41 protein-coding genes are annotated in these 49,652 nt (G+C 61.3%); 24 read left to right on the top strand and 17 right to left on the bottom strand.

What is annotated here, in order from left to right; genetic code table 11:
* The 3 genes from AC0Z5Z_RS25880 to AC0Z5Z_RS25870 form a co-directional block, all read left to right on the top strand.
* A partial coding sequence (locus AC0Z5Z_RS25880; protein WP_485611824.1) for a hypothetical protein occupies positions 1-208 on the top strand: 208 nt, incomplete at its 5' end.
* On the top strand, positions 201-1,088 hold the full coding sequence (gene rhtA / locus AC0Z5Z_RS25875) for a threonine/homoserine exporter RhtA (protein ID WP_252876664.1): 888 nt from the start codon (positions 201-203) through the stop codon (positions 1,086-1,088). The genes AC0Z5Z_RS25880 and rhtA, both read left to right, overlap by 8 nt.
* 167 nt (positions 1,089-1,255) lie before the next feature.
* A complete protein-coding gene (locus AC0Z5Z_RS25870) occupies positions 1,256-1,537 on the top strand; it encodes a hypothetical protein (protein ID WP_095182157.1) in 282 nt (93 codons plus the stop codon).
* Here AC0Z5Z_RS25870 and AC0Z5Z_RS25865 read toward each other — a convergent pair whose 3' ends face one another.
* Positions 1,538-2,107, bottom strand: coding sequence for a TetR/AcrR family transcriptional regulator (locus tag AC0Z5Z_RS25865; protein ID WP_095182158.1), 570 nt, complete (start codon positions 2,105-2,107; stop codon positions 1,538-1,540).
* Between the two features lie 91 nt (positions 2,108-2,198).
* Here AC0Z5Z_RS25865 and AC0Z5Z_RS25860 point away from each other — a divergent pair, with 91 nt between their 5' ends.
* Together AC0Z5Z_RS25860 and AC0Z5Z_RS25855 are read left to right on the top strand one after the other, a co-directional pair.
* The gene (locus AC0Z5Z_RS25860; protein ID WP_485611823.1) at positions 2,199-2,927 is read left to right on the top strand and encodes an SDR family oxidoreductase; all 729 of its coding nucleotides are present in this window, start codon (positions 2,199-2,201) and stop codon (positions 2,925-2,927) included.
* A 41-nt stretch (positions 2,928-2,968) separates the two neighbouring features.
* Positions 2,969-3,565: a DsbA family protein gene (locus AC0Z5Z_RS25855; RefSeq protein ID WP_485611822.1), complete on the top strand. Its 597-nt coding sequence runs from the start codon at positions 2,969-2,971 to the stop codon at positions 3,563-3,565.
* 44 nt (positions 3,566-3,609) lie between these two features.
* Here AC0Z5Z_RS25855 and AC0Z5Z_RS25850 read toward each other — a convergent pair whose 3' ends face one another.
* From AC0Z5Z_RS25850 to AC0Z5Z_RS25830, 5 genes are all read right to left on the bottom strand, one after another.
* Positions 3,610-5,418, bottom strand: coding sequence for an aminopeptidase P family protein (locus AC0Z5Z_RS25850; RefSeq protein WP_252884605.1), 1,809 nt, complete (start codon positions 5,416-5,418; stop codon positions 3,610-3,612).
* A 68-nt stretch (positions 5,419-5,486) separates the two neighbouring features.
* Positions 5,487-6,653, bottom strand: a complete 1,167-nt coding sequence (locus tag AC0Z5Z_RS25845) for an aminotransferase class V-fold PLP-dependent enzyme (RefSeq protein ID WP_485611821.1) — start codon at positions 6,651-6,653, stop codon at positions 5,487-5,489.
* Positions 6,654-6,858: 205 nt separating this feature from the next.
* Positions 6,859-7,473 carry a LysE family translocator gene (locus AC0Z5Z_RS25840; protein WP_485611820.1) on the bottom strand — a complete coding sequence of 205 codons (615 nt, stop codon included), beginning with the start codon at positions 7,471-7,473 and terminating at the stop codon, positions 6,859-6,861.
* A 101-nt stretch (positions 7,474-7,574) separates the two neighbouring features.
* Positions 7,575-7,844: a hypothetical protein gene (locus AC0Z5Z_RS25835; RefSeq protein ID WP_016770723.1), complete on the bottom strand. Its 270-nt coding sequence runs from the start codon at positions 7,842-7,844 to the stop codon at positions 7,575-7,577.
* Positions 7,845-7,945: 101 nt separating this feature from the next.
* Positions 7,946-8,308: an antibiotic biosynthesis monooxygenase gene (locus AC0Z5Z_RS25830; protein ID WP_485611819.1), complete on the bottom strand. Its 363-nt coding sequence runs from the start codon at positions 8,306-8,308 to the stop codon at positions 7,946-7,948.
* A gap of 93 nt (positions 8,309-8,401) precedes the next feature.
* Here AC0Z5Z_RS25830 and soxR point away from each other — a divergent pair, with 93 nt between their 5' ends.
* The 10 genes from soxR to AC0Z5Z_RS25780 all read left to right on the top strand — a co-directional run bounded on the left by soxR (position 8,402) and on the right by AC0Z5Z_RS25780 (position 15,904).
* The gene (soxR, locus tag AC0Z5Z_RS25825) at positions 8,402-8,854 is read left to right on the top strand and encodes a redox-sensitive transcriptional activator SoxR (protein WP_150638863.1); all 453 of its coding nucleotides are present in this window, start codon (positions 8,402-8,404) and stop codon (positions 8,852-8,854) included.
* A gap of 112 nt (positions 8,855-8,966) precedes the next feature.
* Positions 8,967-9,425 (top strand): VOC family protein, encoded by a 459-nt coding sequence (locus AC0Z5Z_RS25820; RefSeq protein WP_056788589.1) that lies wholly within the window; start codon positions 8,967-8,969, stop codon positions 9,423-9,425.
* Positions 9,426-9,640: 215 nt separating this feature from the next.
* Positions 9,641-10,840, top strand: coding sequence for a PepSY-associated TM helix domain-containing protein (locus AC0Z5Z_RS25815; protein ID WP_016770800.1), 1,200 nt, complete (start codon positions 9,641-9,643; stop codon positions 10,838-10,840).
* On the top strand, positions 10,837-11,379 hold the full coding sequence (locus tag AC0Z5Z_RS25810; protein WP_041478472.1) for a hypothetical protein: 543 nt from the start codon (positions 10,837-10,839) through the stop codon (positions 11,377-11,379). Before AC0Z5Z_RS25815 ends, AC0Z5Z_RS25810 begins: the two co-directional genes overlap by 4 nt.
* Positions 11,376-11,714: a hypothetical protein gene (locus AC0Z5Z_RS25805; RefSeq protein WP_125917368.1), complete on the top strand. Its 339-nt coding sequence runs from the start codon at positions 11,376-11,378 to the stop codon at positions 11,712-11,714. The genes AC0Z5Z_RS25810 and AC0Z5Z_RS25805 overlap by 4 nt, the downstream gene beginning before the upstream one ends.
* Positions 11,711-12,286: a DUF6162 family protein gene (locus tag AC0Z5Z_RS25800; RefSeq protein ID WP_485611818.1), complete on the top strand. Its 576-nt coding sequence runs from the start codon at positions 11,711-11,713 to the stop codon at positions 12,284-12,286. The genes AC0Z5Z_RS25805 and AC0Z5Z_RS25800 overlap by 4 nt, the downstream gene beginning before the upstream one ends.
* Positions 12,287-12,321: 35 nt before the next feature.
* Entirely contained in the window at positions 12,322-13,251 is a 930-nt protein-coding gene (locus tag AC0Z5Z_RS25795) for a metal ABC transporter substrate-binding protein (protein ID WP_485611817.1), read from the top strand.
* A complete protein-coding gene (locus tag AC0Z5Z_RS25790) occupies positions 13,248-14,099 on the top strand; it encodes a metal ABC transporter ATP-binding protein (RefSeq protein WP_460062220.1) in 852 nt (283 codons plus the stop codon). Before AC0Z5Z_RS25795 ends, AC0Z5Z_RS25790 begins: the two co-directional genes overlap by 4 nt.
* Positions 14,099-14,998 (top strand): metal ABC transporter permease, encoded by a 900-nt coding sequence (locus AC0Z5Z_RS25785; protein WP_007917717.1) that lies wholly within the window; start codon positions 14,099-14,101, stop codon positions 14,996-14,998. The genes AC0Z5Z_RS25790 and AC0Z5Z_RS25785 overlap by 1 nt, the downstream gene beginning before the upstream one ends.
* Entirely contained in the window at positions 14,999-15,904 is a 906-nt protein-coding gene (locus AC0Z5Z_RS25780; protein ID WP_056788574.1) for a metal ABC transporter substrate-binding protein, read from the top strand.
* Positions 15,905-16,102: 198 nt separating this feature from the next.
* Here the strand turns inward: AC0Z5Z_RS25780 and AC0Z5Z_RS25775 are convergent, their stop codons facing one another.
* The 5 genes from AC0Z5Z_RS25775 to AC0Z5Z_RS25755 form a co-directional block, all read right to left on the bottom strand.
* Positions 16,103-16,327 carry an MbtH family protein gene (locus tag AC0Z5Z_RS25775; RefSeq protein WP_016770808.1) on the bottom strand — a complete coding sequence of 75 codons (225 nt, stop codon included), beginning with the start codon at positions 16,325-16,327 and terminating at the stop codon, positions 16,103-16,105.
* 83 nt (positions 16,328-16,410) lie between these two features.
* Entirely contained in the window at positions 16,411-17,823 is a 1,413-nt protein-coding gene (locus AC0Z5Z_RS25770; RefSeq protein ID WP_252876671.1) for an aspartate aminotransferase family protein, read from the bottom strand.
* A 141-nt stretch (positions 17,824-17,964) separates the two neighbouring features.
* Positions 17,965-18,450, bottom strand: coding sequence for a GNAT family N-acetyltransferase (locus tag AC0Z5Z_RS25765; RefSeq protein WP_375122466.1), 486 nt, complete (start codon positions 18,448-18,450; stop codon positions 17,965-17,967).
* A gap of 216 nt (positions 18,451-18,666) precedes the next feature.
* Positions 18,667-19,992 (bottom strand): ATP-binding protein, encoded by a 1,326-nt coding sequence (locus AC0Z5Z_RS25760; protein ID WP_041478464.1) that lies wholly within the window; start codon positions 19,990-19,992, stop codon positions 18,667-18,669.
* Complete coding sequence (locus AC0Z5Z_RS25755; protein WP_039759813.1) at positions 19,989-20,669, bottom strand: response regulator; 681 nt, start codon at positions 20,667-20,669, stop codon at positions 19,989-19,991. Before AC0Z5Z_RS25755 ends, AC0Z5Z_RS25760 begins: the two co-directional genes overlap by 4 nt.
* Positions 20,670-20,824: 155 nt before the next feature.
* On the opposite strand from AC0Z5Z_RS25755, the gene dsbD reads away from it, so the two are divergent.
* Genes dsbD through dsbG form a run of 3 tightly spaced genes read left to right on the top strand, consistent with a single transcriptional unit; the run spans position 20,825 to position 24,185 of the window.
* Positions 20,825-22,558: a protein-disulfide reductase DsbD gene (gene dsbD, locus AC0Z5Z_RS25750; RefSeq protein ID WP_406226889.1), complete on the top strand. Its 1,734-nt coding sequence runs from the start codon at positions 20,825-20,827 to the stop codon at positions 22,556-22,558.
* Positions 22,558-23,439, top strand: a complete 882-nt coding sequence (locus tag AC0Z5Z_RS25745; RefSeq protein WP_485611816.1) for a TlpA family protein disulfide reductase — start codon at positions 22,558-22,560, stop codon at positions 23,437-23,439. Before dsbD ends, AC0Z5Z_RS25745 begins: the two co-directional genes overlap by 1 nt.
* Entirely contained in the window at positions 23,415-24,185 is a 771-nt protein-coding gene (gene dsbG / locus AC0Z5Z_RS25740; protein ID WP_095182173.1) for a thiol:disulfide interchange protein DsbG, read from the top strand. Before AC0Z5Z_RS25745 ends, dsbG begins: the two co-directional genes overlap by 25 nt.
* A 30-nt stretch (positions 24,186-24,215) precedes the next feature.
* Here dsbG and AC0Z5Z_RS25735 read toward each other — a convergent pair whose 3' ends face one another.
* The 3 genes from AC0Z5Z_RS25735 to AC0Z5Z_RS25725 all read right to left on the bottom strand — a co-directional run bounded on the left by AC0Z5Z_RS25735 (position 24,216) and on the right by AC0Z5Z_RS25725 (position 39,401).
* Entirely contained in the window at positions 24,216-25,244 is a 1,029-nt protein-coding gene (locus AC0Z5Z_RS25735; RefSeq protein WP_457262498.1) for a ParB/Srx family N-terminal domain-containing protein, read from the bottom strand.
* Positions 25,245-25,397: 153 nt separating this feature from the next.
* Positions 25,398-26,210 carry an alpha/beta fold hydrolase gene (locus tag AC0Z5Z_RS25730; protein WP_485611815.1) on the bottom strand — a complete coding sequence of 271 codons (813 nt, stop codon included), beginning with the start codon at positions 26,208-26,210 and terminating at the stop codon, positions 25,398-25,400.
* Between the two features lie 192 nt (positions 26,211-26,402).
* Complete coding sequence (locus AC0Z5Z_RS25725) at positions 26,403-39,401, bottom strand: non-ribosomal peptide synthetase (RefSeq protein ID WP_485611814.1); 12,999 nt, start codon at positions 39,399-39,401, stop codon at positions 26,403-26,405.
* Positions 39,402-39,771: 370 nt separating this feature from the next.
* On the opposite strand from AC0Z5Z_RS25725, the gene AC0Z5Z_RS25720 reads away from it, so the two are divergent.
* Entirely contained in the window at positions 39,772-40,326 is a 555-nt protein-coding gene (locus tag AC0Z5Z_RS25720; RefSeq protein ID WP_008088195.1) for an RNA polymerase factor sigma-70, read from the top strand.
* A gap of 108 nt (positions 40,327-40,434) precedes the next feature.
* Here the strand turns inward: AC0Z5Z_RS25720 and AC0Z5Z_RS25715 are convergent, their stop codons facing one another.
* From AC0Z5Z_RS25715 to AC0Z5Z_RS25705, 3 genes are all read right to left on the bottom strand, one after another.
* On the bottom strand, positions 40,435-41,448 hold the full coding sequence (locus AC0Z5Z_RS25715) for a GNAT family N-acetyltransferase (protein ID WP_485611813.1): 1,014 nt from the start codon (positions 41,446-41,448) through the stop codon (positions 40,435-40,437).
* A gap of 85 nt (positions 41,449-41,533) precedes the next feature.
* Positions 41,534-42,331, bottom strand: coding sequence for a substrate-binding periplasmic protein (locus AC0Z5Z_RS25710; RefSeq protein WP_217851629.1), 798 nt, complete (start codon positions 42,329-42,331; stop codon positions 41,534-41,536).
* A 94-nt stretch (positions 42,332-42,425) separates the two neighbouring features.
* The gene (locus AC0Z5Z_RS25705) at positions 42,426-43,049 is read right to left on the bottom strand and encodes a TetR/AcrR family transcriptional regulator (RefSeq protein ID WP_041478455.1); all 624 of its coding nucleotides are present in this window, start codon (positions 43,047-43,049) and stop codon (positions 42,426-42,428) included.
* A gap of 184 nt (positions 43,050-43,233) precedes the next feature.
* On the opposite strand from AC0Z5Z_RS25705, the gene AC0Z5Z_RS25700 reads away from it, so the two are divergent.
* From AC0Z5Z_RS25700 to AC0Z5Z_RS25680, 5 genes are read left to right on the top strand one after another with little or no spacing between them, the layout of a single operon-like run.
* The gene (locus AC0Z5Z_RS25700; RefSeq protein WP_485611812.1) at positions 43,234-45,018 is read left to right on the top strand and encodes an acyclic terpene utilization AtuA family protein; all 1,785 of its coding nucleotides are present in this window, start codon (positions 43,234-43,236) and stop codon (positions 45,016-45,018) included.
* Positions 45,019-45,030: 12 nt separating this feature from the next.
* Positions 45,031-45,915 carry an SDR family oxidoreductase gene (locus AC0Z5Z_RS25695; protein ID WP_485611811.1) on the top strand — a complete coding sequence of 295 codons (885 nt, stop codon included), beginning with the start codon at positions 45,031-45,033 and terminating at the stop codon, positions 45,913-45,915.
* A 3-nt stretch (positions 45,916-45,918) separates the two neighbouring features.
* Positions 45,919-47,535 (top strand): geranyl-CoA carboxylase subunit beta, encoded by a 1,617-nt coding sequence (gene atuC, locus AC0Z5Z_RS25690; RefSeq protein WP_256809687.1) that lies wholly within the window; start codon positions 45,919-45,921, stop codon positions 47,533-47,535.
* Positions 47,536-47,565: 30 nt separating this feature from the next.
* Complete coding sequence (gene atuD, locus AC0Z5Z_RS25685; protein WP_056788533.1) at positions 47,566-48,723, top strand: citronellyl-CoA dehydrogenase; 1,158 nt, start codon at positions 47,566-47,568, stop codon at positions 48,721-48,723.
* Positions 48,720-49,517, top strand: a complete 798-nt coding sequence (locus AC0Z5Z_RS25680; RefSeq protein WP_485611810.1) for an enoyl-CoA hydratase/isomerase family protein — start codon at positions 48,720-48,722, stop codon at positions 49,515-49,517. Before atuD ends, AC0Z5Z_RS25680 begins: the two co-directional genes overlap by 4 nt.
* The last annotated feature ends 135 nt before the right edge of the window (positions 49,518-49,652 follow it).

Here is a 49,652-nt window from a genome sequence, read left to right as displayed (position 1 = left end):
TCTCAAGGAGTTTTCCGTTTCGACTGCGCCGGAAGTGGGGCGAATTATAGACCTCTGGAATCTGCCGTCAACCGTTAATTTCGCTTTTCTTTCAAATCAGCAAAAACGCTTTCTATATATAGACGCGACCCCATCCAATGCGCAGTATATTGCCCACTACCACAACAACACTGTGTTTTTGCCTTGGATGCTGCCGCGCAATGAATGATCAACCCCGCTCCCTTGCTTCCACATTGTTTCCGGTTTGCCTGCTCATGATAGCCATGGCGTCCATCCAGTCGGGCGCTTCTCTGGCCAAAAGCATGTTCCCCATTATCGGCGCACAAGGAACAACCACTCTTCGCCTGATCTTTGCCAGCGTGATCATGCTGCTGATACTGCGCCCATGGCGTGCAAAGCTGACCGCCAAGTCTCTTCGTACCGTGATCGTCTACGGAATGGCATTGGGTGGAATGAACTTCCTCTTTTATATGTCGCTGCGCACAGTGCCGCTGGGCATCGCCGTTGCGCTGGAATTCACCGGCCCTCTGGCTGTAGCTATATATGCGTCTCGCCGAGCCATCGATTTTGTATGGATTGCGCTTGCTGCGGCCGGCTTGCTTCTATTGATACCTACCGGGGCAACCACTGTCGGCATTGATCTGGTCGGAGCGGGCTATGCGCTGGGCGCCGGGGTCTGCTGGGCGCTGTACATTTTATTCGGGCAAAAGGCCGGCGCCGATAACGGGGTGACGACGGCAGCCCTCGGCGTAATGATCGCCGCGCTGTTCGTGGCACCGATCGGAATCGTTCATGCCGGTGCTGCGCTGCTTACACCATCGTTGATTCCAGTCGCTATCGGCGTTGCCATTCTGTCGACCGCCCTGCCCTATACCCTGGAGATGGTCGCGCTGACGCGTATGCCCGCGCGCACCTTCGGCACGCTCATGAGTATCGAGCCGGCCTTCGGCGCGCTGTCAGGCCTGCTTTTTCTCCAGGAATACCTTTCATTGTCACAATGGCTGGCCATCCTGTGCATTATTCTGGCTTCAGTGGGCGCAACCATGACCATGGGTAGCGGAGCAAAGCCTGCTGTCGCGGCTGACTGAAGCGTAGCGAAAGTGGCTCTGGTAATTGGCGCTCATTTAGGCCATGTTTAGCTGCGTAACCCATCGCCAGGCATGGATTTTTTCGCAAAGGACGGCACCACGCTGCAAACGCGAGCGAATACAGGCAGACCCGAGCACCAGACTCGCGGCCGCTATTAAGGATGGTAATGAAACGAATTTTGCTAATGATCGCCCTGCTGGCGATCGCGAGTTGCGCGGCGACTTCGGAAACCCAGGTCAAACGCGGCAAGAAGGGACTGCACATCAACTGTTCCGGTCTTTCATCCTCATGGGACAAGTGCTACACCAGCGCAGCCAACTCCTGCGCCCCCAAGGGTTACAAGGTGATCGCCAAATCCGGGGATGTCGTCGAGGAACCTGGCGATTATCCGTTCGGCCTGAACCCCGCCGGTTATACCAGCCGCAGCATGATCGTCATCTGCAAATAACTACTCGGCTCGCGGCAAAGCGAGCTGACGTGTAATTTCCTCGTGACTCGAGCGCAACACCGTACGCTGCACGTCCGGTGCTGCCAGCATCCGCGCAACCACCAATGCGCCCACGCATTGCGACAGCACCGACCAGGCCAGACTCTCGCTTTCCAGTATCTCGGCCCAGCCCTGCTGAAGGCGGCAGATCCATTCTTCAGCCTGCTCACGCACCTGTACATCGGCACGGGCAATCTCCGCGCCCAATGTCGGCAGCGCGCAACCGGACTCTGGTTGCTCGACGTGGGCCATGCTCAGGTACTGCTTCAGACAACGCTCCAGCCGCTGCCGATCTGCACCGCCCTGGCCACCAAGGCGCTCAAGACTTTCACTCAACTCTCGCTCGACGATGGCAGCGAACAACGCATCCTTGGATGCAAAGTGGCTGTAGAACGCGGCGCCACTCAAACCGATGGCTTTCATCAGGCCATCCACGCCCACCGTGGAAAACCCCGATTTCTTTGCCGACAGCGCGCTGCTTTGCAGCAATCGTTCGCGGGTTTCCGATTTGTGTCCGGCCGAATAACGCATGTCATCTCCTGAAGTAGATCGCCTTGACGCTGCCCAAATCCTAGCATAACGTTCGTTAACTAAACGATCGTTAACCCAAAGGGATTCACCCATGAATAACAAGAAGGTCGTGTTGGTTGTCGGTGCCGGTGATGCCACCGGCGGGTCGATTGCCAAGCGCTTTGCCAGTGAGGGGTTTATAGCCTGCGTGACCCGGCGCAGCGCCGACAAATTGCAGCCTCTGGTTGACGCAATCATCGCTGAGGGCGGTGAGGCCCATGGTTTTGCCTGCGATGCGCGCAAGGAAGAAGACGTCATCGCCTTGATCGAAGACATCGAAACCCGCGTCGGCCCGATCGAAGCCTTTGTTTTCAACATCGGCGCCAACGTGCCCTGCAGCATTCTCGAAGAAACCGCGCGCAAATATTTCAAGATCTGGGAGATGGCCTGCTTCTCCGGTTTTCTCAATGCCCGTGAAGTGGCCAAGCGCATGGTCACTCGGCAGCGCGGTACGATTCTGTTCACTGGTGCCACGGCCGGGCTGCGCGGTGCTTCTGGATTTGCCGCTTTCGCTGGAGCCAAACATGGCATCCGCGCACTCGCGCAAAGCATGGCGAGAGAGTTGGGGCCGATAAACATTCATGTCGCCCACGTCGTGGTTGATGGTGCGATCGATACCGACTTCATCCGCAACAGCTTTCCCGAGAAATACGCGACCAAGGATCAGGACGGCATTCTCAATCCCGAGCACATCGCTGAAAACTATTGGTATCTGCACAGTCAGCCACGGGATGCCTGGACTTTTGAGCTGGACCTTCGGCCCTGGAACGAACGCTGGTAAGCCCTCCTCCCTCATTACAACAATAAGAGCGCAATTTGATCATGACGAAAACCGTGGAATTCTATTTCGACCTCGGCAGCCCCGCCACCTATCTGGCGCACACCCAGCTAGCGAAAATCTGCGCCGATACCCATAGCGAACTGATCTACATCCCGATGCTGTTGGGTGGCGTGTTCAAAGCCACCGGCAACGCTTCGCCGGCAATGATTCCGGCCAAGGGCCGCTACATGTTTCAGGACCTCGATCGCTTCGCCAAACGCTACGGCGTCCAGCTCAGATTCAATCCGCACTTTCCAATCAACACACTGATATTGATGCGTGCCGTCACTGGCATGCAGATGCACCAGCCGCAGCGTTTCGCGGAGTTCGTCGACTGCCTGTTCAGGGCGCTTTGGGTAGAAGGTCGTAACCTCAACGATCCGCAAACCATTGGCGCCGTGCTGACTGAAAACGGCTTCGATCCCCAAGAGATAATCGCGCTGACCAACGATGAATCAGTCAAAGCAGCACTCAAGGAAAACACCGAAGCCGCCATCAGGCGCGGCGTTTTCGGTGCCCCCAGCATGTTTATCGGCGATCAGTTGTTCTTCGGTCAGGATCGACTCGACTTCGTGGAAGAGGCATTGCGCCAGGACTGAAGCCAAGCCCCAAGGCATCGCGAGCGGTGCCTTGGGTAAATCGATCAAATGGCCACAGTGCGCTCGTTCAACCAGCTCAACGCCGCGCCATCCAGCAATGGACTCAGTCGCTCACGCACTTCGCGGTGGTAGTCGTTCAGCCACTGCTTTTCTTCGTGGGTCAGCAGGTCAGCAATCAGGCAGCGGGTATCGATCGGGCACAGCGTCAGGGTTTCGAACTTGAGGAAGTCGCCGAATTCGCTGCTGCCGGCCTCACGGTTCATCGCCAGGTTTTCGATGCGCACACCCCAGCGGCCCGGGCGATAAGTGCCGGGTTCGATCGAGGTGATCATCCCCGGCTGCATCGCCGTCTGCGGTGCCGGTGCCGCTTGATAAGCGATCACTTGCGGACCTTCGTGAACGTTGAGGAAATAGCCCACGCCGTGACCGGTGCCGTGGCCGTAGTCGACGTTGTCAGCCCAGATCGGCGCACGAGCGATGGCGTCTAGCAGCGGCGACAGAATGCCTTTCGGGAATCGTGCCCGCGACAGCGCAATCACGCCTTTCAATACGCGGGTGCAATCCTGCTTCTGTTCTTGCGTCGGCGTGCCCACGGGGACCATCCGCGTGATGTCAGTGGTACCGCCGAGGTATTGGCCACCGGAATCGATGAGCAACAGACCATCGCCCTCGATCACCGCATGCTCTTCTTCGGTAGCGTGATAGTGCGGCATCGCGCCATTGGCGTTGAACGCGGCAATCGTGTTGAAGCTCAGCGAAACGTAATCGGGACGACGTTCACGGGCAGCGGTAAGTTTCTCGTCGATGGTCAGTTCGGTGATGCGCTCGCGTCCCCACGCCGATTCCAGCCAGGCAAAGAATTCGCACAACGCCGCGCCATCCTGCTCCATCGCTTTGCGGATGTGCTGAGCGTCGGCTTCGCTTTTCTGCGATTTGGCCAACGTAGTCGGGTTGAGGCCCTCGACCAGTTTCACGCCACTTTCGAGGTTATCCAGCAACCCCGTGGTCACTCGCGCCGGATCGACCAGCAGGCTCGCGCCACTCGGCACAGACCGCAATGCATCGGCCACTTCGCTGTAATCACGTAGCGTTACGCCATCCTGTTCGAGCACGGCACGCAGATCGGCATCGACCTTGCTCAGCGCCACGAACAGCGTGGCCTGTTGCTGATTGATCAAAGCGAACGAAACAAACACAGGATTGAAGGAGACATCTCCGCCGCGCAGGTTGAACAGCCAAGCGATGTCATCCAGGGTGGCGATGAAGTGCCAGTCGGCACCACGTTCTTGCAAGGTTTCGCGCAATTTCGCCAGCTTCTCGCCGCGGCTGATAGTCGCTTGCGGCGGCAGATGCTGATAGATCGGCGCGTTCGGCAGGCTCGGGCGATCACGCCAGACTTCCTGCAACAGGTCGATATCGGTACGCAGGCGAGCGCCGCGTGCTTCGAGTTTGCTGCTCAGCGTACGCGCCGACGCCACTGCCATTACCGCGCCGTCGACCGCAACCACGCCGCCCTCAGGGGTTTGTTCGGCCAGCCAGTCCAGCGGGCTCGGTTGCCCCGGTTGCAGCTTGACCAGTTCGATGCCGCTGCCGTTGAGCTCTTTCGTCGCCTGTTCCCAGTAACGACTGTCGGCCCACACACCGGCGAAATCAGCGGTGACGATCAGCGTACCGACCGAGCCATGGAAACCCGACAACCATTGCCGGCCCTGCCAGTAACCCGGCAGGTATTCCGAAAGATGCGGGTCGGCGGACGGCACCAGCAGCGCATGGATGCCTTCGCGGCGCATCAGTTCACGGGTATGCGCCAGGCGCTGAGGCACCGATCCTTCGGTCAAGGTGTGGGAACTCATCATGTCTCCTGCTAATCGCGTCATCGTTATTGTTCGTAGCCTTCTCGGCCATGGAAAGCGTCGGCTGTTTAAAGCCCTGTCGCCCAGAATGCCGGGGCACTGGCGCAGGCGGTAGTGATCAGTTCGACGGCCTTGTCGACATCCTCGACGGTGGTAAACCGCCCGAGGCTCAAGCGAATGGTGCGCCCCGCCAGCCGCGCATCGTGTCCGAGCGCGAGCAGCACGTGGGACGGTGTGTTGCTCGCGGAATTACACGCCGACGTCGCGGAAAACGCGATCGAATGGCTCAATGCGGCGCTGTTGAACTCGCCCTCGCTGAAGGTCAGGCTCAGGGTGTGCGGAATACGTTGCGAGGCACTGCCATTGAGGCGCACGCCAGGTAGAGTCATCAAACGTTCGAGCAAGCGTTCGCGCAAAGCGATGATGGACTTTTTCTCTTCATCGAATGCGTCGGCGGCCAAAGCGAATGCAGCGCCCATCCCGGCAATCTGATGAGTCGCCAGGGTTCCGGAGCGTAGGCCACCCTCATGACCACCACCGTGAATCTGCGCCTGCAAGCGTTGCTGCGCCTGCGGGCCGACATACAAAGCGCCGATGCCTTTGGGGCCGTAGAGTTTGTGTGCGGAAAACGACATCAGATCCACCGGCCAGCGGCTCAGATCGATCGCGACTTTGCCCGCGCCTTGCGCCGCATCAACATGGAACAACGCCTGCCGACTGCGCACCACTTCGCCAATCGCCTCGACATCGTTGACCGTGCCCAACTCGTTGTTGACCAGCATCAGCGAGACCAGAAAAGTGTCGTCACGCATCGCTTCGCTGACCGCTTGCGGCGTGATCAAGCCTTGGGCGTCCGGCACCAGATAGGTCACGGCAATGCCCGAGTCCTGCAATTGCCGCGCGGTGTCGAGAATGGCCTTGTGTTCGATCTGACTGGTAATGATGTGCCCGCCGCAAACGCCACGGGCCTGAGCGACGCCTTTGAGAGCGAGGTTGTTGGATTCGGTGGCACCGGAGGTCCAGACAATCTGCTCAGGCTGCGCGCCGACCAGATCGGCAACTTGCCGGCGCGCCTGCTCGACCGTCTGCCGGGCCTGCTGGCCGAAAGCGTGGGAGCTGGACGCCGGGTTACCGAAGTTACCGTGAAAACCCAGACATTCGATCATCACCTGGATGACCCGCTCGTCCACCGGAGTGGTGGCGGCGTAATCGAAATACAACGGACGTGTGTTCATAAAGGACTCGCAGAGCGTGTTCCGGGATCAGGAGGCTCGTGTCTGCAAACGACAATGCACAGCCTCGTGAGCTGTGCATGGGTTCGAGAGCGTCATCAATACCTGATCGGATGCCGTTAAAGAAGTAGGGCTTCATTTAAAAGTGCGTAGGAACGCTCCTGAAACCGAGCTTAACAGGCATCGGGCCGGCGATTGAAGCAATGCGTCAATGAAAGCTTTCCAGAAGTAACGGATACAGCGAGATCACCAACAGCGCCGCCATGCACCAATTGAACACGCGCAACCAGCGCGGATCCTTGAGCACATTGCGCAACAGCGTGCCGCACGCCGCCCACAGGCCGACGCTGGGCAGGTTGATGATGGCGAACACCGCCGCGATGATCACGACGTTATAGAAATAACCCTGCATCGGCGTGTACGTGCTGATGGCACCGATTGCCATGATCCACGCCTTGGGATTGACCCACTGGAACGCGGCGGCGCCCAGATAGCTGATCGGTTTCGCCTCGCCGTTGAAACTGTCGCCGACCGGGCCGGAGTGGGCGATCTTCCACGCCAGATACAACAAATACGCCGCGCCGACATATCGCAGCACCGTATACAGAACCGGATAGGCCTGAAACACCGCGCCAAGGCCGAAGCCCACCGCTACCACCAACAGGAAGAAGCCGCAGCTGATGCCGAGCATGTGTGGAATGGTGCGGTTGAAACCGAAATTCACTCCGGACGCCAGCAACATGGTGTTGTTCGGCCCCGGTGTGATCGAGGTGACAAGGGCAAACAGGGCAAAGGCCAACAGCAGATCAAGCGAGATGTTCATCGAGGCAGTCCATCCAGGGTCATTCAGCTGTTGACCCTATCCCACACCGCCCGGCAAACCCACGGACAGTTAGGGAAAACTTCAAGCAGTACAGTTTGCTTTCAGCTCGGACGACCGTGCAGCTGTATGGCACGTTCGGCGCTCATCTCACCCTGTTGATCGAAGCCGAAAGTTTTCTGCGGCTGGCCGAGCAATTGGGCTTTTTTGGCGTGGTATTCATCGAACGACAAACCGCTGCGGTTCAGCGCTTCCAGCGCCAGCTCGCGGGATTCTTCAGCGGTATAGGGACGCAGCTCTGGCGAAACATGGCCAGCACAGCCGGCGAGTACGGAAACAGCGAGCATCAGCGAAACAGTCAGTAAACGGTTCATGGGAGCGTCCTGGCGAGCAATGTGGGGTCGATGGAGAAAGGCTACGCCCGGGCACGCTCGCGCAGAAATCAACGCTCTCAATAGTGGCTATCAGGTTGGCACTAATACTGGCTGACCGGCAGACGGCAGTGCAGCGCATCGTCGTGGCTGCGGGCAATGCTGCTGTGCACCTGGAACGAGTTGAAGGTCACGGTTTTCGCCCGATGCGTACGGATCAACTGCCAGAAATCCTCTTCGCCGCGTTCGAAACTGCGAAATGCCCCCTCGCCCGCTTCGCGACTTTGCCACTGCAAAAAGCTCAACACGCGGCGGCCGTCGTCGCTGGCTTGCACGCTGGCGCTGAGAAATCCGTCGTAACGCAGAGCCAGACCCTCGGTCTGCGTCGCCAGTGCCGAGACCAGCGCCGCTTGCTGGCGGGGTTCGATTTCGAATTCGATCAATTGGGTAAAGCTGCGATTGCTCATGGAAAGCCCCCACTCATCTTGAAGCGAGCCTTGCGACCCGAAGAGCTGCAGGGTAAAACCTCTAGTTAAGTCAAGGTCAAGAGCATTTTCAGCATGATCAGCAAAGACCAGGTGCACAAGCCTCTCACCGTTGGGGAGGTCTCGGCGCGCAGTGGCGTCGCGGTCACGGCGCTGCACTTTTATGAAGCCAAAGGTTTGATCAAGAGTGAGCGCAATGCCGGCAATCAGCGCCGCTATCCGCGCGCCGTCCTGCGCCGGGTGGCGTTGATCAAAGTCGCGCAACGGCTGGGAATACCGCTGGCGGAAATCGGCGAAGCGCTGAAGATCCTGCCGCAGGATCGCGCGCCTTCGGCGGCGGACTGGAAAATGCTGTCTGAACAATGGCAGCGCGAGCTCGACGAACGAATCAGGCAATTGACGCTGATGCGCGATCAGCTCACCGGGTGCATCGGCTGCGGCTGTCTATCCATGGAAGCGTGTCCGTTACGCAATAAAGGCGACATGCTCGGTGACCGAGGCCCAGGCCCGCACTTTCGCGATGAATGATGATTGCTGCTCGTCGGCGGAAAATCTGTGCAGTAAGGACGGTTCTATAGTGATTGCTCCGGGTAAGTCCGGTGTAACCACATCTGTTGAAAACAAAAACAGGGAGAACGTCATGAGCGTCAAACCCATTCCCGAGGGGTATCACAGCATTACCCCGTATCTCGGCATCCAACAGGCCGCCGAGGCCATCGAGTTCTACAAGAAAGCCTTCAATGCCAGCGAAGTCATGCGCCTGACCATGCCCGACGGCAACATCGGCCACGCCGAACTGCGCATCGGCGACAGCGCGATCATGCTTGGCACCCCTTGTGATCAGGGGCCGTTGAGCAATCCGCAGCAGGCGGTGTCGATCGGCTTGCACCTGTATGTCACCGATGTCGACCAGTCCTTTCAACAAGCGCTGGATGCCGGGGCGCAAAGCGTCTCCGAGGTCAAAGACCAGTTTTATGGTGATCGCAGCGGCACGCTCAGAGATCCGTTCGGCCATCTGTGGTTTCTCGCCACACACAAAGAGGATCTGAGCGAAGAGCAGATTCGCCAGCGGGCGATGGAGATGTTTAACCAAGGTTGAGGGTTTTTTACCTCGGATCAACCGGCAGAAATACACTGCCGATGTAATTGCGAAACATTTACTTTCATATCCGCTTTCGGGATTTTCTTCGCTCATCCGTCTTATAGGAATGCAGGCCGTTCGCGTAGGCAAAAGCCACGAACGGTCTCCCGGGGGAGTTCCGTGCTGCGAAGCCCGTAGCCCGGCCCCTTCCACCGCAATCAAGACGCGCAATCATGTCGAAGAAATCCCGTTCCAAACTGTGGTTCCTGGTGCATAGCTGGCTGGCGTTGCCGATCTGGTTCTTTGTGCTGATCGTCTGTGTCACCGGCACGCTGGCGGTGGTCAGCCAGGAGATTGTCTGGCTGGCCAACCCGCAAATGCGCGCCAGTCAGCCGTCGGACGACGCGCCGCGACTGAGCTACGACCAGATCCTCGCCGCGATCAAACAGGCCGAGCCGCAAACCCTGGTGCAGAGCATCAATCGTCCGGACGAGTCGCACTTTGCCCTCGATGTCGAAGTCAGCTACCCCGACGGGCGCTCGTTGACGGTCTATGTCAATCCGTACACGGGGGTCATTCAGGGCACCGCGCCAGCCTTCGATTTCAAGGCCTTTACCCGCGCCCTGCATGGCTGGTGGCTGGTGCCGTTCACCAATGGCTATAGCTGGGGCTGGTATCTGGTGTCATTGCTCGGCGTGCCGATGCTGGTGTCGCTGATTACCGGGCTGGTGGTGTACAAGCGCTTCTGGAAAGGTTTTCTGCGCCCGACCCTGCGCGTACGCCATGGTGCGCGGATCTTCTGGGGCGACTTTCATCGCCTGTGCGGCATCTGGTCGATCTGGTTCATCGCGGTGATCTCGATCACCGGCATCTGGTTCCTGATCAAGGCGATCCTGTTCGATAACCAGATTTCCATTTCCAGCGAGCCGATCATCCCGGCGATGTCCCGCGAAAGTGTGCCGATCTCGGCAGCCGGCACCCCGCCGCCGCGCATCAGCCTGGACCGCGCCATCGAAATCGCCCAGCAGAAGATTCCGGGGCTGGAAGCCAGCTACGTCAACCTGCCGGGCAATGCCTACTCGCACATGAGCGTCAGCGGCCGTGGCTGGTATCCGCTGATGTATCAGACCGCGACTCTCAACCCGTACAACGGCGAAATGGCTTCCTCACGCTTGCTGTCCGATCGGTCCTCGCTGGAATTCGTCACCGAATCCATGCGCCCGCTGCACACCGGTGACTTCGGTGGAATCTGGATCAAGTTGATCTGGTTCTTCTTCGGTCTGTTGCTGAGCATGATGATCCTCAGCGGCCTGCTGATCTGGACCAAGCGCACCGCGTTGGCCACCGCCAATGCGCTGAAACGCGAGGACAAGAAAAACCGCGTCACCGCCCAACCGGCGCTGCGCCGTGAACCTTCGGAGGCGAGCCTGTGAACAAAGCCATCTCGGTCACACCGCCGTCGCGCCTGTCGCGTTTCTGGCACAAGTGGCGTTTCCACATAAATGTCCTGCTGTTGCTGATCCCGCTGGGCTTCATGCCGAAATATTTTGCCGATGCTTCGCTGTTTCGCGGCGACAGCGGCCTGGGCCAGCGTGAAATAGGCACCGTTCAGGTTGGCCCGTGGAGCCTGCGTCTGGCCGAGTTACGCGAAGAGGCGCCGCACCTGAGCGGCCCGGCCGGCTACATGAAGGATTTCACTGCCGCCGTCTGCGACAGCTGTGTCGAACAGGTCAAGGCCACTTACTTGCGCATCGGTAAACCGCGCAGCCTGCGTGCCGCCGGCACGATCTTCTTCGGTACCCCTTACCGCATGGGCACGCAGATGCCGATCCCGGCAAAGACCAAACCTGACGCCGAGCTGTGGATCACCATGGAAGGCTGGGACGGCAGCATGCACCAAGCCGCGATTCCCCTGAGCCAAGCCTCCCCCGCCACGGTTGCGTGGCTGAACAAACAAGGAGCCAAACCATGACTCGCTCACCCCTTCATACCCGTTTGCTCGCCAGCGCCGCGCTGCTGCTGAGCGCCGGGTTCAGTGCCGGCGCCCTGGCGCACAACCCGATGTGCGAATGCAAAGCCATCGATGCCGAACAGATCAAATGCACCGGCGGTTTCTCCGACGGCAGCGGCGCGCCGGGGGTGACCCTCGATGTGATCGGTTATGACGAAACCATTCTGGTGCCGGGCAAATTGGGTGATGACTCGACGCTGACGTTCAAGAAGCCCGGCAGCGAGTTCTATGTGCTGTTCGACGCCGGCCCAGGCCACGTGGTGGAAATCGACCAGGCGGATATCGAAGCCCCATGAGTAGCCCGACGACGCAAGTGGTACGTCCGGCCGGTGCCGGTCATGAAACCCTCAACGTGCTGCTGTTGTGCCTGCTGATCCTCGCGGTCGCCGGCTCGGTGGTGGCGTGGCGCGGGGTTTCCCATGAACCGGAGCCGGTCGCGAGCAACCAGTACGACGCCCGCCGCGATCTCAGCGCCGCTGAGCAAGGCATCTATGCCGACCTGGGCGTGACCCTCGACGAAATCCGCTTGCTGCGCGAAGAGCAACAAGCCCTGCCGACGCCACAAATGCTCGCCGAAGAAGGCTTTGCGCCGTTCGCGCAGGATGCCAGTTCGGTCAGCCGTGGCGGTCACGCATGGCAGATGTTCGCCGATCGTGCCTATTTCGGTCGGAGTGCGACGCCTGATGTCGCCGGTTCGTTTTTGATGCGTGTCGGCACTGACGCCAACGCGGCGCCGGACATCTGGCTGAACCGCAGCGCCGACCTCGCGCCTGCGGAGGATCTGTCCGACGCGGCGCTGTCCGCCGCTGGCTGGAAACAGATCGTCGCGCAATTCGATGCCGGGGTTACCCGCGAACATCGCCATTGATTCCTCGCCTTTATCCGAGAGAAGACTGCTTGCCCATGTCCATTTCATCTCCTCGCCGTCCATTGTTACGCCTGTTTCTGCTTGGCCTGTGCGCCTGCCTGTTGAGCCCGTTGGCCTGCGCCGAGCAAGGCAAACGCCTGCGTATCGGCATCACTCTGCATCCGTATTACAGCTACGTCGCCAACATCGTCGGCGACAAGGCCGAAGTGGTGCCGCTGATTCCTGCTGGCTTCAATCCGCACGCCTACGAGCCGCGCGCCGAGGACATCAAGCGCATCAGCGGATTGGACGTGATCGTGCTCAACGGCGTCGGTCATGACGACTTCGCCGACCGGATGATCGCCGCCAGCGAAACGCCCAATGTCAAAACCATCGAAGCCAACGAGAACGTGCCGCTGCTGGCGGCCACCGGTGTCGCTGCGCGCGGCGCCGGCAAAGTGGTCAATCCGCACACGTTCCTGTCGATCAGCGCCTCCATCGCCCAGGTCAACAATATCGCCCGCGAGCTGGGCAAGATCGATCCGGACAACGCCAAGACCTACACCCAGAACGCGCGTGCCTATGGCAAACGCCTGCGGCAGATGCGCGCTGACGCTTTGGCCAAACTGACCCAGGCACCCAACGCCGAACTGCGCGTGGCCACGGTGCACGCGGCTTACGACTATCTGTTGCGCGAATTCGGTCTGGAAGTGACGGCCGTGGTCGAGCCCGCCCACGGCATCGAGCCAAGCCCGAGTCAGCTGAAAAAGACCATCGACCAGTTGCGTGAACTCGACGTCAAAGTGATCTTCTCGGAGATGGATTTCCCATCCAGCTACGTCGACACCATCCAGCGTGAATCCGGGGTGAAGCTGTACCCGCTGTCGCACATTTCCTACGGCGAATACACCGCCGACAAGTACGAAAAGGAAATGACCGGCAACCTCAACACCGTAGTTCGGGCGATTCAGGAGTCGGGGGCATGACGTCGAAAGAAACCCTGATCCCTGACAACACCAATAACCCGGTGGGAGCGAGCCTGCTCGCGAAGGCGCCGGATCAGGCAACATCTTCGTTGAATGACACACCGCATTCGCGAGCAGGCTCGCTCCCACAGGGGATAACCGGGCCGACGCTGGAGTTTGCGGATATCAGCCTGACCTTGGGCCGCACGACGATTCTCGACAAGGTCAGCTTCCAGGTGCAGCCCGGCAGCGTGCATGCGCTGGTCGGCCCCAATGGCGGTGGTAAAAGTTCGCTGATCAAGACCCTGCTCGGGCAGATGCCGCATCAGGGCCAGCTCAGCCTGCACTGGCCCGGCGAGCCCGGTACCATTGGTTACGTCCCGCAGGCGCTGGAGTTCGATCGCGGCTTGCCGATGACCGTCGACGATTTCATGGCCGCCATGTGTCAACGCCGTCCGGCCTTTCTCGGTTTGAGCAAACACTACGCCGGTGCCATCGGCGAGGCGCTGGCACGGGTCGGCATGCAGGACAAGCGCAAGCGGCGCATGGGCGCGCTGTCCGGTGGTGAGCGGCAGCGGGTACTGCTCGCGCAGGGCTTGATCCCGGCACCGCAATTGCTGGTGCTCGACGAGCCGATGTCGGCCCTCGATGAGGCCGGGATCCAGGTGTTCGAACGTCTGCTCACTGACTGGCGCGCGGCGGGTATCACCGTGCTGTGGATCGAGCATGATCTGGAAGCGGTGGGTCGGCTGGCCGATCGGGTCACCGGTCTCAACCGCCGCGTGCTGTTCGATGCCACACCGCAACAGGCACTGACTCCGGAGCGTCTGCTGACGCTGTTTTCCACCCATCCACGGAGCGCGGTCTGATGAGTTACGAAGCCTTTCGTTTGATGGTCCAGGGTTGGGCGTCTTCCGGTTATCTGCCGGAAGCGCTGGCCTACGGTTTTGTCGTCAACGCCCTGCTCGCCGGCCTGCTGATCGGCCCCGTGCTCGGTGGGCTCGGCACGCTGGTGGTGGTCAAGCGCTTTGCATTCTTTTCCGAAGCAGTCGGCCATGCCGCGTTGACCGGTGTCGCCATCGGCATTCTGCTCGGCGAACCCTACACCGGCCCGTACGGCAGCCTGTTCGGCTACTGCCTGCTGTTCGGCATCCTGCTCAATTACCTGCGCAACCGCACCGGGCTGGCGCCGGATACGCTGATCGGTGTGTTTCTCTCGGTGTCGCTGGCACTGGGCGCGAGCCTGCTGCTGATTCTCGCCGGCAAGATCAACGTGCACATTCTGGAAAACGTGTTGTTCGGTTCGGTATTGACCGTCAACGGCAATGATCTGGCGGTGCTGGCGATCGTCGGTTCGCTGGTCATGGCCCTCGCCCTGCCGCTGTACAACCGCATCATGCTCGCCAGTTTCAATCCGCAACTGGCGGCGGTGCGTGGCGTAGCGGTCAAGACCCTGGATTACCTGTTCGTGATTCTGGTGACCCTGATCACCGTCGCCGCCGTGAAGGTGATTGGCGCGATTCTGGTCGGTGCCTTGCTGGTGATTCCGGCGGCAGCGGCGCGCTTGCTTAGCCAGTCGCTCAAAGGTTTTTTCTGGTGTTCGGTGCTGATCGCTACCGTCAGTACGCTGTGCGGGATTCTCGCGCCGATCGTCTTCGACCTGCCGATCCCGTCCGGCGCCGCGATCATTCTGGTCGCCGGCATCGCTTTTGCCCTCGCCGCCATCGCGCGCGGCGTCGTCCCCAGCCTGAAAGGGAATCTTGGATAAATGGCTTTTTCACTGCGTAACCTGACTCTGGCCATGGCCCTGTGTGGCGTGGTCTGCACCCCGCTGCTGGCGGCTGAAAGCGCGAAACCCTTGCGCGTCCTGGCCTCGTTACCGATCACCTATGGATTGGGCGAAGCATTGCTCAAGGGTACCGACGTCAAACTCGAACGCGCGGCGCCGGCCAACCTTCCGGGTAGCCGTCAGACTGCGTATTTCACCGGCCGTGGCGCTCCGACGCTGAGCAAACTGGCCACTGACGCGGACGCGGTGATTGGTCTGCGCTCACTGTGGGCCGATGATCCGCTGTACCCGATCGCGCGGCGCAGCAATATTCGTATCGTCGAAGTCGACGCTGCGCGCCCGGTCGACGGCGCGCTGCCCGGCATTGCCGTGCAACCGGGCCTGCTGGTTGATGGCCTGAACAGTCAGCCATGGCTGGCGAGCAACAACATGGGGCGCATGGCCGATGTGATGGCCGCAGACCTGGTGCGCCTGGCGCCGAGCGCCAAGCCTGCGATCGAAGCCAACCTGGCGGCGTTGAAACAGCGTCTGCTGAAACTCAGCGCAGACACCGAAGCGCGCCTGGCCGAGGCGGACAACCTGAGTGTGATGAGCTTGAGCGATCACTTCGGCTATCTGATTGGCAGCCTCAACCTTGAACTGGCCGGACAGGACGCGCGGCCTGATGCCGAGTGGACGCCAGATGAATTGAAGAAGCTGACAGCGACGCTCAAGGACAATGACGTGGCGGTGGTGCTGCACCATCGCCAGCCAGCGGAGCCGGTGAAAGCGGCGATTGCCGAATCCGGCAGCCGTCTGGTGGTGTTGAGTACCGACGCGGCGGATCCGCTGGCTGAGCTGGAGGGGAATGTGGATTTGCTGCTCAAGGGGTTGAGCGGAGCGTAGTCAGGCTGATACCGAGTCATCGTTCATCGCTGGCAAGCCAGCTCCCACAGAGTTTTTGGCGAACACACATTTGTGATCAACCACAATACCTGTGGGAGCTGTCTTGCCAGCGATGAGACTGTGCAGACAATACAAATTCAAGACATGAAAAAACCCGCTGACCATCACTGGTCCAGCGGGTTTTTTATGTCCGGTCGCTTATTGCGCCGCGACTTGCGCATCCATCTTCTGACGCAGGCTCAACGGACGCATGTCGGTCCAGACTTCTTCGATGTAGGCCAGGCATTCCTTTTTCAGGCCGCTCTTGCCCACGGTACGCCAGCCTTGCGGCACAGCTTTGTAATCGGGCCAGATCGAGTATTGCTCTTCGTGGTTGACCACGACCTGAAAGAGGATGTCCTCGCGGTCGAATACTGACGTCATGCTGGTTCTCCATCGTTGTAAGGTCGGCTGCACAACGGATGCAGCCGGGGTATGTAGAAAGAACGTTCGCCGCGCGGAAAAATTTACAGCGCGGCGGTGGCAGCGGCCAATGCGCATCCGAAGATCTCGGCCACCCGATCGATTTCCGCTGCGCTGATCACCAGCGGCGGCAGGAAGCGCACGACCGCGCCATGGCGGCCGCCCAGTTCCAGAATCAGGCCACGCTTGAGGCATTCACGCTGGACCAGCGGCGCCAGACGCGCGAATGCCGGCGGATGACCGAGCGCATCGGGCGCGCCGTTCGGGTCGACCAGTTCGACGCCGAGCATCAGGCCTCGACCACGGATATCGCCCAGTTGCGGGAAGTCGCGTTGCAGGATGTGCAGATGTTCGCTGAGCCGATCACCCATGGCAGCGGCGTGTTCACAGACCTTGTGCTCTACCAGATAACGCATCACCGCTGAACCGGCGGCCATGGCCATCTGATTGCCACGGAACGTGCCGGCATGGGCGCCCGGTTGCCAAGTGTCGAGCCAGTCGCGGTATACCACCACCGCCAAGGGCAGGCTGCCACCGATGGCTTTGGACAACACCACCACATCCGGAACGATGCCCGCATGTTCAAAGGCAAACATCTTGCCGGTGCGGGCGAACCCGCTCTGGATCTCATCAACGATCAGCGCCACCCCGGCCCTTTCGGTAATTCGGCGCAAGCCACGCAACCACTCGATATCGGCCGGAATCACCCCGCCCTCGCCCTGCACCGCTTCGACGATCACCGCCGCCGGCAATTGCACGCCAGCCTCGGGATCGTTGAGCAGGTTTTCCAGGTAGCTCAGATTGGCGTTGACGCCCGCCGCGCCGCCGAGGCCGAACGGGCAACGGTAGTCGTAGGGGAACGGCATGAACTGCACGCCATTGCTGAGCAAGGCACCCAGTGGTTTTTTCGGCCCCAGGCTGCCCATCAGGCTCAACGCACCCTGACTCATGCCGTGATAACCGCCGGAAAATGACAGCACGGTGCTGCGGCCAGTGGCCGTGCGCACCAGTTTCAATGCTGCTTCCACGGCGTCGGTGCCGGTCGGGCCGCAGAACTGGATTTTCGCCTGTGCCGCCAACTCCGTGGGCAGCAGTCCGAACAGGTCCTGGACGAATTGATCCTTGACCGGCGTAGTCAGGTCGAGGGTGTGCAGCGGCAACTCATCGGCCAGCACCTGCTGGATCGCCTCAATCACTACCGGGTGGTTGTGCCCCAGCGCCAACGTGCCGGCCCCAGCCAGGCAGTCGATGAAGGTACGCCCTTCGACATCCTCGACATACAGGCCCTTGGCACGCTTGAGCGCCAGCGGAATGCGGCGTGGATAGCTGCGCGCATTGGATTCCTGGCGACTCTGGCGCGCCAGTAACGGTGATTCGTGGAATTCGTATAACGTTTCTGCCGGCGCCGAGGCGACCCGGGCCGACGACGCTTCGATAAGACTGGTGGCGACTGACATCTTTCGACCCCTCAATTCGTATGGATAGTGACCAAAGCAGCACACCAACAGGTGCGCGTTCCGGTCGCGGGGCGCACTTGCAGGTTTTCCTGTTCTGGAAACGCTTCAGAGCGGTACGGATTTACACCCTTGATCGAGTTGTCAGGCCGGTGAGGACAAAGGTTTGTGCAGCGGCACGGTCTGCACGCCGGTGGAGAGGCCGGGTGGCGCTGCCTGTTGGTAACCCAAGTGCCGATAGAACGCCTCGGCGGTGCGGGTGCTGTTGAGGTAAACATGCTGCACACCGCGAATGCGCAACCAACCTTCGAGATTGTGCATCAGCGCCCGGCCGACGCCCCGGCGAAAGGATTCAGGCTGGACGTAACACAGCGGGATTTCGCCACTGACCCGGGCCATGCCGACACCGACGGGTTTGTCTTCGAACGAAGCGATACAGAGATAGAAGTGTGGGTCGGCGAGCCGGCTACTGATGAAATCGGCGGAGGAGCGGTTGAGCCAGTCGCTGACCAGAAGTGGATGGTTGCGGTGATCGAGTGCACATCCGATACGGATCGAGCGCTCGACAATACGGTTGATGATGCCGGTGTCGGCCAGAGTGGCCGAACGAACGCAGACGGGTGCTTCCATGGCGCAGTTCCCTCAATCCTTTGAGTCAAAGCTGCGTTGACCTTAGCCCCGCCCCTGGCGAATAGCGAACGCCGAGAAGTTACATTTGATGTGGAAGAACGTGATCATTTGTGGGAGCGAGCCTGCTCGCGAGAGCGTCAGGCCAGTCAACGTCGATGTTGAATGACTTACCGCATTCGCGAGCAGGCTCGCTCCCACAGGGGATCTGAGGTGAGATCAGAGGGCTTGCAACGGCATGGTCAGTTCGACCCGCAGGCCATCCGGGCGGCTGTCGAAATGCAGGGCACAATCACAGCGCTGAACGATCGCCTGGACAATCGCCAGCCCCAGCCCGCAGCCGGTGCTCTGCCCGTTGCGCCAGAAGCGCTGGGTCAGATGTTGCAAGTCATCCGGCGCAATGCCCGGGCCATGGTCGCGCACGACAAAACGCACACGATTGCCGATGCTCTCCAGGCTAACCTCGACCGCACAATCTTCAGACGTGTGGCGCAGGGCGTTGTCGAGCAGGTTGCGCAATGCAGCAATCGCCAGCACCGCAGGCATTTGCAGCGGCGCGGTGGGCAGGTCGTCCGGCACGTGCAGCTTGATCCGCAACCGCTCGCCGCCGGTGGCGTCCTGGATCGCCAGTCTGGCCACTTGTTCGGCGCTGCATTGCGAGCCGTCATCAAACGACAGACTGCCTTCGACCCGCGCCAGTAACAGCAATTGCTCAAGAGTGCGATGCAAGCGATCGGCGCCCTCCTCGGCGCGCGCGAGCGACTGATCGCGGGCGCTGCCGTCGGTCATGCGCGCCACTTGCAGGTGGGTCTTGATCGCCGTCAGCGGACTGCGCAGTTCATGCGCGGCGTCGCCGGTCAGACGACGTTCACGTTCGATGGTCTTGCCGATGCGTTGAAACAACTGATTCTGAGTTTCCAGCAACGGCTTCAATTCGCTGGGAAACGCCTGCAACTGCAATGGTTCAAGAGAGTCGGCATTGCGCCGCATCAGCGCCTCGCGCAGACGATTGAGCGGCGCCAGGCCCTGACCGATGCCCAGCCACAGCAGGCACAGGCAACCCAGCAAGGCCACACCGACCGGCACCGAAGCAGCGAGCAGAATCGACATGTTCAAGGCTTCGCGCTCGATCTGCCGATCCGCCGTAGTGATGCGCACATCGCCGCGGGCCAGGGTGAAACTGCGCCACGGGGCGCCGTCGATCATCTGATCGTGGAAGCCCATTTTCTCGGCTTCCAGCGCTTGCTCGGGGTTGTTGTGGCTTCGCGCGAGAATCTCGCCGCGCAATGAGCTGACCTGACAAGCCATGCCACCGGGAATATTCAGCTGTTCTGCGCTGAAATGGGTGCCCTCGCCCTTGCTCGGCAGCGTCGGCAATTGCTCGAGCAAGCCGGCGACCATGCGCGCCGACGCCACCAGACGCTGGTCGAGGGAAAACATCATCTGATTGCGCAGGTCGCTGAGCATCCACGCCGCCGCCAGCGCCCAGATCAACGCGAAGGCGGCGCCGAGCGTCAGGCTCAGGCGCAGGCGCAGACTCATCATTTGCCTTGCTCTGCGCCATCGGCGGGGCCGAGGCGATAGCCCAGACCACGCACGGTTTCGACGATGCCTTTGCCAAGCTTGCTGCGCAGATGATGGATATGCACGTTCAGCGCGTTGCTTTCCAGTTCGTCGTTAAAGCCGTAGACGCTGTCCTTCAGTTGCTCGGTGGACAGCACCCGGCCGCGATTGTGCAACAGCGCCTGCAACAGCGACTGCTCGCGGCGCGACAGGTCAACCGGTTGCCCGGCCAGACGGGTTTCGCGGCTGCTCGGGTCGTAGGTCAGCGCGCCGTGCTCAATCAGATTGACGCTACGCCCTGCCACCCGGCGCAACAGGGTTTGCAGGCGAGCGAACAGTTCGCGCAGGTCGAAAGGCTTGAGCAGATAGTCGTCGGCGCCGGCCTGCAGACCATCGACACGATCGGTCACCGAGTCACGGGCAGTTAGGATGAGAACCGGAATTTCCAGGCCGCTCTGCCGCAACTGTTGCAGCAACTTGAGGCCATCTTCGTCCGGCAGGCCGAGATCGAGCACCATCACATCGAATTCGGCGACCTTGAGCATCGCCCGCGCCTTGGACGCGGTGTTGACGTGCTCGACGGTCAGACCCTGAGCCGTGAGCCCGGCAACGATGCCGCTGGCAATCAGCTCGTCGTCTTCGCAAACCAGTACGTGCATGGTGAATCCCACAGGAAAAAAGCGGATTAGGCAGTTGGCCGATTAAGCTGACATTATGGCGCCCAACGTCACTGCGACAAGGGCATGGCGGTTAATCATCGGTTAATCGCCGCTGCCCATTGTGCACCTCACTTGCACAGGGACAAGGCTTCTCCATGCGTCATTTTTTTGTTTTGTTTGCGTTACTGATCTCGGGCCTGGCCCAGGCTGGAAACAATCCTTTCGATACGAAACCGGACTTCTTGCCGGTCGACCAAGCGTTCGTGTTGACTTCCGAGCGTCTGGATTCAGGCGAAACCCAGCTGTTCTGGCAGATCACCGACGGCTACTACCTGTATCAGAAACGCCTGAAATTCGATGGACTGGCCGCCGATCTGCAGCCGGTGTTGCCTGAAGGCGAATCCCACAGCGATGAGTTCTTCGGCGAGCAGCCGGTGTACCGCCAAGGGCTGGAAGTGAAAATCCCGGCAGCGGCCAGCGGTCAGATCAAGGTCAGTTATCAGGGCTGCGCCGATGCCGGTCTGTGTTATCCACCGCAAACCAGGGTGATCGATCTGGGTGGCAAAGCCGCAGCAACAACAGGCGCTGAAGCCCCGGATCAGGCTTTGGCCAGCAGTCTGCAACAACGGGCGCTGGGCTGGAGTCTGCTGGTGTTTTTCGGACTTGGCCTGCTGTTGGCGTTTACCCCGTGTTCGCTGCCGATGCTGCCGATTCTCGCCGGGATGATCGTCGGCAGTGGCGCCACACCACGGCGCGGGTTTGCCTTGGCCAGCAGCTACGTGATCTGCATGGCACTGGTGTATGCGGCGATGGGCGTGATTGCTGCGCTGCTCGGTGCGAACTTGCAGGCGTGGTTACAGAATCCGTGGTTGCTCGGTGCGTTTGCGGCGATTTTCGTGATACTGGCGTTACCGATGTTCGGCTTCTTCGAGCTGCAACTGCCGGTGGCCCTGCGTGATCGCCTGGAACATGCGTCGCGCAGCCGCAGCGGCGGCAGCCTGATCGGCGCCGGGGTGCTGGGCGCATTGTCCGGTCTGTTGGTCGGGCCGTGCATGACCGCGCCACTGGCCGGCGCGCTGCTGTACATCGCGCAGAGCGGTAACGCTTTGCACGGCGGTCTGATTCTGTTTGCACTGGGCATCGGCATTGGTGTGCCGCTGTTGCTGCTGGTCACCGTGGGCAACCGATTCCTGCCCAAGCCCGGCGCGTGGATGAATCTGCTCAAGGGCATATTCGGCTTCCTCTTTCTTGCCACTGCATTGTTGATGCTGCGCCCGGTGCTGGATCCGTCGTTGTGGCTGGGCCTGGGTGGCGCTCTGCTGTTGATCGCCGCTTACAGCGCTTGGAAACAATCCGAAGGTTTTGGCCGCGTCGCACAGATGTTTGGCGCGCTGTCCCTGTTGCTCGGTTTGTGGGGCAGCTTGTTGGTGATCGGTGCGGCGGGCGGCAGTGATGATCCGTATCAGCCATTGCAGATCTACAGCGCCGGCCCTGTCGCCAGCGCGGCGCCGACGGGTCACGATTCCTTCACCACGATCAAGGAACCTGCCGCCCTGCAACGCGAACTCGATGCGGCCAAGGCTCAAGGCCAGTGGGTACTGCTCGATTACTACGCCGACTGGTGCGTGTCGTGCAAGGTCATGGAGAAGAAGGTGTTCGGTGAAGCCAAGGTCATGCAGGCCCTGAGCGATGTGCGCCTGCTGCGCCTGGATGTGACCGCCGATAACGCCGCCAGCCGCGAGCTGCTCAGCCGTTATAAAGTGCCGGGGCCGCCGACGTTCATCTGGATCGGCGCCGACGGTGAAGAACGCCGCAGCCAGCGCATCACCGGCGAGGTCGATGCCGAGACCTTCCTGCAACGCTGGTCCGCCACCCGAGATGCCAACTGATGCTGACGTTCACCCTCGGCACCTTCGCCATCGCGCTCAACCACCTGCTGCTGATCAGTGCTTTGGCGCTGGCGACGTTTGTCGGCTGGCGAGTGGCCAAGCGCGGCGGCGAGAACCCCGAGTCGGTGCTGTTCAGCCTGTTCTTGCTGGGCATGCTTGCGGCGCGCATTGCGTTTGTCGCGCTGTACTGGTCGCACTATCGCAATGACCCGTGGCAGATCATCGATCTGCGCGACGGCGGTTTTCTCGCCTGGCCCGGGGTCATCGTGCTGTTGCTGGCGGCGTTGTATCGCGGCTGGCGCCGGCCCGCTTTGCGCCGCCCGCTGGGCTTCGGCGTGGTCAGTGGCGTGGCGTTCTGGCTGCTTGCCACCCTGTCGCTGAATATCTACGAACAGGGTACGCGCCTGCCGGATATATCCCTGCGCAACGCCGCTGGCGAAACCATCAAGCTCAGTGAGTATCAGGGCGGGCCGCTGGTGATCAACCTCTGGGCGACCTGGTGCCCGCCGTGCCGGCGGGAAATGCCAGTACTGGAGAATGCCCAGCAACAGCGCCCGGATCTGACGTTCTTGTTCGTCAATCAGGCCGAAAGCATGCAAAGCGTGGCAACGTTCCTGGAAACCCAGGGCCTGAGCCTGAACAACGTGCTGTTCGACCGCCGCGGCCGTCTCGGTCAGGCCGTGGGTTCCATGGCGTTACCGACTACGCTGTTCTATAGCCCGGACGGTCGCTTGCTGACCAGTCACCTCGGCGAACTGTCGAACGCCAGCCTCGCCCGCGCCCTGGAAACCTTCGACACTTCACCTTCAAGCCCGAATCAGGCCGTTGCCCCGGCCAACTCTGCAAGGAAACTGCCATGCCCCGCCTCCGCCACCTGCTGACGCTGACCCTGGGCACTGCCCTGCTGCACTTGCCGTCGGTGCAGGCCGCTGAAGAACTACCCGCAGCGATCAAAAAAATCGAAGCCAAGGGCGCGAAAATCGTCGGCCAGTTCGACGCCCCTGATGGCCTGCGCGGGTACGCCGCGCAATACCAGAATCGCGGCATGGCGCTGTACCTGACCCCGGACGGCAAGCACGTCGTGGTGGGTAATCTGTACGACGCCGACGGCAAGGACCTGAGCAGCGAGCCGCTGCAGAAACTGGTTTACGCACCGATGTCCAAGGAAGTCTGGGCCAAGTTCGAGGCGAGCAACTGGATTCAGGACGGCAACAAGGATGCACCGCGCACGGTGTACCTGTTCAGCGATCCGAACTGCCCGTACTGCAACATGTTCTGGGAACAGGCGCGACCATGGGTCAAGGCCGGCAAAGTGCAGCTGCGCCACATCATGGTCGGCATCATTCGCGAAGACAGCCCGGGCAAATCAGCCGCGCTGCTGGCGGCGAAAGACCCGGCCAAAGCCCTGCAAGATCATGAGAGCGCCGGTAAGGGCAGCGCCCTCAAGGCGTTGAAAGACATCCCGGTCGCCGTGCAAACCAGACTCGCGGCGAACATGCAGTTGATGGAAGACCTCGAACTGCAGGCCACCCCGGCGATTTTCTACATGGACGACAAAGGCGAGTTGCAACAACAGCAAGGCGCGCCATCGCCGGACAAGCTGGTGAAGATTCTCGGGCCGAAATAGTCTTCACAACCACTGACCGGTGCGGGTCTATCAGTACTCACACCGCTCGATAATGTCCTGCAAGTGCTCGGTGTTTCCCTGTTCCGTGAGAAAGCTTGTCACCTCAGCGCACCACGCTTGGTCTGAAGGAATACCGGCCCAAGCGTGCGTCCCTGCCCAATGCCAGGGACGGTCGTCAAACGTATTGATCAGCGCCTGATTGAATGTGTGAACGTTGAACTTGGGATGTCTCGCGTTCTGCAACATCAACGAACCGAACACGCGCTGTTGCGTTGCTTCGCATGGTTTGACTTGCTGGGCTTTGGTCGAGCTCAGGACAATGAAATCAGGTTTGACACCTTCATCGAGCGCGGCCTGCAGTCTGTAATGTCCATCGATGATCACGTAAGAACACAGTCCGCCCACATACCAGAGCAGGATCGGCGGCAAGCTGCCCTCCCTGGCTTTTTTGCGCCACCATTTGAGGCGACCTGCCAAAGGGTCCACCGTGTGCAGCCCGATCAAGTGCCCCAGATCCCAATCAAGCCAATGCACGGTGTGCGGTTGCACGTTGTCGAGAATGCCCTCCCCGCGCGCGTACCAGTTGGGCAGATGGCTGGACGCCTCGGCCGGGGTGGAAAAATACCAGCCATCCGGACCGGCAACGGGTTTGTATCGGCTAACTGCTGGCAATAAAGGGCGCGCCACCCAGTGGCCGGGATAGAGAAAGTCCGCCTGATTGTTCATCAACTGGTTGATGAAATAGCGACACCAGCGCGGGAAGCGCTCTTGGACGGGTAATTCAAAGTGCTCCTGAACGTCAGCCGAAACGATGGGGGGCACGGATGGCGATTCCAGTTGAACGGGCCGCGGATTGCGAACCAGCCAAGCACCGTAATATGAGGTGGCAATGGTCGCCCAGAAGAGTGGGCTTTCATTGAGCATCAACTTCATCCGCCCGTTGTTACCACTTTGCAGATGAAGCGGCGGTTTGCTTGATTTCGGTCGGTTGACCTCAATACTCAACCCAACCCACTTGTCCTCAAGATCCCTGAGGTCACGCCACCAGAACTGTTGCACGTCATTCCCTTATCAAATGCTTTTATAGATGAGTTTCACACTCGTGATTGCATGGTGACCTGAGAGGCCCCTTCGCGAGCAGGCTCGCTCCCACAATGGAATGCGATTAACTGTGGGAGCGAGCCTGCTCGCGAATGAAGCTCACTCGGTGTGTCAGTTGCGCTCGCGGAGAAACGCCAGCAGCGCCTCAGTGACAAACGCGGGATTCTCCAGATTGGAGATATGCCCCGCCTCCGGCACCAGCACACACGGGCAACCAATCAACTCAGCCATTTCCCGGGCTTCCGAGGGTGGCCGGGGTTTGTCCTGGTCACCGCACAGCACCAGCGTCGTCGCCGGGTTCAGCTCGCCCAGCCGTGGCAACAGGTCGTTGCGGCCAAACGTGATGCGCCCCATCGGCACGATGCTTTCGCGCAGACGCTCGGGCGAATAGCCCTTCAATTTCGCGCGAAAGTCCTGATACAGCGCCGACTGCGGGTCGATGCCCGGGCGGAAGAAGATTGGCACAACGACGTCGAGCAATTGTTCGGAGATGGTGCCGCTGTCTTCGATCTGCTTGAACAACGAGAAGTAATACTGGCGCGTCGGTTCCGGCTCGACACCGACGTAGGTGTCCATCAGCACCAGACCGTTGAGACGTTGCGGTGCGGACAGTGCCAGGCGCGTGCCCCACATGCCGCCGACCGAAAGCCCGACGAGGGTGACGCGGTCGATGTCCAGGTGATCGAGCAAGGCCTGCGCCTGTCGGGCGATGTCGTCCAGCGATGTGGTGCCTTCAGGTAACTTGCCGGAATCGCCATGGCCCCACAGATCCAGGGCGATGACGCGATAATGCGGGGTCAGCGCGGCGATCTGCGGCGCCCACATCGCTTGGTCCCAAAGGTAACTGCCGGCCAGCAACACGGCCGGGCCGGTGCCTTGATCAATGTAGTGCAGTGCTTGTCCGTCAACCGTGAAAAAGGGCATCGACCACCTCCGCGAGAAAAAACAGAACCGGCAGACTGAGCTGCCGGTTGGTGATCGTCAAGGATGGAAATGTACGGCAATGTACAGACGCCATTCGCGAGCAGGCTCGCTCCCACAGGGGTTTTGTAAACACCACAGATCCTGTGTGGGAGCGAGCCTGCTCGCGATGGGGCCAGTACAGACACTAGAGAACTACAACCCCTCCAGCTCCGCCATCAGATCATTCAACCGATCGACCTTCTCCTCTGTAATGTCACTGGCCGCCAGTCCATCGATGTATTCGGCGAGTTCCTCCACCGTGCTGCACTCGAACATCGCGCGCAGCGGCACGTTGCGTTGCAGGGCTTTTTGTACCCGCGAAGCGATCTGCGTAGCCAGCAACGAATGCCCGCCCAGTTCGAAGAAGTTGTCGCGCACGCCGACCTTTTCCACTTTCAGCACCTCAGCCCAGATATCAGCCAGGGTCTGCTCCAGCTCGTTGCGCGGGGCCAGATAATCCTCGCTCTGCAACTGACCGATCTCCAAGGCCGGCAAGGCTTTGCGGTCGAGTTTGCCGTTGGCATTGAGCGGCATCTGCTCCAGCCATAGCCAGTGCAGCGGCACCATGTATTCGGGGAGTTCGGCGCGCAGGCGCTGCTTGATCCGCTCCAGGCGTTCGCCCGGATTGAGCGCTGCATCGGCCGCGACCAGATAACCGACCAGATGCTTGCCGTTGACGCCCTCCTGCACACCAACCGCCGCGTCGCGCACTTCCGGTTGTTCGTGCAGGCGCGCTTCGATTTCACCGAGCTCGATGCGGTAACCGCGAATCTTCACTTGATGATCGACGCGGCCGACGTATTCCAGCACGCCGTCAGCGCGGCGCCGCGCCAGGTCACCGGTGCGGTACAAGCGTTCGCCCGGCGCGCCGAACGGATTCGGCACAAACACCGGCGCGGTGCGCAGCGGATCGCTGACGTAACCGCGACCGACACCGGTGCCGGCAACACATAACTCACCCACCGCGCCCAAAGGCACCAGATCCAGCGCGCCATCGACCAGGTACAGCAAGTTATTGTCGGTCGGCGTGCCGATCGGCAAGTAACTGCCGCGCGTCGAGGCCATGTCGACACGGAAGAACGCCACGTCATCCGAGCATTCCGCTGGGCCGTAAGCATTGACCAGACCAATATCCGGGTAACGCAGCAGCCATTGATGCGCCAGTTCCGGCGGCATCGCTTCACCGGTCGGCAGCATCCAGCGCAAGCCGTCGAGGCTCAGACGCTCGGAGCCGAGCATGCCCTGAATCAGCGACGGCACACTCTCCAGCACAGTGATGCCCTGCGCCTGCACATGCGCCAGCAGACCGTGCGGATCGTGGGCAATCGCGTTCGGCACGATGTCGACCCGCGCGCCGAACAATGGCGCGGCGAGGAACTGCCAGACGGAAATGTCGAAGCTTTGCGAGGCGGTCTGCGCGATCACATCGGCCTCGCTCAAGTCGAGGTATGGACGTTTGCTCAACTGGTTGTTGAGCATGCCGCGCTGCTCGACCATCACGCCTTTAGGCAGCCCGGTCGAACCCGAGGTGTAGATCACATAGGCGAGATTATCCGGGCCACTGTGGATGCCCGGATTGTGCGTCGCTGCCGCCGACGCCTGCACCTCTTCCCACACCAGCAGGCGTGGACGATTCGAACAGCCAAACTCCTCGAGCAAGGTCTGCGCCTGCTCAAGGCAGGCTGCGCTGCACACCAGCAAAGGCGTGCGGCTCAGCTCGATGATGCGGCTCAGACGCTGGCTCGGCAGGCCCGGATCCAGCGGCAGATAACCAGCGCCGGCCTTGAAGCTGCCGATGATCATGCCGAGCAGGTCGAGATTACGCTCGGCGAGCAGCGCCACCGGTTGATCCATGCGCACACCGGCAGCGACCAGGGCATGGCCGAGGCGGTTGGCGTTGTGATTCAGTTCGGCATAGCTCAAATGCTGATCGAGGCAACTGGCGGCGATGCGCTGCGGATGCGCCGCGACCTGCGCTTCGAACAACGCCACGTAGCTTTGCTCCAGCGGATAGTCGTGGCCGCTCTGGTTGCAACCGTGCAGGAGGAAATCGCGTTCTTCGTCGCCTAGCAGCGGCAGATCGGCCATGTCGCCATGGAAGCCGTCGACCAGCGCCAGCAGCAGGCGCTTGAACTCACTGAGCATGCGCTCGACCGTCGCCTCGTCGAAGTAACGCTGGTCATAGGACAGGTGCAAGCCAAGGTCATCGCCCGGGTAGCACACCGCGGTCAGCGGGAAATTGGTGTGGGTGCGGCCGGAATCCGAGGTCGCATTCAGGCTCTGGGCACGATCAAGCACCGAGACCTCCACCGGGGCGTTTTCGAAAACGAAGAGGCTGTCGAACAGCGGCTGGCCTTTGGGCAATTCGCTCTGTTCCTGGATGTTCACCAGCGGCAGGTATTCGTACTCGCGCAGTTGCATGTTGCTGTCGAGCAAAGCGCTGAGCCACTGGCGCACGCTGCTGCGCTGATCGTCCGCAGGCATCTTCACGCGCAGGGCAACGCTGTTGATGAACAGGCCGACGGTGCGCTGCATTTCCGGCATCTCCACCGGACGCCCGGCCACGGTGACGCCGAAGAGCACGTCGCGATCGCCGCTCAGACGCCGCAAAACCAGAGCCCATGCAGCCTGGGCGAAGGTGTTGACGGTCAGTTGATGTGCCTGCGCCAGCTCCCGCAGCCGTGCACCGTCCTCGACATTGAGGCGGGTGTAGCGGTCGCCGACGATCATGCCGCCGCTTTCACCAGCGTGTTCGCGCAGGAACGGGCGGTCGCTCGGGATCGGCGTGGTGCGCTCGAACCCTTGCAGGTTCTGCTGCCACCACTGCCGCGCCTCGGCCAGGCTCTGGCGTTGCAGCCAGCCGATGTAATCGCGATAACGCGGCGGCACGCTCAACTGCGCTTCGCGTCCTTCACCGAGGGCGCTGTAGATTTCGAAGAAATCGTTCATCAGCAGCGAACGGCACCAGGCGTCGATGAGAATGTGGTGGTTGCTCATCATGAACCAGTAACGCGCCGCGCCGACCTTGATCAGGCGCAGGTGAAACGGCGCCTGATTGAGCAGATCGAACCCGGCCTCGCGCTCGCTTTTCAGCAGCGCTTGCAGCTTCGGTTCCTGCTCGGTCTCGGCGACGGCGCTCCAGTCCAGATACTCGATCGGCGTGCGCCCCGGCGTGTGAATCACTTGCAGCATGTCTTCGCCGACGTTCCAGCAGAACGAGGCGCGCAACGCTTCATGACGGGCGATCACCGCTTGCCAGGCTTGGGCGAAACGCTCGGGATCGAGCTCGCTGTTGATGCGGTAACGATCCTGCATGTAGTACAGGCCGGTACCCGGCTCGAGCAGGGTGTGCAGCAACATGCCTTCCTGCATCGGCGTCAGCGGGTAGACATCTTCGATGTGCGCGGCCGGCACCGGCAGCGCATCGAGTTGCGCCTGAGTCAGTTTCGCCAGTGGGAAGTCCGACGGCGTCAGGCCGCCGGCCTCGTCTTGCAGACAGTGGGCGATCAGGCTTTGCAACTCACCGAGGTAGGCGGCGGCCAGATCGTTAATGGTTTGCGCCTCGTAACGCTCGGCACTGAAAGTCCAGCGCAGCAGCAATTCACCACCGTAAATCTGACTGTCGACACTCACCTCGTTGGGCAACGGCGCCTGCGGATCGTGGGCTGCACCGATTGGCTCATCGAGAGGACGGAACAGCGCATCGCTGCCGAAGCTCTGGTCGAACTGGCCGAGGTAGTTGAAGGTGACCTGCGCCTGCGGCAGCGCGGCCATGCTCTGCCGGCAGCCGTCATCGGCCAGATAACGCAACACGCCATAACCGAGACCTTTGTGCGGCACGGCGCGCAATTGTTCTTTGATCGCCTTGATCGAAGCGCCCTGCCCGGCGGCCTCTTCGACATTGTGCGGAGTCAGGCGCAGCGGATAAGCGCTGGTGAACCAACCGACGGTGCGGGTCAGATCGATCTCGTCGAACAGGGTTTCGCGACCGTGTCCTTCCAGTTGAATCAGTGCCGAGGGCTGGCCGCTCCAGCGGCACAGCACACGGGCCAGCGCGGTCAGCAGCAGGTCGTTGACCTGAGTGCGGTAAGCGCTCGGTGCCTGTTGCAGCAGCTGTCGGGTGCGCTCGGCATCGAGCCGTACGCTGACGGTTTGCGCATGGCGATTCTGCCTGCCGCCCTGCGGGTTTTCGCAAGGCAGATCAGCGCTCGGCCCGGCCAGTTGCGCCTGCCACCAGCTCAATTCCTCACGCAGCGATTCGCTGCCGGCGTAGGCCTGCAATCGCGCGGCCCAGTCCTTGAAGGCGCTGGTTTTCGCCGGCAGTTTCAGCGGCTGCGCAGCGTCGAGCTGGCGATACGCGGTTTGCAGATCATCCAGCAACACGCGCCAGGAAACACCGTCGACCACCAAGTGGTGGATGGCGATGAACAGGCGTTGCTGAACATCCGCAACATCGACCAGCACCGCGCGCAGTAACGGGCCGTTGTGCAGATGCAGACTGCGTTGCGCGTCGGCGAACAGGGCTTCGCACTGATCCAGCGAATCGACGCTGACTTGCCAGAGCACATCCTCATTCGTCAGCGCTTGATGCGTCGCTTGCCATGCATCATCGGTTTCAGTGAAACGCAGACGCAGCGCATCGTGCTGTTCGATCACCGCCTGCAAAGCTTGCTGCAATCGTTGCGGCTCAAGGCGCGCAGTCGGTTCCAGCAACAGCGCCTGATTCCAGTGCTGACGCTGGGGAATGTCCGTATCGAAGAACCAGTGCTGAATCGGTGTCAGGCGCGATTCGCCATCCACCAGGCCCTGCTCGGCCATCACCTGCTCGGTGCGGCTGGCGACTGCGGCGAGGGTCTGCACGGTCTGGTGCTGGAACAGGTCGCGCGGACTGAAATGAATGCCCTGCTGACGCGCGCGGCTGACCACCTGAATCGACAGAATCGAGTCGCCGCCGAGTTCGAAGAAGTTATCGTTGAGGCCGACCTGCCTGACGTTGAGCACGTCGCACCAGATCTGCGCCAGGGTCTGTTCCAGCTCGTTGCTCGGTGCGACATAGTCCTGACGATTGAGCTCCAGATCCGGCGCCGGCAAGGCGCGGCGGTCGAGTTTGCCGTTGGCGGTCAGCGGCATGCTCGCCAGCAGCAGCAGGTGAGTCGGCACCATGTAATCCGGCAGTTGCGCCTTGAGGTGCGACTTGAGCGCTTCGCGCAGTTCAGCCTGTTGCGCTTCGCCTTGCCCGGCGACCTCCGTAACGAGGTAACCCACCAACTGCTTGCCACTCGGCGCATCCAGCGCCAGCACCACTGCTTCGCGGACCGAAGGGTGATCGAGCAGGCGCGTTTCGATTTCGCCCAGCTCGATGCGGAAGCCCCGGATTTTCACTTGATGGTCGATCCGCCCCAGATACTCGACCAGACCATCGGCACGCTGGCGCACCAAATCGCCGGTGCGATACATGCGTCCGCCTTCAGCGGCAAACGGGTCAGCGACGAAACGCTCGGCGCTGATGCCTGGGCGGTCGTGATAGGCCTGAGCCAGACCGGCGCCGCCGACAAACAATTCACCGGTCGCACCTTGCGGCACCAAGGCCAGATCGGCGTCGAGAATGTACGCAACCCGCGCGCCGATCACGCTACCGATTGGCACACTGCCGGCGCCCTCTTCCAGTACCTGCGGCGCCAGACTGGCCAGCGGCATGACCACGGTTTCGGTCGGGCCGTAAGCATTGAAAAACTGCGCCGGTTGGAATGCCGCGCGAATGCGCTGCAGATGCTCGCCGGTCAGCGCTTCACCGCCGGTGATGATCATGCGCACCGGCAGGACTTCATTTTGGGTCGCGAGGAACTGCGCCAACTGGCTGCCGTAGCTCGGCGTGAAACCGAGGACGTTGATTCGATGCGTGCGAATCAAGCCGCAGATTTCTTCCGCGTCCCACTGGCCCTGCGCCCGCAACACCACCTGCGCACCGCTGAGCAGCGGCACCAGTAGACGTTCGGTGGCAGCGTCGAAGTTGATCGAATAGAAATGCAGTTCACAGTCGTCCGGGCGCATGCCGAAGCGCTCGATCACGGCCTGGCAGTGCATGGCGATTTCACCGTGGGAGACCACCACGCCTTTCGGTTTGCCGGTCGAGCCGGAGGTGTAAATCAGATAAGCCTGATGTTGCGGCAGGCTGATAAACGGCAACTCGCTGGCCGGGTAGTCGGCCAACCCGGCGCTGTCATCTTCCAGACACCAGCGCGCCACGCTTGGCGGCAACTCACCGAGGGCTTCGAACATCGCCCGATCGCTGAGCAGCAGGCCGACGCGACTGTCTTCGATCATGTAATGCAGGCGGTCGAGCGGGTATTCCGGATCCAGCGGCACATAGGCGCCGCCCGCCTTGAGAATCGCCAGCAGGCCGATGACCATTTCCAGCGAACGCTCCAGCGCCAGACCGACCCGCACTTGCGGGCCGACCCCGCGTTCCCGCAGCGCCCAGGCCAGACGATTGGCACGGGCATCGAGCTCGGCGTAGCTCAGGGTCTGCCCGGCGAAAGTCAGTGCTGGCGCGTCTTTGCGCGCCAGTGCCTGTTCGGCGAACAGATGATGGATGCACTGATCGAGACGATGCTCGCCCGGCTCGATGCCGAGGCTGTCGAGCAGCTGCTGTTGCTCGGTGTTGTCGAGCAGCGGCAGTTCACTGAGCCGTTGCTGCGGATCAGCGATCAACGCTTCAAGCAGGTTGCGCCAATGCCTGGCCATGCGCGCGATGGTCGGTTCGTCGAACAGATCGGTGCTGTAAGTCAGGCAGCAGCCGAGGCGATGGTCGAGGTCGGTGACTTCCAGATTGAGATCGAACTTGGTCGCCCGCGCATCGTTGGCCAGGTACTCGACCGTCATCCCAGCGAGCGTGCGGCTCTGCTGGAATTCCCAGCGCTGCACGTTGCACATCACCTGGAACAGCGGGTTGTACGCCGCGCTGCGTGGCGGCTGCAAGGCTTCGACCAGATGATCGAACGGCAGATCCTGATGGGACTGGCCTTCGATCACGGTGTGGCGCACCTGCTCGAACAGTTCGCCGACCGACATCTGCCCGTCGAGCTGGCAACGCAGCACCTGGGTGTTGAGGAACGCCCCGATCAGCCCTTCGCTTTCCGGGCGAATGCGGTTGGCCACCGGCGCGCCGATGCGCAGGTCGGTCTGGCCGCTGTAGCGGTACAGCAATGTGGCGAGCGCGGCGGTCATGGTCATGAACAACGTCAGACCGTTTTGTGCATTGAATGCCCGCACCCGCGCGGCGAGATCGTCACTCAGATCGAAACGGAACAGCTCGCCCTGATGGCTCTGTACTGGTGGACGCGGACGGTCGCCGGGCAGTTCGAGGAGCGGATGTTCGCGACCGAGCTGCGCGGTCCAGTAATCGAGCTGGCGCTGGCGCTCGCCGGACTCCAGCCAGTTGCGCTGCCAGACGCTGTAGTCGAGGTATTGCACCGGCAGCGGCTCGAGCGGTGATTCGCGCTCATCGACGAACGCTTCATACAGCGCGCTGAGTTCACGGGCAAAGATGTCCATCGCCCAGCCTTCGGTGACGATGTGGTGCAGGGTCAGGACGAAGTAATGCTCGTGCTCGGCGGTCTTGACCAGACAGGCACGCAGCAGCGGTCCGGTTTCCAGATCGAACGGCTGGTGCGCTTCTGCATCGGCCAGTTGCTGGACTTGTAGCTCCCGGACTTCTGCCGGCAGGCTGGAGAAATCTTTCCAGCCCATGCGCACGCCGGTCTCGGCATGCACTTGCTGGCGGGCGACACCGTCGACACTTGGGAACGTTGTGCGCAGGGTTTCGTGGCGCAGGATCAGCGCCTGCAACGCCGCCTCGAAATGCTCGACGTGCAGCACGCCGCGCAAGCGCGCCATGCCCCCGACGTTGTACGCCGGGCTGTCCGGCTCCATCTGCCAGAGGAACCACATGCGCTGCTGCGAATAGGACAGCGGCACCGCTTGGCTGCGGTCGATTTTTGCGATCGGCAACTGTTGATTGGTGCGGCCGCTGGCCTGGATCAGGCGAATCTGCTCGGCGTAATCGCCCAGTTCACTGTGCTCGAACAAGGTGCGCAGCGGCAGTTCGACGTCACAGGCCTGACGTGTGCGCGAAATGATTTGCGTGGCCAGTAGCGAGTGACCGCCGAGGGCGAAGAAATCATCACGCAGGCCAACCTGCTTCAGACCCAGCACTTCGCGCCAGATCGCGGCGATTTGTTGCTCCAGTTCGCTGACCGGCTCGATATGTTCACGCACCTGCCATTGCGGCTCGGGCAAGGCGCGGCGGTCGAGTTTGCCGCTGGGACTCAGCGGCATCGTATCAAGGCGCAGCAATCGTGCGGGCACCATGTATTCCGGCAGCTCGGCAGCGAGGGCAGCTTTCAGTCGAATGATTTGCTCATCGGCATTCTCATGCGCATCGCTCGCCGTGAAGTAGCCGATCAGTTGCGCGCCGGCAGCGGTTTCCCGCACCAGCACCACGGCCTGGGCGACGCCATTTTGCGCCAGCAGTCGCGCCTGGATTTCTTCAGGTTCGACGCGAAAGCCGCGCAGCTTGACCTGCTGATCGAGACGGCCGAGATATTCGATCACGCCATCCGAGGACCAGCGCGCACGGTCGCCGGTGCGGTACAAACGGGCGCCCTGCTCACCCAGTGGATCGACGACAAAACGCTCGGCGGTCAACGCCGGACGACCCAGGTAACCGCGAGCCAGACCAATACCGCTGATGCACAGCTCACCCGCCACACCCGCCGGCACTGGATTGAGATCGGCATCAAGAATGCGGCAGACCACATTGCCCAGCGGCCGGCCAATCGGCGAGCGCTCACCATCGGCAGTTGTGCAGTGCCAATGGGTGACATTGATCGCGGTTTCAGTCGGGCCATAACGGTTGTGCAATTGCACCGCCGGCAGTTGCGTCAGTACCCGGTTGCGCAGCTCGGCGGGCAAGGCTTCACCGCCGGAAAACACCCGGCGCAGGCTGGTGCACTCGGCACTCAGCGGCTCGTCGATGAACAGCGCCAGCAGCGGCGGGACGAAGTGAAGCGTGGTCACGCCGTATTGCTGGACCAGTTGCGCGATGCGCTGCGGGTCGCGGTGCTCGCCGGGGGCGGCAAGCAGCAGACGCGCGCCGCTGATCAGCGGCCAGAAGCATTCCCACACCGAGACGTCGAAACTGATCGGCGCTTTTTGCATCAGCACATCGGCTTGGTCGAGACGGTAAGTGTCCTGCATCCATTGCAGGCGCTCGGCCAGCGCGGCGTGGGTGTTGCCGACGCCTTTCGGTTGCCCGGTGGAACCCGAGGTGTAAATCACGTAGGCGAGGTTGTCGCCGTGCACTCGCAGTCCCGGTGCCTGGCTCGGCCATTTATCCAGGTGCAGCGCATCCATGGCGATCACGCTGACGCCATCGCTGGCCGGCAAACGCTCGAGCAATTGCGTCTGGGTCAGGAGCAGTTCGACGCCGCTGTCGCGGAGCATGTATGCAAGTCGTTCGGCCGGATAATCCGGATCAAGCGGCACATAGGCGCCGCCAGCCTTGATGATCGCCAGCAGGCCGATCAGCAGTTGCGGCGATCGCTCGGCGGCAATGGCCACGCACACGTCAGGGCCGACGCCCTTGTCGCGCAGGTAATGGGCGAGCCGGTTGGCTTGCGCGTGCAGCTCGGCGAAATCCATAGTACCGCCGTCCCACAGCAGTGCGGTGCGTTGCGGGCTTTTGCGCAGTTGTTGCTCGAGCAGTTCCGGCAGCCATTGTTGCGCCGGGGTGCACGGAGCGACGCTCCAGTCTTTCTGCTGATTCTGCTCGTTGACCGTTAGCAAGCGCAGATCGCCGATGGCCTGCTGCGGCCGTTCGCAGACTTCGCTGAGCAGATTGTGGAAATGCTCGGCCAGGCGCTCGATGGTCGCGGCGTCGAACAGTTCGCTGGCGTAGTCGAACGACAGGCTCAGGCGACCGTTGCGATCCTCTTCGCTGTGCAACTGCAGATCGAACTTGGCTTCGCGACTGTGCCACGGCAGCTCTTCGGCGAGCAGACCCGGCAGGCGCTTGAGCGCACTGAGGTCGCGCTGCTGATGGTTGAACATGACCTGGAACAGTCCCTGTTCGCGGGCCTGCGGGAACGCTTCGAGCAGTTGTTCGAACGGCAGATCCTGATGGGCCTGGGCGCCGAGTGCGGCCTGGCGGGTCTGGTTCAGCAGCTCGGCAAATGTCAGGCGCGAATCGATCTGCGCACGCAACACCTGGGTATTGATGAAGAAGCCGATCAGGCTTTGGGTTTCCAGGCGCGGACGGTTGGCGTTGGGCACGCCGATGCGAATGTCGCGCTGACCGCTGTAGCGGTGCAGCAAACTTTGCAACGCAGCGAGCAGAAGCATGAACGGCGTGGCTTCGTGAGCCTGCGCAGTCTGGCGGATCGCCTCGCTGAGTTCGGTACTCAAGCGCACGCTGTGGCGCGCGGCGCTGTGGTTGTGTCTGGCCGAGCGCGGGTGATCGGTGGCCAGTTCCAGTGGCGGATGTTCTTCGCCCAGTTGCGCTTTCCAGTACGCCAGTTGCCGCTCGCCCTCGCCTTGCGCCAGCCATTGCCGCTGCCAGTTGCCGTAATCGGCGTATTGCGTGGGCAGCGCTGCCAGTGTCGCCGTTCCACCTTGGGTAGCGGCGGCATATAAGCGCGAGAATTCGTCCAGAAGAATATTCAGCGACCAGCCGTCGGCGATGATGTGGTGCAGGGTCACCAGCAATTGATGCTGTTCATCATCGAGGTGCACCAGCGTCACTCGCAGCAACGGGCCTTTTTCCAGATCGAACCGAGTGCGCGCCTCGTCTTCGCGAATCTGCTCGGCACGGGCTTCACGCTCGGACATTGGCAGGTCGCTGATGTCGATCAGTTGCAGGTTGAATTCGGCATCAGCGAGCACTTGCTGCAATGCCACGCCGTCACGCTCGAAGAAACGTGTGCGCAAAGATTCATGGCGTTCGATCAGTTGCTGGAAGCTTTTGCGCACGGCGTCTTCGTCGAGTTCGCCACGCAAGCGCAGGCCGCCGGGAATGTTGTAGGCGCTGCTCTGTGGATCGAGTTGCCAAGTGATCCACAGACGATTTTGTGCCAGCGACTGCGGCATCGGCTCACTGCGCGGCAACGTGCTGATCGCATCTTGGGCGCTGCCGCCAATCCGTTGTTGCTGCGCCACAGCGGCGGCGAAGGCAGACAGGGTTGGCGCTTCGAACAGCAGGCGCAGGCTCAGCTCGGCACCGAGTGCTTCGCGAACCCGCGCCACCACTTGCGTGGCAGCGATCGAGTTGCCGCCGAGCAGGAAGAAATGGTCGTCGCCACTGACCTGCTTGACGTTGAGTTGCTCGGCCCAGACTTGCCCGATCAACGCTTCAAGGTCCGAAGTGCTGCTGGTCGCGGTTTCCGTCACGGCTGTGATCGAAGGGAACAGCGCGTAACTGTCGAGGCTGCCATCAGCCAGACGATTGCGGCACGCCGAGCGCTGCAGTTTGCCGCTGGAAGTTTTCGGCAACGCGCCCGGATTGAGCAGCACCACCACGCTTGGCGCCTCCTGATACGCCTCGGCCACGGCTTGGCGAATGGCTTTGATCAGCGCATCTGGCGCAAGGATTTTCTGCACGCTGCGGCTGATTTCCGCAGCGACGCCGATGCCCTCTTCGCCGTTGTGAGTGACCGCAAACGCCGCCACACGCCCCTTGCGCACCACTTCGACTTCGCGCTCGACAGTCTGCTCGATGTCCTGCGGATACAGGTTATGGCCACGGACGATGAGCATGTCTTTCAGGCGCCCGGTGACGAACAGTTCGCCGTCACGGATAAAACCCAGGTCGCCGGTGCGCAACCAGGTGCGCCCGACGTGCTGGACAAAAGTCTTGGCGCTGGCTTCGGGGTTGCGCCAGTAACCGTGGGCGATGCTCGGGCCGGCGGCCCAGACTTCACCGACGGCATTGTCGGTCAGTTCCTCGAGCGTGTTGGGATCGACAATCAGCACCGCGTGCTCAGGCTGACTGATGCCGCAGCTCATGATCGCGCTGCCGTCGCCCGGCTCGGCGCGGTTTTGCGCCAGCGCCTGATCGTCCACGCGCAGCGCCGGGATGCCGGTGCCGCGCGGCGTGCCGGCGACAAACAGGGTCGCCTCGGCCAGACCGTACGAAGCCATGAAGCTGTTTTCGCTGAAACCGCAAGCAGCGAACTTTTCCGCGAAGCGTTCAAGGGTGTCGAGGCGAATCGGCTCGGAGCCAGAATAGGCCACGCGCCATCGACTGAGATCGAGGCGCTCAAGGGCCGACTCGCTGACCCGCTCACTGCACAAACGGTAGGCGAAATCCGGGCCGCCGCTGATGGTGCCGCCGTATTCGGCAATCGCTTCCAGCCAGCGCAACGGCCGGCCGAGGAAGTACGCCGGCGACATCAGAATGCACGGTACGCCGCTGAAAATCGGTTGCAGCAGACCGCCGATCAAACCCATGTCGTGATACAGCGGCAACCAGCTGACGATGACATCGTCCGGGTTGACGTCGATGCCGAAGCCGCGACGGATCAGCAGTTCATTGGCGACCAGATTGCCGTGGCTGACTTGCACGCCCTTGGGCAGCGCGGTGGAGCCGGAGGTGTATTGCAAAAAGGCGATGTGTTCGGGCGGCAGGCTCGGTTCAATCCAGCTTTCGGCCAGTGCGCTGTCGAGGGTATCGACACACAGCAGCGGCGGCGCGCCGTCGATTTGTTGCAAGGCATCGCGCAGATCGGCGCTGGTCAACAGCAGCTTGGGCTCGGCGTCGGCGATGATCGACAGCAATCGCTCCTGATGATGACGACGCGCGGATTCCGGCGGATAGGCCGGTACCGCAATCACACCGGCATACAGGCAGCCGAAAAACGCCGCGACGTAATCTGCGCCGCTGGGAAACAGCAGTACCGCACGCTCACCGAATCCAGCCTGAGCCTGCAACGCAGCGGCGATGGTGCGCGCGCGTTGATCCAGTTCGCGATAGCTGAGCACCACGGTCTGCTCCGGGTTTTCGGCGAGAAAACGCAAGGCCAGTCGGTCCGGCGTCAGGACTGCGCGACGCTTGAGGGCATGGACCAGGGTGCTGGGGAGTTCGAACGCGTCGGTCATGAGGTTTCCTGCCTGAATTCGGCTTGCAAGTGGAATCGGGTGGCTGCGTCACACCTGTCGAGAGGCGTGCGGTGCGCGGTCTGTGCCGACCGCGCAAGGCATCGGAATGCGCTGAGGCCGGGGATCTGCACCCGGGCCATTCACCAATGAGAACGGATGGAGTGTGGAAATAATTAGTCGGCAGAGGCGACGTCCAGCGGGGCCAAGGTGCGGCGGCGTGTCGCAGTTGGCAAAACACATCGACTTACAGCACTACTTCTCTTTCTCATTTGACAATCATTATCATTCAACATAATTTGTCGCTCGATGTGTAGGACGGCGCCGTCCCCCGAGGCCCTCCCACTAACCTATTGGCAGCAAGGTGATTTCCATGACGGAACAAGTATCCACAAGCAGGTGCGATTCACCGCTACTTCAGGCATTCGTCGACAATCGACTGATTCTGGTCAAGATTGCAGCCCGTATTACCGGTTGCAGGTCTCGTGCCGAAGACGTGGTTCAGGATGCGTTTTTCCGACTGCAATCGGCCCCGCCGATCACGTCGTCGATCAAGGCTCAGCTGAGCTACCTGTTCCAGATCGTGCGCAACCTCGCCATCGATCACTACCGCAAGCAGGCGCTCGAACAGAAATACTCAGGCCCGGAAGAGGAAGGCTTGAACGTGGTGATTCAGGGCGCTTCGCCGGAAACTTCGCACATCAACTTCTCGACTCTGGAACACATCGCCGATGCACTGACCGAGCTGCCCAGCCGCACCCGCTATGCCTTCGAGATGTACCGTCTGCACGGCGTGCCGCAGAAAGACATCGCCAAGGAACTGGGCGTATCGCCCACCCTGGTCAACTTCATGATTCGTGATGCTTTGGTGCACTGCCGCAAGGTCTCGGGCAGTCGGCGGGATGCGGTGATTGCGGGTCGTCGCTGAGACCGCGTCGTCTGACCAAAAAAGATCGCAGCCTTCGGCAGCTCCTACATGAGAATGCATTCCTCTGTAGGAGCTGCCGAAGGCTGCGATCTTTTGCTTGATGCGATATCAGGCCAATGGGCACCGATCAAAAAACCGCTCCCGCCCCAGAATCATCAGCGCCGCGCGCTTGTGCGGAAAATCGAATTCCTTCTCGCAGTGAAAGCATTGGTTGTGCATATGCCCGATCATCTTCGCGTTGTCGGCACGTGGCTCGGCGACCACGCGCTGGGTGCGTGGATCATCGAGAAACAGGTAATGCACCAGCGCCGATAACCAGCTCGCCACTTTGTGCGGGCCGCGATGACTTTCCTCGCCCACCAGCATGTGAATGCCACGGTCGTAATCGTCGGCATCGTAGAACGGCGCAATGCGATCTTCCTTGGCCCAGTAGGCTTCGAAATAAGCGAACGGCTGATCATCGAAACAGCCAATCAGCGTCAGCGTGTGCGGATCGGCCTCGAGCTTGCCGAGGTATTCGCGATGCTGCTCAAGGCTGCCCTCCTCCTGCCAGAAACTCGCCACGCGCGGGCTGTTCTGCCAGCGATTGAAGCGCGACAGATCTTCTTCGATTTCCAGCGTACGCAAGGAAATCCATGCGCCGAGCCGCGCATCGAAACGCCGATAGACTTCACCGCGCGGCTTCACCGGTCGCAGCGGATGGCGCTTGCCCTGGCTGATGACCATTTGCTGCGGATAGCTGCCGGCCAGTGAAGTGCCCAGCCACGGCTGCGGCAGTTGCCAGAACAGCGTGCGCTCGCAGCGATACTCGCCGGCGACTTCGGTATTGATCAGCAAACCACTGCGCAAGGCTTCGGTCGGTGGCTGATCGAGTTGCCAGATCAACTGCTGACACGCCGGGTCACGGGCGAACAGCCAATAACAGGCTGCCCACAAGGCGTGGCCGGGCGGCAGAGCGAAACGCTCGTCGAGCTGGATCGGGCCATTGGCCTCGCGGTCCAGGCGCAGCCGAATCAGCGGTTGCCCGTCCAGGCTCAGGCTCAGCCGGCTCTCGGTAGCATCAGCGATCAATCGACTGCCCGAGGGCAACGCCAGGGCAGTCAGGTCATTCAGATTGGACATGGGTCGGGCTCACGTAATCGTCGACAGTTCAACGAAGTGACGTGAGCCGGGAGGGGAAATTTAAGCGCGAGAGGCAATTAGCGCTTCAGTGATGAGGCGCCGGCATCACGGCAATCCTGTAGGGCTCGAAAATCCTCAGCAATTCGCCGTTGTCGCGCAAACGCTGCAGCAGGTTGCCGAAGGCTTCGCCGGTGATAGGAGCGCTTGGTCGCAGAATCGCGTAATGGTGATAGATCTGATCGGTACGCTGCGACGCCAACAGCTCATCGCGGACCTTCTCGTTGCGCAGCAGGTAATCGAACAGATAGGAACGGGTGACCAGGGCAATGTCGGCGCGCCCGCGCAGGACCATCAGCAGGTTGCTGTCGTGGGAATAGGTCAGCGTCGCGTTGTAGTTTTTCGCGAGATATTTCGGGTCGGCGTTGAAGTCGGCGAATTCGTAGTGATAACCGCTGAACAGTGCCAGACGTTTGCCCGACAGGCTCGAGAAGTAGTTTTGCTGGCGGCCGTCTTCGCGTTGCGCGACGAAAATCTCGGCGTCTTCCAGGCCCATGTCGACGTCGTCGTGGGGAATGTCTTTCCAGCCCCACTCGGGGTTCTCAAAGATCGCCATATCGATGCGGCCTTGCTTGAAATCACCGAAGCGGCGCGGGATCGACGTCGGCACCAGGACGAACTGATAGTCGCTCTGCGAGCGGTTCAGTGCCTCGACCAATTGCGGCAACAGGCCGGTATCGGCGCCGTTTTCCGGGCGAATCGTATAAGGCGGGAAATGCGCGGCGCCGACCCGGACCAATTGCGCTGCTTGAGCGGGCAATACCCATAACGCAGCCAGCGCAGCGAGCAGCAGCCCGGCGGCTGTCCGAATTGGCGAAGACTTCAAAACACCCCACTCCCCGAAAAAAAATAGCGATCAATGCATTCAAGCTAGGCGGTTTCGCCGACTTAGCCAGTTTCCCGGCCGGTCCGGCAACCGTTCAACGCGCTTCGAGGACCAGAATCAACGCTTCATCGGCGAGTTGATCGAGGCTCAAACTGCCGCCGGCACGGAACCAGGTGGTGGTCCAGGACAGTGCGCCGGTAAGGAAACGTCGGGTAATAAAAACGTCACCGCGAATAAAGCCCGCGTCCTTGGCCTCGCCCAGAACCTGCAACCAGATGTCTTCATAAACATCACGCAAAGCGAGGACTTTAGCCTGGCCGTCTTCGGACAATGAGCGCCATTCGTACACCAGCACGGCCATCGCCTCGCCACTGCCGCCCATGATCGACTGCAACTCGCAACGAATCAGTGCCAGCACCCTTTCGCGCACATCGCTCGCCTCGGCCAAGGCTGCGCGCATCAACGCGGTGTTGTAGCGGATGGTTTCCTCCATCACCGCGCGGAGAATTTCATCCTTGCTTTTGAAGTGATGAAAAATGCTTCCCGACTGGATGCCCACAGCACTGGCCAGATCACGCACTGTGGTGCGCTCATAGCCTTTGTTGCGAAACAGGTGAGCCGCCACTTGCAGCAATTTGCCACGGGCGCTGTCCGGGTCGGTCAACTGGCCTTGGTCGACCAGTTCGCGCATGACCCGCAGGGCTTTTTGCTCGTCCACCCGTTCTCTCCTACAGTCGATCAGTGTGTTGCCCCCTGTAACCGCAGGGTTGCGCGCAATTTAAGCCGCGCGCGGGCACCAAGCAAGCGCTTGGGCAGAAGAATGTTTCGCCTGTTTACAAACCAAGCGCTTGCTTGGTAGCCTCCAGACACTTCTGTCGCAGGTCCCTGAGTCGGAGATAAAAATGCCAACCACCGTGCGTATCGGCTGCGCCAGTGCCTTTTGGGGCGACACTTCCACCGCTGCCGCCCAGTTGGTGACGGGCGGTAACCTGGATTATCTGGTGTTCGATTATCTGGCCGAGATCACCATGTCGCTCATGGCTGGTGCGCGCCTGAAAGACCCACAGGCCGGGTTCGCCAGCGATTTCATCGAAGTGCTGGCGCCGCTGCTGACGCAACTGGCCGAACAGAAAATCCGCGTGATCAGCAATGCCGGCGGGGTCAATCCGCAGGCTTGCGCGGCGGCCCTGCAAGCGGCCTGCGACCAGGCTGGGGTCCAGCTGAAGATTGCCGTGTTGCTCGGCGATGACCTGCAAGGACAGCTCAAAAGCCCCGCCGACGTCCGCGAAATGTTCAGCGGCGCGCCGCTTCCGCGCATGTGCGTGTCGACCAACGCCTACCTCGGCGCGCCGGGGATAGTCGAAGCGCTGCGCCTGGGTGCCGACATTGTCATCACCGGCCGGGTGGTCGACAGCGCCGTGGTCAGTGCGGCGTTGGTTCACGAATTCGGCTGGTCGTGGCATGACTACGACAAACTCGCCCAGGCCGCACTGGCCGGGCACATCATCGAATGCGGCGCGCAGTGCACCGGCGGTAATTTCACCGACTGGCGCGAGGTGCCGGATTACGAGCACATCGGTTTTCCGATCGTCGAGGTCAGCGCCGATGGCCAGTTCCTCGTCAGCAAACCCGAAGGCTCCGGCGGACTGGTCACGCCATTGACGGTCGGCGAGCAGATGCTCTACGAAATCGGCGATCCGCAGGCCTATCTGTTACCAGACGTGATCTGCGATTTCACTCAGGTCAAACTCCAGCAACAGGGCAAAAACGTCGTGCACGTGCACGGTGCCAAAGGCCTGCCGCCCAACGATAAATACAAGGTCAGCGCCACGTACCCGGACGGTTTTCGCTGCACCGCCAGTTGCCTGATGGCCGGCATCGACGCAGTAGACAAGGCGCGGCGGGTCAGTCAGGCAATCATCGACAAGACCGCCGAGATGTTCAGCCTGCGCGGCTGGGCGCCGTACAGCGAAACCCATGTCGAACTGCTCGGCAGCGAAGCCACCTACGGCCCCCACGGCCAGCGCCGCGACAGCCGTGAAGTGGTGATCAAAATCGCCGTGCGCCATCCCGACAAACGCGCACTGGTACTGTTTTCCAGAGAGATCGCCCAGGCCGCGACCGGCATGGCGCCGGGCTTGACCGGCATCGTCGGCGGTCGTCCGACCGTATACCCCCTCATCCGTCTGTTCTCTTTCCTCATCGATAAAAGCGCCTGCACCCTGCAAGTCGACATCGCAGGCGAACGTCATCCGTGCGCCCTGCCCGACCCGGTGGCTCTGGACAGTGCAGATTTGCCGATCGCCCATCAGCCGCCCAGACCCCAGGGCCGCGCCGATGCCAGTGTGCCGTTGGTGAAACTGGCGGTGGCGCGCTCCGGCGACAAGGGCAACCACAGCAACATCGGCGTGATGCCGCGCCATCCCGATTACCTGCCGTGGATCGCCGAAGCGCTGACCACCTCGGTGGTGGTCGACTGGATGCGTCACGTCCTCGATCCGCTTCTCGGGCGTGTCGAACGCTGGTATCTGCCCGGCACCCACAGCCTCAACTTTCTTTTGGAAAACGCCCTCGGCGGTGGCGGTGTCGCCAGTCTGCGCATCGACCCGCAAGGCAAAGCCTTCGCCCAGCAACTATTGGAAATCCAGATCCCGGTGCCGCAGAGCATCGCCGAACAGCTCGACTAGAGGATGGTGTGCATGGCTTACGCGTCGATTTTTCGCGCCGATCTGTTCAGCGGCCAGAACCTGATTGTCACCGGTGGCGGCAGCGGCATCGGTCGCTGCACCGCCCATGAACTGGCGGCGCTCGGCGCCAATGTGCTGCTGGTCGGGCGCAAGGCGGAAAAGCTCGAAAAAGTCGCCGCCGAAATCGCCGAGGACGGCGGCCGCGCGCACTGGAAGGCCTGCGATATCCGCGATGAAGAAGCGGTCAAGCAACTGGTCAAAGAGCTGATCGCCGAACACGGGCCGATCCACGGCCTGGTCAACAACGCCGGCGGCCAATACCCGTCGCCCTTGGCCTCGATCAATCAGAAGGGCTTTGAAACCGTGCTGCGGACCAATCTGGTCGGCGGCTTTCTGATGGCCCGCGAAGTGTTCAACCAGTCGATGAGCAAACATGGCGGCAGCATCGTCAACATGCTCGCTGACATGTGGGGCGGCATGCCCGGCATGGGCCACTCGGGGGCAGCGCGTTCGGGCATGGACAATTTCACCAAGACCGCCGCGTTCGAGTGGGGTTACGCCGGGGTCCGGGTCAACGCGGTGGCGCCGGGCTGGATTGCGTCCAGCGGCATGGACACTTACGAAGGCGCATTCAAAGCGGTAATTCCGACCCTGCGCGAGCATGTGCCGCTCAAGCGTATCGGCACCGAATCGGAAGTCAGTGCGGCGATCGTGTTTCTGCTCAGCCCGGCGGCGGCATTCATCAGCGGCACCACAGTGAAAATCGACGGCGCCGCCAGCCTCGGCAGTCGCGCCTGGCCGCTGCACAAGGCCAGCCACAGCGAATCGTTCAATGGTTTTCACCGCGCGTATTTACCAGAAGTGTTGCGTCCCGACGTGCTCAAGGATAAGGAATAAGCCATGGCGCAGATTCAGTCGCAACTCGATCCGCACAGCGAAGCGTTCGCGCGCAACCGCGCGGCCATGCTCGCCGCCATCGAGCAGGTGCAGCAGCTTGAACAGAACCTGTTGAACAAGGCCGCCGAAGCCAAAGAAAAATTCAGCAAACGCGGGCAACTGTTGCCCCGCGAGCGCTTGAACCTGTTGCTTGACCCCGGTGCGCCGTTCCTCGAACTGGCCAGCCTCGCCGGCTACAAATTGCATGACGACAAGGACGGCAGTTCGGCCGGTGGCGGGCTGATTGCCGGCATCGGTTATGTCTGCGGCATCCGCGCGATGGTGGTCGCCAACAACAGCGCAATCAAGGGCGGCACGATCTCGCCGAGCGGCCTGAAAAAATCCCTGCGCCTGCAACAGATCGCGCGGGAAAACAAACTGCCGATGATCACCCTCGCCGAAAGCGGCGGTGCCAATCTCAACTACGCGGCGGAGATTTTTGTCGAAGGTGCGCGCAGTTTCGCCAATCAGGCGCGCATGTCAGCGATGGGTTTGCCGCAGATCACCGTGGTGCACGGCTCGGCCACCGCAGGCGGCGCCTATCAACCGGGGTTGTCGGATTACGTGGTGGTGGTGCGCGGCAAGGCCAAGCTGTTTCTCGCTGGCCCACCGTTGCTCAAAGCGGCGACCGGAGAAGTGGCCACCGATGAAGAACTCGGAGGCGCCGAAATGCACGCGCAAGTCGCCGGCACTGCCGAATATCTCGCTGAAAACGACGCTGACGGCATACGCCAGGTCCGCGACATCATGCGCATGCTGCCATGGAACGAGCAGTTGCCGTGGCTGCCGGAGCCGCAATTCAAAGAACCGCTCTACCCCATCGACGAACTGCTCGGGCTGATCCCGGACGATGCAAAAAAGCCCTACGACGTGCGCGAAATCATCGCGCGGATTGCCGATGAGTCGGACTTTCTCGAATTCAAAGGCGAGTTCGATCAGCAAACCCTTTGCGGCCAACTGAAAATCCAGGGCCGCGCCTGCGGCTTTATCGGCAACAACGGCCCGATCACCCCGCAAGGTGCGAGCAAGGCGGCGCAGTTCATCCAGTTGTGCGACCAGAGCCAGACGCCGCTGCTGTTTTTCCACAACACCACGGGTTTCATGGTCGGCACCGAATCGGAACAACAAGGGGTGATCAAGCATGGCTCGAAACTGATCCAAGCGGTGGCCAACGCACGAGTGCCTAAACTGACCATTGTCGTCGGCGGTTCCTACGGCGCCGGCAACTACGCCATGTGCGGACGCGGGCTCGATCCGCGCTTCATCTTCGCCTGGCCCAACAGCCGCACAGCGGTGATGGGCGGCGCTCAGGCCGGCAAGGTTCTGCGCATCGTCACTGAGGCCAAACAGCTCAAGGACGGCATCGAGCCTGATCCGAAAATGCTCGACATGCTCGAACAGATGACCGCGCAGAAACTCGACAGCCAATCCACTGCCCTGTACGGCAGCGCCAACCTGTGGGACGACGGCCTGATCGACCCGCGCGACACCCGCACCCTGCTTGGCTACTTGCTGGATATTTGCCACGAAGCCGACAGGCGCACGCTGCAACCCAACAGCTTCGGCGTCAGCCGCTTCTGACCGCCACGGATCCTACGGAGAACAACAACAATGATCTTCACCCCGGAACACGAAGCCCTGCGCCGCACCGTCCGCCAGTTCGTCACGCACGAGATCAACCCGCACGTCGAAGAGTGGGAAAAGGCCGGACGCTTTCCCATCCACGAAATTTTCCGCAAGGCCGGTGAGCTGGGCCTGCTGGGCATTTCCAAGCCGGAAAAATTCGGCGGCATGGGCCTTGATTACAGCTATTCGATCGTCGCCGCCGAAGAGTTCGGCACCATTCATTGCGGCGGGATTCCGATGTCGATCGGCGTGCAGACCGATATGTGCACCCCGGCGCTGGCGCGCTTCGGCTCCGATGAACTGCGCGAAGAGTTCCTCCGGCCGGCCATCACCGGCGAACAGGTCGGCTGCATCGGCGTTTCCGAAGTCGGCGCCGGCTCCGATGTCGCCGGGCTGAAAACCACGGCACGCAAGGACGGCGATGACTACGTGATCAACGGCAGCAAGATGTGGATCACCAACTCGCCGAGCGCCGATTTCATCTGCCTGCTGGCCAACACCTCGGACGACAAGCCGCACATCAACAAGTCGCTGATCATGGTGCCGATGAACACCCCGGGAATCAGCCTCAGTTCGCACCTGGACAAGCTCGGCATGCGCAGCTCGGAAACCGCGCAGGTGTTCTTCGACAACGTGCGCGTGCCGCAGCGCAACCGCATCGGCCACGAAGGCGCCGGGTTCATGATGCAGATGCTGCAGTTTCAGGAAGAACGTCTGTTCGGCGCGGCGAACATGATCAAGGGCCTGGAATATTGCATCGACAGCACCATCGAGTACTGCAAGGAGCGCAAGACCTTCGGCAACGCGCTGATCGACAACCAGGTGATCCACTTCCGCCTCGCCGAATTGCAGACCGAAATCGAATGCCTGCGCGCGCTGGTCTATCAGGCCACCGAGCAGTACATCAAAGGTCAGGACGTCACACGACTGGCGTCGATGGCCAAGCTCAAGGCCGGACGCCTCGGCCGTGAAGTCAGCGACAGCTGCCTGCAATATTGGGGCGGTATGGGCTTCATGTGGGACAACCCGGTGGCCCGTGCTTATCGCGATGTGCGTCTGGTATCGATTGGCGGCGGCGCCGACGAAATCATGCTGGGGATCATCTGCAAACTGATGGGCATTCTGCCGGGGAAAAAGAAATGAGCCGCCTGCCCGATTGCCAGACGCTGTTGCTGGAACTGCATGGCGGCGTGCTGCACATCACCCTCAACCGCCCGGACAGCCGCAACGCGATGAGCCTGCAAATGGTCGCCGAACTGCGCGCGGTGCTGGCGGCGGTGCGTGATGACCGCTCAGTGCGGGCCTTGGTGCTCAGCGGTGCCGGCGGGCACTTCTGCGCCGGTGGCGACATCAAGGACATGGCCAATGCCCGGGCTCAGGGCGCGGACGCTTACCGCGAGTTGAACCGGGCGTTTGGCGCGCTGCTGGAACAAGCCCAACATGCGCCGCAAGTGCTGATCACTGTGCTGCAAGGCGCCGTGCTCGGCGGCGGCTTCGGCCTGGCTTGCGTCAGCGATATTGCGATTAGCGGTCACAAGGCGCAGTTCGGCTTGCCGGAAACCAGCCTTGGCCTGATCCCGGCGCAAATCGCACCGTTTGTGGTGCAACGGCTCGGCTTGACCGAAACCCGCCGACTCGCGCTGACGGCGGCGCGTTTCGATGGCGCCGAGGCGCAGCGATTGGGGCTGGTGCATTTCGTTGAACAGGATGCGCAAGCGTTGGCCGAGCGACTGGATGAGGTGTTGCAACAGGTGCTGCGCTGCGCACCGGAAGCGAATGCGATGACGAAAAAATTGTTGCTGGCGAGTGCCGGACAGCCGTCGAGCGCATTGCTCGATGAGGCGGCGCAGTGGTTCAGCGCGGCGGTGACCGGAGACGAAGGAATCGAGGGGACCATGGCATTTATGCAGAAACGTAACCCTCGGTGGGTCAGCTAAAAGCTTCGCGAGCAGGCTCGCTCCCACAGGTCGAAATGCATTCCAAATGTGGGAGCGAGCCTGCTCGCGAAGAGGCCCGCACCTTCGCCGCCCAAAACTCAGGAGCGCCCGAATTCGCGGTTGAAATGCGTTCCA

It is taken from the genome of Pseudomonas sp. 1L-E-NC-VB-C3 (assembly GCF_057291535.1).
The sequence above is the reverse complement of the archived record's forward strand: the minus strand, read 5'-3'. Positions and strand labels throughout refer to the sequence as shown.

What these genes read in the sequence shown, in the direction of transcription:
- AC0Z5Z_RS25765 (WP_375122466.1), bottom strand. Translation starts at nt 18,450, where the DNA reads ATGGAAGCACCCGTCTGCGTTCGTTCGGCCACTCTGGCCGACACCGGC.
- soxR (WP_150638863.1), top strand. Translation starts at nt 8,402, where the DNA reads ATGATCAGCAAAGACCAGGTGCACAAGCCTCTCACCGTTGGGGAGGTC.
- AC0Z5Z_RS25775 (WP_016770808.1), bottom strand. Translation starts at nt 16,327, where the DNA reads ATGACGTCAGTATTCGACCGCGAGGACATCCTCTTTCAGGTCGTGGTC.
- AC0Z5Z_RS25700 (WP_485611812.1), top strand. Translation starts at nt 43,234, where the DNA reads ATGCCAACCACCGTGCGTATCGGCTGCGCCAGTGCCTTTTGGGGCGAC.
- AC0Z5Z_RS25870 (WP_095182157.1), top strand. Translation starts at nt 1,256, where the DNA reads ATGAAACGAATTTTGCTAATGATCGCCCTGCTGGCGATCGCGAGTTGC.
- AC0Z5Z_RS25865 (WP_095182158.1), bottom strand. Translation starts at nt 2,107, where the DNA reads ATGCGTTATTCGGCCGGACACAAATCGGAAACCCGCGAACGATTGCTG.
- dsbG (WP_095182173.1), top strand. Translation starts at nt 23,415, where the DNA reads ATGCCCCGCCTCCGCCACCTGCTGACGCTGACCCTGGGCACTGCCCTG.
- AC0Z5Z_RS25760 (WP_041478464.1), bottom strand. Translation starts at nt 19,992, where the DNA reads ATGATGAGTCTGCGCCTGCGCCTGAGCCTGACGCTCGGCGCCGCCTTC.
- AC0Z5Z_RS25840 (WP_485611820.1), bottom strand. Translation starts at nt 7,473, where the DNA reads ATGAACATCTCGCTTGATCTGCTGTTGGCCTTTGCCCTGTTTGCCCTT.
- AC0Z5Z_RS25725 (WP_485611814.1), bottom strand. Translation starts at nt 39,401, where the DNA reads ATGACCGACGCGTTCGAACTCCCCAGCACCCTGGTCCATGCCCTCAAG.
- AC0Z5Z_RS25855 (WP_485611822.1), top strand. Translation starts at nt 2,969, where the DNA reads ATGACGAAAACCGTGGAATTCTATTTCGACCTCGGCAGCCCCGCCACC.
- AC0Z5Z_RS25770 (WP_252876671.1), bottom strand. Translation starts at nt 17,823, where the DNA reads ATGTCAGTCGCCACCAGTCTTATCGAAGCGTCGTCGGCCCGGGTCGCC.
- AC0Z5Z_RS25860 (WP_485611823.1), top strand. Translation starts at nt 2,199, where the DNA reads ATGAATAACAAGAAGGTCGTGTTGGTTGTCGGTGCCGGTGATGCCACC.
- AC0Z5Z_RS25850 (WP_252884605.1), bottom strand. Translation starts at nt 5,418, where the DNA reads ATGAGTTCCCACACCTTGACCGAAGGATCGGTGCCTCAGCGCCTGGCG.
- AC0Z5Z_RS25795 (WP_485611817.1), top strand. Translation starts at nt 12,322, where the DNA reads ATGTCCATTTCATCTCCTCGCCGTCCATTGTTACGCCTGTTTCTGCTT.
- AC0Z5Z_RS25680 (WP_485611810.1), top strand. Translation starts at nt 48,720, where the DNA reads ATGAGCCGCCTGCCCGATTGCCAGACGCTGTTGCTGGAACTGCATGGC.
- AC0Z5Z_RS25830 (WP_485611819.1), bottom strand. Translation starts at nt 8,308, where the DNA reads ATGAGCAATCGCAGCTTTACCCAATTGATCGAATTCGAAATCGAACCC.
- atuD (WP_056788533.1), top strand. Translation starts at nt 47,566, where the DNA reads ATGATCTTCACCCCGGAACACGAAGCCCTGCGCCGCACCGTCCGCCAG.
- AC0Z5Z_RS25805 (WP_125917368.1), top strand. Translation starts at nt 11,376, where the DNA reads ATGACTCGCTCACCCCTTCATACCCGTTTGCTCGCCAGCGCCGCGCTG.
- AC0Z5Z_RS25755 (WP_039759813.1), bottom strand. Translation starts at nt 20,669, where the DNA reads ATGCACGTACTGGTTTGCGAAGACGACGAGCTGATTGCCAGCGGCATC.
- rhtA (WP_252876664.1), top strand. Translation starts at nt 201, where the DNA reads ATGAATGATCAACCCCGCTCCCTTGCTTCCACATTGTTTCCGGTTTGC.
- AC0Z5Z_RS25730 (WP_485611815.1), bottom strand. Translation starts at nt 26,210, where the DNA reads ATGCCCTTTTTCACGGTTGACGGACAAGCACTGCACTACATTGATCAA.
- AC0Z5Z_RS25800 (WP_485611818.1), top strand. Translation starts at nt 11,711, where the DNA reads ATGAGTAGCCCGACGACGCAAGTGGTACGTCCGGCCGGTGCCGGTCAT.
- AC0Z5Z_RS25820 (WP_056788589.1), top strand. Translation starts at nt 8,967, where the DNA reads ATGAGCGTCAAACCCATTCCCGAGGGGTATCACAGCATTACCCCGTAT.
- AC0Z5Z_RS25845 (WP_485611821.1), bottom strand. Translation starts at nt 6,653, where the DNA reads ATGAACACACGTCCGTTGTATTTCGATTACGCCGCCACCACTCCGGTG.
- AC0Z5Z_RS25835 (WP_016770723.1), bottom strand. Translation starts at nt 7,844, where the DNA reads ATGAACCGTTTACTGACTGTTTCGCTGATGCTCGCTGTTTCCGTACTC.
- AC0Z5Z_RS25720 (WP_008088195.1), top strand. Translation starts at nt 39,772, where the DNA reads ATGACGGAACAAGTATCCACAAGCAGGTGCGATTCACCGCTACTTCAG.
- AC0Z5Z_RS25715 (WP_485611813.1), bottom strand. Translation starts at nt 41,448, where the DNA reads ATGTCCAATCTGAATGACCTGACTGCCCTGGCGTTGCCCTCGGGCAGT.
- AC0Z5Z_RS25695 (WP_485611811.1), top strand. Translation starts at nt 45,031, where the DNA reads ATGGCTTACGCGTCGATTTTTCGCGCCGATCTGTTCAGCGGCCAGAAC.
- AC0Z5Z_RS25780 (WP_056788574.1), top strand. Translation starts at nt 14,999, where the DNA reads ATGGCTTTTTCACTGCGTAACCTGACTCTGGCCATGGCCCTGTGTGGC.
- AC0Z5Z_RS25745 (WP_485611816.1), top strand. Translation starts at nt 22,558, where the DNA reads ATGCTGACGTTCACCCTCGGCACCTTCGCCATCGCGCTCAACCACCTG.
- AC0Z5Z_RS25815 (WP_016770800.1), top strand. Translation starts at nt 9,641, where the DNA reads ATGTCGAAGAAATCCCGTTCCAAACTGTGGTTCCTGGTGCATAGCTGG.
- atuC (WP_256809687.1), top strand. Translation starts at nt 45,919, where the DNA reads ATGGCGCAGATTCAGTCGCAACTCGATCCGCACAGCGAAGCGTTCGCG.
- AC0Z5Z_RS25785 (WP_007917717.1), top strand. Translation starts at nt 14,099, where the DNA reads ATGAGTTACGAAGCCTTTCGTTTGATGGTCCAGGGTTGGGCGTCTTCC.
- dsbD (WP_406226889.1), top strand. Translation starts at nt 20,825, where the DNA reads ATGCGTCATTTTTTTGTTTTGTTTGCGTTACTGATCTCGGGCCTGGCC.
- AC0Z5Z_RS25790 (WP_460062220.1), top strand. Translation starts at nt 13,248, where the DNA reads ATGACGTCGAAAGAAACCCTGATCCCTGACAACACCAATAACCCGGTG.